At 58.4% G+C, this 56,548-nt stretch carries 54 protein-coding genes and 1 tRNA gene (2 of these 55 running past the window's edge); 22 read left to right on the forward strand and 33 right to left on the reverse strand.

What is annotated here, in order from left to right; genetic code table 11:
* Positions 1-3,255 carry the 5' portion of a DNA polymerase III subunit alpha gene (gene dnaE, locus ACR3E4_RS04005; protein WP_480535641.1) on the reverse strand. 246 nt of this gene lie to the left of the window's left edge, so 3,255 of the gene's 3,501 nt are visible here — the first part of the coding sequence; the start codon lies at positions 3,253-3,255; the stop codon falls past the left edge of the window.
* Between the two features lie 342 nt (positions 3,256-3,597).
* Here dnaE and xdhA point away from each other — a divergent pair, with 342 nt between their 5' ends.
* From xdhA to ACR3E4_RS04040, 7 genes are all read left to right on the forward strand, one after another.
* Positions 3,598-4,959: a xanthine dehydrogenase small subunit gene (xdhA, locus tag ACR3E4_RS04010; protein WP_480535639.1), complete on the forward strand. Its 1,362-nt coding sequence runs from the start codon at positions 3,598-3,600 to the stop codon at positions 4,957-4,959.
* Positions 4,956-7,358 carry a xanthine dehydrogenase molybdopterin binding subunit gene (gene xdhB / locus ACR3E4_RS04015; protein WP_480535638.1) on the forward strand — a complete coding sequence of 801 codons (2,403 nt, stop codon included), beginning with the start codon at positions 4,956-4,958 and terminating at the stop codon, positions 7,356-7,358. Before xdhA ends, xdhB begins: the two co-directional genes overlap by 4 nt.
* Positions 7,358-8,293 carry a xanthine dehydrogenase accessory protein XdhC gene (gene xdhC / locus ACR3E4_RS04020; RefSeq protein WP_480535636.1) on the forward strand — a complete coding sequence of 312 codons (936 nt, stop codon included), beginning with the start codon at positions 7,358-7,360 and terminating at the stop codon, positions 8,291-8,293. The genes xdhB and xdhC overlap by 1 nt, the downstream gene beginning before the upstream one ends.
* Complete coding sequence (locus ACR3E4_RS04025; protein WP_480535635.1) at positions 8,290-9,807, forward strand: ABC transporter ATP-binding protein; 1,518 nt, start codon at positions 8,290-8,292, stop codon at positions 9,805-9,807. The genes xdhC and ACR3E4_RS04025 overlap by 4 nt, the downstream gene beginning before the upstream one ends.
* A gap of 63 nt (positions 9,808-9,870) precedes the next feature.
* Positions 9,871-10,953 carry an ABC transporter permease gene (locus ACR3E4_RS04030; RefSeq protein WP_480535634.1) on the forward strand — a complete coding sequence of 361 codons (1,083 nt, stop codon included), beginning with the start codon at positions 9,871-9,873 and terminating at the stop codon, positions 10,951-10,953.
* Positions 10,954-10,955: 2 nt separating this feature from the next.
* Positions 10,956-11,876 (forward strand): ABC transporter permease, encoded by a 921-nt coding sequence (locus ACR3E4_RS04035; RefSeq protein ID WP_480535632.1) that lies wholly within the window; start codon positions 10,956-10,958, stop codon positions 11,874-11,876.
* Between the two features lie 32 nt (positions 11,877-11,908).
* Positions 11,909-12,982: a BMP family ABC transporter substrate-binding protein gene (locus tag ACR3E4_RS04040; RefSeq protein ID WP_480535631.1), complete on the forward strand. Its 1,074-nt coding sequence runs from the start codon at positions 11,909-11,911 to the stop codon at positions 12,980-12,982.
* A gap of 67 nt (positions 12,983-13,049) precedes the next feature.
* Here the strand turns inward: ACR3E4_RS04040 and ACR3E4_RS04045 are convergent, their stop codons facing one another.
* From ACR3E4_RS04045 to ACR3E4_RS04055, 3 genes are all read right to left on the reverse strand, one after another.
* Complete coding sequence (locus tag ACR3E4_RS04045; RefSeq protein WP_480535630.1) at positions 13,050-13,856, reverse strand: class I SAM-dependent methyltransferase; 807 nt, start codon at positions 13,854-13,856, stop codon at positions 13,050-13,052.
* A 158-nt stretch (positions 13,857-14,014) separates the two neighbouring features.
* Entirely contained in the window at positions 14,015-15,247 is a 1,233-nt protein-coding gene (locus ACR3E4_RS04050) for an HlyD family secretion protein (protein ID WP_480535629.1), read from the reverse strand.
* Between the two features lie 3 nt (positions 15,248-15,250).
* On the reverse strand, positions 15,251-15,661 hold the full coding sequence (locus ACR3E4_RS04055; protein ID WP_480535627.1) for a hypothetical protein: 411 nt from the start codon (positions 15,659-15,661) through the stop codon (positions 15,251-15,253).
* 163 nt (positions 15,662-15,824) lie between these two features.
* On the opposite strand from ACR3E4_RS04055, the gene ACR3E4_RS04060 reads away from it, so the two are divergent.
* From ACR3E4_RS04060 to ACR3E4_RS04070, 3 genes are read left to right on the forward strand one after another with little or no spacing between them, the layout of a single operon-like run.
* Positions 15,825-16,892, forward strand: a complete 1,068-nt coding sequence (locus ACR3E4_RS04060) for an NAD(P)/FAD-dependent oxidoreductase (RefSeq protein WP_480535626.1) — start codon at positions 15,825-15,827, stop codon at positions 16,890-16,892.
* A complete protein-coding gene (locus ACR3E4_RS04065; RefSeq protein WP_480535625.1) occupies positions 16,889-17,587 on the forward strand; it encodes a DUF938 domain-containing protein in 699 nt (232 codons plus the stop codon). Before ACR3E4_RS04060 ends, ACR3E4_RS04065 begins: the two co-directional genes overlap by 4 nt.
* Positions 17,566-17,802, forward strand: a complete 237-nt coding sequence (locus tag ACR3E4_RS04070) for a ferritin-like domain-containing protein (RefSeq protein WP_480567057.1) — start codon at positions 17,566-17,568, stop codon at positions 17,800-17,802. The genes ACR3E4_RS04065 and ACR3E4_RS04070 overlap by 22 nt, the downstream gene beginning before the upstream one ends.
* Here the strand turns inward: ACR3E4_RS04070 and ACR3E4_RS04075 are convergent, their stop codons facing one another.
* Complete coding sequence (locus tag ACR3E4_RS04075; RefSeq protein WP_480535622.1) at positions 17,803-18,324, reverse strand: SH3 domain-containing protein; 522 nt, start codon at positions 18,322-18,324, stop codon at positions 17,803-17,805.
* A gap of 138 nt (positions 18,325-18,462) precedes the next feature.
* Between ACR3E4_RS04075 and ACR3E4_RS04080 the strand changes: the two genes are divergently transcribed.
* The 4 genes from ACR3E4_RS04080 to ACR3E4_RS04095 all read left to right on the forward strand — a co-directional run bounded on the left by ACR3E4_RS04080 (position 18,463) and on the right by ACR3E4_RS04095 (position 23,912).
* Positions 18,463-19,449 (forward strand): 2-hydroxyacid dehydrogenase, encoded by a 987-nt coding sequence (locus tag ACR3E4_RS04080; protein ID WP_480535620.1) that lies wholly within the window; start codon positions 18,463-18,465, stop codon positions 19,447-19,449.
* Between the two features lie 18 nt (positions 19,450-19,467).
* Positions 19,468-20,865, forward strand: a complete 1,398-nt coding sequence (locus tag ACR3E4_RS04085) for an FAD-binding oxidoreductase (protein ID WP_480535619.1) — start codon at positions 19,468-19,470, stop codon at positions 20,863-20,865.
* Between the two features lie 153 nt (positions 20,866-21,018).
* The gene (locus tag ACR3E4_RS04090; protein WP_480535617.1) at positions 21,019-21,267 is read left to right on the forward strand and encodes a hypothetical protein; all 249 of its coding nucleotides are present in this window, start codon (positions 21,019-21,021) and stop codon (positions 21,265-21,267) included.
* A gap of 137 nt (positions 21,268-21,404) precedes the next feature.
* Positions 21,405-23,912, forward strand: coding sequence for a GcvT family protein (locus ACR3E4_RS04095; RefSeq protein WP_480535616.1), 2,508 nt, complete (start codon positions 21,405-21,407; stop codon positions 23,910-23,912).
* 80 nt (positions 23,913-23,992) lie between these two features.
* Here ACR3E4_RS04095 and ACR3E4_RS04100 read toward each other — a convergent pair whose 3' ends face one another.
* Positions 23,993-24,529 carry a hypothetical protein gene (locus ACR3E4_RS04100; protein WP_480535614.1) on the reverse strand — a complete coding sequence of 179 codons (537 nt, stop codon included), beginning with the start codon at positions 24,527-24,529 and terminating at the stop codon, positions 23,993-23,995.
* Between the two features lie 194 nt (positions 24,530-24,723).
* Positions 24,724-25,059 (reverse strand): carboxymuconolactone decarboxylase family protein, encoded by a 336-nt coding sequence (locus ACR3E4_RS04105; RefSeq protein WP_480535613.1) that lies wholly within the window; start codon positions 25,057-25,059, stop codon positions 24,724-24,726.
* Between the two features lie 39 nt (positions 25,060-25,098).
* On the opposite strand from ACR3E4_RS04105, the gene ACR3E4_RS04110 reads away from it, so the two are divergent.
* The 3 genes from ACR3E4_RS04110 (at position 25,099) to ACR3E4_RS04120 (ending at position 26,634) form a co-directional block, all read left to right on the forward strand.
* Positions 25,099-25,308, forward strand: a complete 210-nt coding sequence (locus ACR3E4_RS04110; RefSeq protein WP_480535611.1) for a hypothetical protein — start codon at positions 25,099-25,101, stop codon at positions 25,306-25,308.
* A gap of 423 nt (positions 25,309-25,731) precedes the next feature.
* Positions 25,732-25,806, forward strand: a tRNA-Gln gene (locus ACR3E4_RS04115).
* 366 nt (positions 25,807-26,172) lie between these two features.
* Positions 26,173-26,634, forward strand: coding sequence for a hypothetical protein (locus ACR3E4_RS04120; protein ID WP_480535609.1), 462 nt, complete (start codon positions 26,173-26,175; stop codon positions 26,632-26,634).
* A gap of 138 nt (positions 26,635-26,772) precedes the next feature.
* Here the strand turns inward: ACR3E4_RS04120 and ACR3E4_RS04125 are convergent, their stop codons facing one another.
* The 4 genes from ACR3E4_RS04125 to ACR3E4_RS04140 form a co-directional block, all read right to left on the reverse strand.
* A complete protein-coding gene (locus ACR3E4_RS04125; RefSeq protein WP_480535608.1) occupies positions 26,773-27,648 on the reverse strand; it encodes an Eco29kI family restriction endonuclease in 876 nt (291 codons plus the stop codon).
* Positions 27,648-28,862, reverse strand: a complete 1,215-nt coding sequence (locus tag ACR3E4_RS04130) for a DNA cytosine methyltransferase (RefSeq protein WP_480535606.1) — start codon at positions 28,860-28,862, stop codon at positions 27,648-27,650. The genes ACR3E4_RS04125 and ACR3E4_RS04130 overlap by 1 nt, the downstream gene beginning before the upstream one ends.
* Before the next feature lie 352 nt (positions 28,863-29,214).
* A complete protein-coding gene (locus ACR3E4_RS04135; RefSeq protein WP_480535605.1) occupies positions 29,215-29,682 on the reverse strand; it encodes a very short patch repair endonuclease in 468 nt (155 codons plus the stop codon).
* 200 nt (positions 29,683-29,882) lie between these two features.
* Positions 29,883-30,671, reverse strand: a complete 789-nt coding sequence (locus ACR3E4_RS04140) for an Eco29kI family restriction endonuclease (RefSeq protein WP_480535603.1) — start codon at positions 30,669-30,671, stop codon at positions 29,883-29,885.
* Positions 30,672-30,907: 236 nt separating this feature from the next.
* On the opposite strand from ACR3E4_RS04140, the gene ACR3E4_RS04145 reads away from it, so the two are divergent.
* Positions 30,908-31,102, forward strand: coding sequence for a hypothetical protein (locus ACR3E4_RS04145; protein WP_480535602.1), 195 nt, complete (start codon positions 30,908-30,910; stop codon positions 31,100-31,102).
* Entirely contained in the window at positions 31,102-31,323 is a 222-nt protein-coding gene (locus ACR3E4_RS04150; RefSeq protein ID WP_480535601.1) for a hypothetical protein, read from the forward strand. Before ACR3E4_RS04145 ends, ACR3E4_RS04150 begins: the two co-directional genes overlap by 1 nt.
* Positions 31,324-31,654: 331 nt before the next feature.
* On the opposite strand, the gene ACR3E4_RS04155 is transcribed toward ACR3E4_RS04150, so the two are convergent.
* The 8 genes from ACR3E4_RS04155 to ACR3E4_RS04190 all read right to left on the reverse strand — a co-directional run bounded on the left by ACR3E4_RS04155 (position 31,655) and on the right by ACR3E4_RS04190 (position 38,507).
* Positions 31,655-32,062, reverse strand: a complete 408-nt coding sequence (locus tag ACR3E4_RS04155; RefSeq protein WP_480535600.1) for a universal stress protein — start codon at positions 32,060-32,062, stop codon at positions 31,655-31,657.
* A gap of 75 nt (positions 32,063-32,137) precedes the next feature.
* Entirely contained in the window at positions 32,138-33,118 is a 981-nt protein-coding gene (locus ACR3E4_RS04160) for an alcohol dehydrogenase catalytic domain-containing protein (RefSeq protein WP_480535599.1), read from the reverse strand.
* On the reverse strand, positions 33,115-33,882 hold the full coding sequence (locus ACR3E4_RS04165; RefSeq protein ID WP_480535598.1) for an SDR family NAD(P)-dependent oxidoreductase: 768 nt from the start codon (positions 33,880-33,882) through the stop codon (positions 33,115-33,117). The genes ACR3E4_RS04160 and ACR3E4_RS04165 overlap by 4 nt, the downstream gene beginning before the upstream one ends.
* Positions 33,875-35,182: a histidinol dehydrogenase gene (gene hisD / locus ACR3E4_RS04170; protein WP_480535597.1), complete on the reverse strand. Its 1,308-nt coding sequence runs from the start codon at positions 35,180-35,182 to the stop codon at positions 33,875-33,877. The genes ACR3E4_RS04165 and hisD overlap by 8 nt, the downstream gene beginning before the upstream one ends.
* Positions 35,183-35,192: 10 nt before the next feature.
* A complete protein-coding gene (locus tag ACR3E4_RS04175) occupies positions 35,193-36,521 on the reverse strand; it encodes a TRAP transporter large permease (protein WP_480535596.1) in 1,329 nt (442 codons plus the stop codon).
* 11 nt (positions 36,522-36,532) lie between these two features.
* Positions 36,533-37,048, reverse strand: coding sequence for a TRAP transporter small permease (locus ACR3E4_RS04180; protein ID WP_480535594.1), 516 nt, complete (start codon positions 37,046-37,048; stop codon positions 36,533-36,535).
* 108 nt (positions 37,049-37,156) lie between these two features.
* The gene (locus ACR3E4_RS04185) at positions 37,157-38,302 is read right to left on the reverse strand and encodes a TRAP transporter substrate-binding protein (protein WP_480535593.1); all 1,146 of its coding nucleotides are present in this window, start codon (positions 38,300-38,302) and stop codon (positions 37,157-37,159) included.
* 10 nt (positions 38,303-38,312) lie between these two features.
* Positions 38,313-38,507: a hypothetical protein gene (locus ACR3E4_RS04190; RefSeq protein ID WP_480535592.1), complete on the reverse strand. Its 195-nt coding sequence runs from the start codon at positions 38,505-38,507 to the stop codon at positions 38,313-38,315.
* Between the two features lie 148 nt (positions 38,508-38,655).
* On the opposite strand from ACR3E4_RS04190, the gene ACR3E4_RS04195 reads away from it, so the two are divergent.
* A complete protein-coding gene (locus ACR3E4_RS04195) occupies positions 38,656-39,702 on the forward strand; it encodes a LacI family DNA-binding transcriptional regulator (RefSeq protein WP_480535590.1) in 1,047 nt (348 codons plus the stop codon).
* A 141-nt stretch (positions 39,703-39,843) separates the two neighbouring features.
* Here ACR3E4_RS04195 and ACR3E4_RS04200 read toward each other — a convergent pair whose 3' ends face one another.
* From ACR3E4_RS04200 to ACR3E4_RS04255, 12 genes are all read right to left on the reverse strand, one after another.
* The gene (locus ACR3E4_RS04200; RefSeq protein ID WP_480535588.1) at positions 39,844-41,625 is read right to left on the reverse strand and encodes a thiamine pyrophosphate-binding protein; all 1,782 of its coding nucleotides are present in this window, start codon (positions 41,623-41,625) and stop codon (positions 39,844-39,846) included.
* A complete protein-coding gene (locus ACR3E4_RS04205) occupies positions 41,625-43,034 on the reverse strand; it encodes an aldehyde dehydrogenase family protein (protein ID WP_480535586.1) in 1,410 nt (469 codons plus the stop codon). The genes ACR3E4_RS04200 and ACR3E4_RS04205 overlap by 1 nt, the downstream gene beginning before the upstream one ends.
* Entirely contained in the window at positions 43,015-43,929 is a 915-nt protein-coding gene (locus ACR3E4_RS04210) for a sugar phosphate isomerase/epimerase family protein (protein WP_480535584.1), read from the reverse strand. Before ACR3E4_RS04210 ends, ACR3E4_RS04205 begins: the two co-directional genes overlap by 20 nt.
* Positions 43,930-44,083: 154 nt before the next feature.
* Positions 44,084-45,274, reverse strand: coding sequence for a Gfo/Idh/MocA family protein (locus ACR3E4_RS04215; RefSeq protein WP_480535583.1), 1,191 nt, complete (start codon positions 45,272-45,274; stop codon positions 44,084-44,086).
* Positions 45,267-45,941: a hypothetical protein gene (locus tag ACR3E4_RS04220; RefSeq protein WP_480535582.1), complete on the reverse strand. Its 675-nt coding sequence runs from the start codon at positions 45,939-45,941 to the stop codon at positions 45,267-45,269. The genes ACR3E4_RS04215 and ACR3E4_RS04220 overlap by 8 nt, the downstream gene beginning before the upstream one ends.
* The gene (locus ACR3E4_RS04225; protein ID WP_480535581.1) at positions 45,931-47,118 is read right to left on the reverse strand and encodes a Gfo/Idh/MocA family protein; all 1,188 of its coding nucleotides are present in this window, start codon (positions 47,116-47,118) and stop codon (positions 45,931-45,933) included. Before ACR3E4_RS04225 ends, ACR3E4_RS04220 begins: the two co-directional genes overlap by 11 nt.
* Positions 47,108-47,923 (reverse strand): citryl-CoA lyase, encoded by an 816-nt coding sequence (locus ACR3E4_RS04230; RefSeq protein ID WP_480535579.1) that lies wholly within the window; start codon positions 47,921-47,923, stop codon positions 47,108-47,110. The genes ACR3E4_RS04225 and ACR3E4_RS04230 overlap by 11 nt, the downstream gene beginning before the upstream one ends.
* Positions 47,923-49,812 (reverse strand): bifunctional sugar phosphate isomerase/epimerase/4-hydroxyphenylpyruvate dioxygenase family protein, encoded by a 1,890-nt coding sequence (locus ACR3E4_RS04235; protein ID WP_480535578.1) that lies wholly within the window; start codon positions 49,810-49,812, stop codon positions 47,923-47,925. The genes ACR3E4_RS04230 and ACR3E4_RS04235 overlap by 1 nt, the downstream gene beginning before the upstream one ends.
* Positions 49,812-51,107 carry a TRAP transporter large permease gene (locus tag ACR3E4_RS04240; RefSeq protein WP_480535577.1) on the reverse strand — a complete coding sequence of 432 codons (1,296 nt, stop codon included), beginning with the start codon at positions 51,105-51,107 and terminating at the stop codon, positions 49,812-49,814. The genes ACR3E4_RS04235 and ACR3E4_RS04240 overlap by 1 nt, the downstream gene beginning before the upstream one ends.
* Positions 51,104-51,679 carry a TRAP transporter small permease gene (locus ACR3E4_RS04245; RefSeq protein ID WP_480535575.1) on the reverse strand — a complete coding sequence of 192 codons (576 nt, stop codon included), beginning with the start codon at positions 51,677-51,679 and terminating at the stop codon, positions 51,104-51,106. The genes ACR3E4_RS04240 and ACR3E4_RS04245 overlap by 4 nt, the downstream gene beginning before the upstream one ends.
* A 30-nt stretch (positions 51,680-51,709) precedes the next feature.
* Positions 51,710-52,720: a TRAP transporter substrate-binding protein DctP gene (gene dctP, locus ACR3E4_RS04250; RefSeq protein WP_480535574.1), complete on the reverse strand. Its 1,011-nt coding sequence runs from the start codon at positions 52,718-52,720 to the stop codon at positions 51,710-51,712.
* Between the two features lie 101 nt (positions 52,721-52,821).
* Positions 52,822-53,904, reverse strand: coding sequence for a Gfo/Idh/MocA family protein (locus tag ACR3E4_RS04255; RefSeq protein WP_480535572.1), 1,083 nt, complete (start codon positions 53,902-53,904; stop codon positions 52,822-52,824).
* A gap of 207 nt (positions 53,905-54,111) precedes the next feature.
* Between ACR3E4_RS04255 and ACR3E4_RS04260 the strand changes: the two genes are divergently transcribed.
* A complete protein-coding gene (locus tag ACR3E4_RS04260) occupies positions 54,112-54,765 on the forward strand; it encodes a GntR family transcriptional regulator (RefSeq protein WP_480535570.1) in 654 nt (217 codons plus the stop codon).
* 497 nt (positions 54,766-55,262) lie between these two features.
* Here the strand turns inward: ACR3E4_RS04260 and ACR3E4_RS04265 are convergent, their stop codons facing one another.
* Together ACR3E4_RS04265 and ACR3E4_RS04270 are read right to left on the reverse strand one after the other, a co-directional pair.
* Positions 55,263-55,670 (reverse strand): universal stress protein, encoded by a 408-nt coding sequence (locus tag ACR3E4_RS04265; RefSeq protein ID WP_480535569.1) that lies wholly within the window; start codon positions 55,668-55,670, stop codon positions 55,263-55,265.
* A 57-nt stretch (positions 55,671-55,727) separates the two neighbouring features.
* Positions 55,728-56,177 carry a phasin family protein gene (locus ACR3E4_RS04270; protein WP_480535568.1) on the reverse strand — a complete coding sequence of 150 codons (450 nt, stop codon included), beginning with the start codon at positions 56,175-56,177 and terminating at the stop codon, positions 55,728-55,730.
* Positions 56,178-56,377: 200 nt separating this feature from the next.
* Between ACR3E4_RS04270 and ACR3E4_RS04275 the strand changes: the two genes are divergently transcribed.
* Positions 56,378-56,548, forward strand: the 5' portion of a protein-coding gene (locus ACR3E4_RS04275) for a cation:proton antiporter (RefSeq protein WP_480535567.1). Its footprint extends 987 nt past the window's final position; the window shows 171 of its 1,158 coding nt (coding positions 1-171); the start codon lies at positions 56,378-56,380; its stop codon lies off the right edge, out of view.

Here is a 56,548-nt window from a genome sequence, read left to right on the forward strand (position 1 = left end):
GTCGGCCACCACGGAATCGACCGGACCTACCGACCGGCCCAGCAGCTTCAGCTGATCGGCCTCCATCGTCGCCTCGGCGGTCAGGACAACCTGTGCGCCGGTCTCAAGAAATTCACGCGATTTTTCCAGCGTTTCTGAAAACAGCGTAACCTCATACGCTCCGGTCGGGTCGGACAATTGCGCAAAGGCGAACCGGTTGCCGCGCGCCGACTTCCGCTCCTGCCGCCCGGCGACGACACCGGCCATCTTGGCGATCAATGGACCTGAACGCGCCTTTTCCATCACCTCGTCCAGCGTCAGCACCTGTTTGCGTTTCAACGCGGGCATGTAGTCGTCCAGCGGGTGGCCGGACAGGTAGAAGCCGATGGCCTTGAACTCTTCGCTCAGCCGTTCGGCGGGCAGCCAGTCGGGCGATGGGGACAAACGGGGTTCGGGCAGATCGTCGCCCGCCTCACCAAACAGCGACACCTGGTTCGAGTTCTTCTGTTCATGGATCGCCGCAGAATACTGGACAAGCCGGTCCAGACTTTCGAACACGCGGCGGCGGTTACCATCCAGCTGATCAAAAGCCCCGGCGCGCGCCAGCATCTCAAGCGGGCGTTTGCCGACCTTCTTCAGATCGACCCGGCGGGCGAAGTCGAACAGATTGACAAAGGGCTTGTCCTCGCGCCCGGCAACCACAAGGTTCATCGCCTCGACGCCCACATTCTTGAGCGCGCCCAGCGCATAGACCAGCTCTCCGTTCACCACGTCAAAAGTTGCCAGCGACCGGTTCACGCAGGGCGGCACATAGGGCAGCTCCAGCCCCTTGCGGACTTCCTCGAAATAGACGGCCAGCTTGTCGGTCAGGTGGATATCGCAGTTCATCACACCGGCCATGAACTCGACCGGGTGGTTCGCCTTCAGCCAGCCGGTTTGATAGCTGACCACCGCGTAAGCAGCGGCGTGGGATTTGTTGAAGCCGTAATTGGCGAATTTCTCCAGCAGGTCGAAAACCTCGGAGGCCTTCTTGGCATCCACGCCATTCTCGCCCGCGCCTTTTTCGAATTTGGGGCGTTCGGCATCCATCGCCTCTTTGATCTTCTTACCCATCGCGCGGCGTAGAAGGTCGGCGCCGCCCAGCGAATACCCAGCCATAACCTGCGCGATCTGCATCACCTGTTCCTGATAGACGATGATGCCCTGAGTTTCCTCAAGGATGTGATCGATCAGCGGATGCACGGATTCGATTTTGCGCAGTCCGTTCTTGACCTCACAATAGGTCGGGATGTTCTCCATCGGGCCGGGGCGGTACAGCGCCACAAGGGCCACGATATCTTCGATACAGGTGGGCTTCATGCGCTTGAGCGCGTCCATCATGCCCGAGGATTCCACCTGGAACACCGCCACCGTCTTGGCCGCCGAATAGAGTTTATACGTCGCCTCGTCATCCAGCGGGATGGCGTTGATCTGGTTCTCGGCCCCCTCGGCGGGTTCATAGAGTTCAGTGCCGTCCGCCGCGACATGCAGAGGACGCCCGGATTTGAAGATCAGATCCATGGCGTTCTGGATCACGGTCAGCGTCTTCAGACCCAAAAAGTCGAACTTCACCAGCCCGGCCTGTTCCACCCATTTCATGTTGAACTGGGTCGCGGGCATATCGGACCGCGGGTCCTGATAGAGGGGCACCAGCGCGTCCAAAGGCCGGTCCCCGATTACAACACCTGCCGCGTGGGTCGAGGCATTGCGCAGCAGTCCTTCGACCTGCTGGCCATAATTCAGCAGCCGGTCCACAACCTCTTCGTTTCGCGCCTCTTCGCGCAGGCGCGGTTCATCTTTCAGCGCCTTTTCGATGGAAACGGGTTTGACCCCCTCGACCGGGATCATCTTGGACAGGCGATCCACCTGCCCGTATGGCATCTGCAGAACCCGCCCGATATCGCGCACGGCTGCCTTGGACAGCAAGGCACCGAATGTGATGATCTGTCCCACCTTGTCGCGGCCATATTTCTGCTGCACGTAACGGATCACCTCTTCGCGGCGATCCATGCAGAAGTCGATGTCGAAGTCGGGCATCGAAACCCGCTCGGGGTTCAGGAACCGTTCGAACAGCAGCGAATAGCGCAGCGGGTCAAGGTCGGTGATCGTCAGCGCATAGGCCACCAGCGACCCCGCACCCGAGCCCCGCCCCGGGCCAACCGGGATGTCGTGGTCCTTGGCCCATTGGATAAAGTCCGCAACGATCAGAAAATAGCCGGGGAACCCCATGCCTTCGATGATGCCAAGTTCGAAATCCAGCCGTTCCTGATATTCCTCGGGCGTCACCGCATGTGGGATCACCGCCAGACGTTTCTGCAGGCCCTCATTGGCGATGCGGCGCAGTTCGGCGACCTCGTCATCAGCGAATTTCGGCAAGATCGGATCACGACGATAAGCCATAAAGGCGCAGCGCCGCGCGATCTCAACCGTGTTCTCGATGGCCTCGGGCAGGTCCGCGAACAGTGTCACCATCTCTTGCTGCGACTTGAAGTAATGCTGCGCGGTCAGGCGGCGGCGCCCATCCTGCTGGTCGACATACGCACCCTCGGCGATACAGATCAGCGCGTCATGCGCCTCATACATGTCCGAAGTTGGGAAATAGACGTCATTGGTGGCCACCAGCGGCAGGTTCTTGGCATAAGCCATCTCGACATGCCCACGCTCGGTCAGGCGTTCAGCCTCGGGCTGGCCATCCTCGCCGGGATGGCGCTGCAATTCGATATACAGACGATCCGGGAACATTGCGGCCAGACGATCGACCAGAGCCTCTGCCGCCGGGCGCTGCCCCTGTTGCAGCAGGCGGCCCACCGGGCCGTCCGGGCCACCGGTCAGGCAGATCAGGCCCTCGGACCGCGCTGCCAGTTCCTCGAGTGTGACCTGCGGCAACTGCCCGCCCTTGTCCACATACAGACAGGAACTGAGCTTCATCAGGTTCTCATACCCCGCCTCGGACTGCGCCAGCAGCACCAGCGGAGCGGGTGCTTTTGGCTTCTCGCCGGGCTGCGGCTGCACATATGTCAGATCGACCTGACAGCCCATGATCGGCTGCACGCCCGCCCCGCTGGCGGTCACGGAAAACTCCAGCGCCGAGAACATCGAATTGGTGTCCGTCACCGCAACGGCGGGCATCTCTGCTTTTTCGCACAAAGCGGGCAGCTTTTTCAGCCGCACAGCGCCTTCCAACAGGGAATATTCGGTGTGAACGCGGAGGTGAATGAATCGAGGGGTACTGCTCATGACGCCTACGCTATCCCAGCCAGCGGCGCTGCAAAAGCGGGAACCGCAGCATTGAAATGGGCAAACAATCACCGCCTATTATTCGGAAATTTCAGAAGGTGCTTCGGGTGACGGCACATTCAGCAATCAGAAAATACTTTAGTTTCAAGCAGCTGATCCCTAGAAATACACGACACACCGCCGTCGGCTGGGTTCAATGATGTATCATGCAGGTAGTTTTTCTTGCCAGATGAGGCGCGCTGTTTCTAACATCTTACGGCAAGCTACCGCCCGCCACTCTTTCTACGTCGCATCGAAGGAGGGCCGAACGGGCGCAACCGGGTAACGCGACGGGTTTCTCGTATGAATATCACGTTTCTTCTGAACGGAGAGACAGTGGAGTTGTCGGATGTCGATCCGACGGCCACCCTGCTGGATTGGCTGCGCGACGATCGCGGCCTGACCGGCACCAAGGAAGGCTGCAACGAAGGCGATTGCGGTGCCTGCACCGTCATGGTGACGGATGAAGACGGCCACAAGGCGCTGAACTCCTGTATCCTGTTTCTGCCGCAACTGCATGGCAAGGCTGTGCGCACCGTCGAAGGGGCAAGCGGCCCCAATGATGAGGCGCACCCGGTACAACAGGCGATGGTCGACCTGCACGGCTCGCAATGCGGCTTCTGCACGCCGGGCTTCGTGATGTCGATGGTCGCCAGCCATGCCAATGGTGCGACCGATCACGACACCCAACTTGCCGGAAACCTCTGCCGCTGCACCGGCTACGCCCCGATCATCCGCGCCGCCAAAGCTGCCGAGGAACAGCCTGTACCGGTCTGGGTCAAGGACAAACCGGTCGCTGCGCAAGTATCCTCACCGATGCTGCCGAGTTCGTCCGACGAATTGGCCAATGTGTATGCAGAACACCCGAACGCGACGCTCGTCGCCGGAGCCACGGATGTAGGTCTCTGGGTCACCAAACAACTGCGCCATCTGGACCCGGTGATTTTTCTGAACCGCTGCGACGACCTGAAACAGATCGCCATCACCAAGGATGAAATCCGATTTGGCGCCATGGTCGACATGAACCGCATGGGCGAGGCGCTGTTCGATCTGCACCCCTCTTACGCCGAGATGATCCGCCGCTATGCCAGCGTTCAGGTGCGCCATGCCGCGACCGTGGGTGGCAACATCGCCAATGGCTCGCCCATCGGGGACAACCCGCCCGCGCTGATCGCCTTGGGCGCAACCCTGCATCTGCGCAAAGGTGACGCGCGCCGGTCCTTGCCTCTTGAAGATTTCTTCATCGACTACGGCAAACAGGACCGCGCCCCGGGCGAATTCGTCGAGGCCGTCAGCTTCCCGCGTCAGCCGGACAGGTTGAAAGCCTATAAGCTCAGCAAACGGTTCGATCAGGATATCTCGGCTGTCTGCGGCTGCTTCAATATCACCGTCTCGGACGGCACTGTCACACAAGCGCGGATTGCCTTCGGTGGTATGGCGGGCATTCCCAAACGCGCCTCGAACGTCGAGGCCACGCTGATCGGCAAACCATGGACGCACGAGACCGTACAGGTCGCTCTGCCGGCATTTGCCGACGACTTTACACCGATGACGGATATGCGCGCCTCGGCCCACTACCGACTGGAGACCGCCAAAGCGATGCTTGAACGCTATTTCTTCGAGGATCAGGGCGAAGTGACCAACGTGCTGGAGGTATCGGCATGAGCGTGACCAGACCCCTTCCCCACGACGCGGCCCCTTTGCACGTTTCAGGAACCGCGCGGTACGTGGATGACATCCCGACACCCAAGGGCAGTTTGCATCTGGCCTTTGGCCTCAGCCCGATTGCCAAGGGCAAGATCACCGCAATGGACCTGTCTGCGGTGAAGGCTGCCGAAGGCGTCGTGATGGTGATGACAGCGGATGATCTGCCCTTTGCCAACGACGTCTCGCCTTCGATCCATGATGAGCCGCTGCTGTCGGACGGCACCGTCCACTATATCGGTCAGCCGGTGTTTCTGGTCATCGCCACCAGCCATCTGGCCGCCCGCAAAGCCGCCCGGTTGGGCAAGATCGACTATGCCAAAGAAACCCCGATCCTGACGGTCGAAGAGGCTCTGGCCGCCGACAGCCGGTTCGAAGACGGCCCGCGCATCTATGCCAAGGGCGATGCGGATGCGGCCATCGCCGGGTCTGCCCATGTGATCGAAGGGTCCTTCGAGCTTGGCGGGCAGGAACATTTCTATCTGGAAGGTCAGGCCGCTTTGGCCGTGCCGAATGAGGGCGCGGATATGCTGGTCCACAGCTCGACCCAGCACCCGACCGAGATCCAGCACAAGGTCGCTGACGCGTTGGGCGTTCCGATGCACGCTGTCCGGGTCGAGACCCGCCGGATGGGTGGCGGCTTTGGCGGCAAGGAAAGTCAGGGCAATGCGCTGGCCGTTGCCTGCGCCGTGGCCGCCCGTACGACCGGCAAGGCGTGCAAGATGCGCTATGACCGCGACGATGACATGACCATCACCGGCAAGCGCCATGCGTTCCGCATCGCCTATAAGGCCGGATTTGACGAGAACGGCCATATTCAGGGCGTCTCGTTCCATCAATATGCCATCTGCGGTTGGGCGCAGGATCTGTCCCTGCCCGTCGCCGACCGCGCGATGCTGCATTCGGACAATGCCTATCTGCTGCCCAATGCGCGGATCGAAAGCCACCGGCTGAAGACCAACACCCAATCCGCCACCGCCTATCGCGGCTTCGGCGGTCCGCAGGGCATGGTGGGCATCGAACGCGTGATGGACCACGCCGCGTATGAGCTTGGCCTGGACCCGGTGGAACTGCGCCGCCGGAACTACTATGAGCCGGCCCATGCGGTTGCCGAGGTCGCGCCGTCCGAGAAACCCCTAGGCCACCCCGACCCGCATGAGGACCTGACCAGCCGTGGCGCGGTTGAAACCGGGGACGCCCCCGTGCGCCCTCTGCCCGCTGGCGGCAATACCACGCCCTACGGGATGGAGGTCAGCGATTTCGAGCTGCACGGGATGACTCAGGCCCTGCTGAAATCCAGCGACTACGAAGCGCGCAAGGCCGCCATTGCGAAATGGAATGCCGAGAACCGCGTGATCAAGAAGGGCATCGCCTTCTCTCCGGTCAAGTTCGGGATTTCCTTCACGCTGACTCACCTGAATCAGGCGGGCGCGCTGGTGCATGTGTATCAGGACGGCTCGGTCCACCTGAACCATGGCGGCACCGAGATGGGTCAGGGCCTGTTCCAGAAGGTCGCACAGGTGGCGGCCTCGCGCTTTGGCATCCCGCTGGAGATGGTGAAGATCACCGCCACGGATACGGCCAAGGTACCGAACACCTCGGCCACGGCGGCCTCCTCGGGCAGTGACCTGAACGGCATGGCGGTGAAAGCGGCCTGCGACACGATCCGCGACCGCATGGCGGACTATCTGGCCGAACGGCATCAAGCCGACCCATCGGTGGTGGTCTTCGCAGATGGCCATGTGTCGGTCGGCGAAGAACGCTACACCTTCGCAGAAGCCGCAGCGCTGGTCTATCAGGGCCGGGTCAGCCTGTCGGCGACCGGTTTTTACAAGACACCCAAGATCGAATGGGACCGGATCGCCGGACGTGGCCGCCCGTTCTTCTATTTCGCATACGGCGCCTCGATCACCGAGGTTGCCGTTGACACTCTGACCGGCGAGAATCGCATCCTGCGCACCGATATCCTGCATGACGCGGGCGCATCGCTGAACCCGGCGCTGGATATCGGACAGGTCGAAGGCGGTTATGTGCAGGGCGCGGGCTGGCTGACGACCGAGGAACTGGTCTGGGACGGCAAAGGCAATCTGCGCACGCATGCGCCATCGACTTACAAGATACCGGCCTGTTCGGACCGGCCGGACATCTTCAACGTGTCACTTTGGGATGGCGAGAACCGCGAGGATACCATCTATCGCTCGAAAGCGGTGGGCGAGCCGCCCTTCATGCTGGGCATCTCTGCGTGGCTGGCGCTGTCCAATGCGGTGGCAGCCTGCGGAGACAGCTATCCGGCATTGGATGCACCGGCCACGGCCGAAGAGGTCTGGAAGGGCGTCCAAAGGATGAAGGGAGGCATCTGATGGGATTTGACCTGGAAGCTTTGAGGGAGGCGGTCAAAACCCACGGAACAGTGGTCCGGGTTGTCATCGCCGGGATCAAAGGCTCGTCTCCGCGCGAAGTGGGCGCTGCGATGCTGGTCTGGAATGGCGGGCAATCCGGCACCATCGGTGGTGGCACGCTGGAATATCAGGCCGCCGAGGCCGCGCGGTCGCAAACCGCCGCAGCCCGCCTGACACATCACGCGCTTGGGCCCGACATGGGGCAATGCTGCGGCGGGGCGGTTTCGCTGCTGAGCGAGATCTATGACAAGAAAACCGTTGAGGTGCTGGACGACACCGTCATCGCACGGTCAGCCTCGGGCGGAGATATGCCGCTGTCGGTCAAACGCGTCCTCGCGGCCGCACGCGGTCAGGGCATCGTTCCTGCACCACAGCTTGTCGACGGCTGGATGGTTGAACCCGTTCACAAACCGAACCGCCAGCTTTGGATCTGGGGTGCGGGCCATGTGGGGCGTGCTTTGGTCGATGTTCTGGCACCGCTGCCTGATCTGGCGATCACCTGGGTCGATACCGGCCCGGAACGGTTTCCGGATGCAATTCCAGCCGGTGTAACTGCGGTTCCGGCTGCAAAACCCGCCGAACTGGTACGCCATGCGCCGCACGATGCCGAACATCTGGTGCTGACATATTCGCACAATTTGGATCTGGAGTTGTGCAACCGCCTGCTTTCGCACGATTTCCGCTTTGCGGGACTGATCGGCTCGGCTACCAAATGGGCGCGATTCCGGTCGCGGCTGGCGGCCCTTGGACATCCGCCCGAACGGATCAGCCGGATCACCTGCCCGATAGGGGATCCCGGACTGGGCAAGCACCCGCAGATGATCGCCGTGGGCGTCGCAGCACAACTGCTGCGCCCCGCCCGGCAAAACGATTTGAAGAAGGACCTGAGCGCGTGACCACTCCACTTTTGAGCCTGCAAGGGCTGACCAAAGCCTATCCCGGCGTCGTGGCCAATGATCAGGTGTCTTTTGACATCGGAGAAGGCGAAGTTCATGCTCTGTTGGGCGAAAACGGCGCGGGAAAATCCACGCTGGTCAAGATGATCTATGGGCTGGTGAAACCCGACAGCGGCACGATGCTGCTGCGAGGTCAACCTTTTGCCCCGCCTGAACCGCGCGCCGCGCGGGCCGACGGGATCGCCATGGTGTTCCAGCATTTCTCGCTGTTTGACGCGTTGAACGTGGCTGAAAACATCGCGCTGGGGATGGAGAACCCACCCCCGATGGGCGACCTGGCGTCGCGCATCCGGGATGTGTCGGAAACCTATGGCCTGCCGTTGGACCCCTATCGCACGGTAGGTGACTTGTCCGCAGGTGAGCGCCAGCGGGTCGAAATCATCCGCTGCCTGCTGCAGGACCCCAAACTGCTGATCATGGACGAACCGACCTCGGTTCTGACGCCGCAGGAGGTAGATATCCTGTTCGAGACGCTGAACAAATTGCGGTCCGAGGGCACCTCGATCCTGTATATCTCGCACAAGCTCGAAGAAATCCGCACCTTGTGCGACCACGCCACGATTCTGCGGCTGGGCAAGAATGTGGGCGAATGTGTGCCCGCCGAGACCTCGGCGCGGGATATGGCCGAGATGATGGTGGGCTCGACCCTGCAAACCCCGGAACGGTCGGGGCGTGAATTCGGCGAAGTTGCGTTGGACGTCAGCGGACTTTCGGTACCCTCACCGTCCGAGTTCGGCACCGCGCTGAAGAACGTACACATGACCGTGCGCAAGGGCGAGGTTCTGGGAATCGGCGGCGTTGCCGGGAATGGGCAGGACGAGTTGCTGGGCGTGCTGTCGGGCGAAATCCCGACGGCGGCAGATGCGATCAAGTTCAACGGTCAGCGGATCGGCAAACTGGGTCCGACCGCGCGGCGCAAACTGGGCGTGTTGACCGCGCCCGAGGAACGGCTAGGCCATGCGGCAGCGCCGGACATGAGCCTGACCGAAAACGCGCTGCTGACCGGCTCGGTGCGCGAAGGGCTGGAAAACAACGGCTTTCTGAAATGGTCCGAGACCAAGAGTTTTGCCGAGAAGATCATTCAGGACTTCGACGTCCGCACGCCCGGGCCTGAAAACGCGGCGCGGTCGCTGTCGGGGGGCAACCTGCAGAAATTCGTCATAGGCCGCGAGGTGTTGCAGAACCCCGATGTGCTGGTGGTGAACCAGCCGACATGGGGGGTGGACGCGGCAGCGGCGGCGGCAATCCGGCAGGCCATTCTGGATCTGGCAGCCAAAGGGACGGCGGTGATCTGCATCAGCCAAGATCTGGATGAGCTGATGGAGATTTCGGACAGTTTTGCCGCGCTGAACGAAGGGCGGCTGAGCGCGCCGCGCCCGACCACGGGTCTAACCGTGGATGAGATCGGCCTGATGATGGGCGGTGCCCATGGCATGGAGGTGGCACATGTGTGATCCGTGGCGTCGCCTTCGGCGAGAGTATTTGAAAAAAGATGAAGAACGCAGGGGGATGCGCAGATGATAGTGTTGGAGAAACGGCCTCAGCCGTCCAAGGCGTGGTCTTATGCGACCCCCTTGGTTGCGGTGATCGCCACGATGGTGTTCGGCGGCATTCTGTTCGCCATTCTGGGCAAGAACCCGATCGAAGCAATCGGAACCATTTTCTGGGAGCCCCTGTTTGGCGAATTCGCCTTTTACTATCGCCCGCAATTGCTGGTGAAAGGGGCGCCATTGGTGCTGATCGCCATTGGCCTGTCACTGGGCTTTCGGGCCGGTATCTGGAATATCGGCGCCGAGGGACAGTATATCATGGGTGCCATTTTCGGTGCCGCTGCGGGATTGGCATTCTATCCACTGGATGCCTGGTACATCTTTCCAATCATGATCATGGCCGGCGCCGTGGGAGGCTGGATATGGGCGATGATTCCGGCCTTTCTGAAGGTCCGTTTCGGCACCAATGAAATCCTCGTCTCGCTGATGCTGGTCTATGTGGCCGAGCAGATGCTGGCCTCGGTTTCGCTGGGTTTGCTGAAGAACCCCGAGGGGTTCGGCTTTCCCGGCTCGCGCAACCTGCAATCCTATGACAGCGCGCATAATGCCGAACTGATCGCCGGGTCGGGGATGCACTGGGGCGTCGTGACCGCGCTGATCGCCGTGATCTTTGCCTATATCCTGCTGAACCGCCACATGCTGGGCTTCCACATCCGCCTGACGGGCGAGGCCCCTAGGGCGGCGAAGTTCGCCGGTGTGAATCCGGCGCGTCTGATCCTGTTCTGTCTGGGACTGTCGGGCGCTCTGGCAGGGCTTGCGGGGATGTTCGAAGTCTCGGGCCCCTCGGGCGTGGTCAGCATCGACTTCAACGTCGGCTATGGCTTTACCGCGATTATCGTGGCCTTTCTGGGACGTCTGCATCCGGTGGGCATTCTGTTGGCCGGTGGCCTGATGGCGTTGACTTACATCGGTGGTGAAATCGCGCAGTCCCAATTGGGCCTGCCTGCCGCCGCCATTCAGGTGTTCCAGGGGATGCTTCTGTTCTTCCTTCTGGCCTTCGATCTTCTGACAAACTACCGCATCCGTGCGGCCCGTAGCGAGGTAGCGTAACCATGGACCTTGGTGAAATTAACCCCATCCTTCTGATCGCCTCGCTGATGGTGGCCGCAACCCCCCTGCTTCTGGCCGCGATCGGAGAGCTGGTTGTCGAAAAGGCAGGCGTTCTGAACCTCGGCGTCGAGGGCATGATGATCGTGGGCGCAATCAGCGGCTTTGCGATTTCGGTCGAGACGGGCTCACCCTGGCTGGGCTTCGTCGCCGCGGCCATCGGCGGCGCCGTTCTGTCGCTGCTGTTCGTGCTGCTGACACAGGTGGCGCTGGCCAACCAAGTGGCCAGCGGTCTGGCGCTGACGTTGTTCGGTCTGGGGTTCAGCGCCCTGATGGGGCAGAGCTATGTCGGCGTCAAACCTCCCAGCATGGGCGACATCCATATCCCGGTGATCAGCGATATCCCGGTGATTGGCCCGATTCTGTTCCAGCATGACCCGATCCTTTATGTCGGTATCGCGCTGACCGCAGCTGTCTGGGCGGTGCTGAAATATACCCGTGTCGGCCTGATCCTGCGCGCGGTGGGTGAAAACCACGATGCGGCGCACGCGCTTGGCTACAAGGTCATCAAGATCCGCATCATGGCGATCCTGTTCGGCGGTGCCTGCGCGGGCCTGGGTGGGGCCTATATCAGCCTGATCCGCGTACCCCAATGGACCGAGGGCATGACCGCCGGTGTCGGCTGGATCGCCCTGGCACTGGTCGTGTTTGCCAGCTGGAAACCATGGCGGGCGTTGCTGGGTGCCTATTTGTTCGGCGGAATCACCGTGTTGCAGCTGAATCTACAGGCCGCAGGCGTTGCCATTCCGGTCGAGTATCTGGCAATGTCGCCCTACATCATCACGATCCTTGTGCTTGTGATCCTTTCGGCCGACAAGAGCAGCGCACCTGCCGCACTGGGCCGGACCTTCCATGCCTCGCACTAGGGGCCAACTGAACCAACCTGGGGAGTAACCACATGAAATTCAAATCACTTCTGACAACCGCTGCGATAGCGTTGGGTCTGGCGACCGGCGCTGTGGCGCAGGACAAGACCAAGGTCGGGTTCGTCTATGTCGGCCCGGTGGGCGACGGCGGCTGGACCTATGAGCACAACAAAGGCCGTCTGGCCGTGGAAGAGCATTTCGGCGACAAGGTTGAAACCGTGTTCGTTGAATCGGTGCCTGAAGGCCCGGATGCCGAGCGTGTGATGACTCAGATGGCGCTGGAAGGCGCGGACCTGATCTTTACCACCTCGTTCGGCTATATGGACCCGACCATCAACGTGGCGAAGAAATTCCCGAACGTGAAGTTCGAGCACGCCACCGGCTATAAGACCGCCGAAAACGTTTCGGTCTATTCGGCCCGCTTCTATGAAGGCCGCGCCGTGCAGGGTCACATTGCGGGCAACATGACCAAGTCGAACATCATCGGTTATATCGGCTCGTACCCGATCCCCGAAGTGATCCGTGGCATCAACTCGGCCTATATCCACGCCAAGAAGGTGAATCCGGACGTCGAATTCAAGATCGTCTGGGCCTACACCTGGTTCGATCCGGCGAAAGAGGCTGACGCCGCCACCGTTCTGATCGAACAGGGCGCAGATGTCATCCTGCAACATACCGATTCAACCGCACCGCAGGCCGCCGCGCAGGAGGCAGGCAACGTTGTCACATTCGGGCAAGCCTCGGACATGAGCGAATACGCCCCCTTCCCGCGCGTCTCGTCGATCATCGACGACTGGGCACCCTACTACATCGCGCGCACACAGGCGGTAATGGACGGTACCTGGGAAACCGTGAACACCTGGGACGGCATCCGGGAAGGCATGGTCGGGATTGGTGAGATTTCGGACGCTGTTCCGGCGGATGTCAAAGAAGAAGCGCTGGCATTGAAGGCCGCCATGGCGGCTGGCGAATACCATCCCTTCACCGGCCCGCTGAAAAAGCAAGACGGTAGCGACTGGCTGGCCGAAGGTGAAGTGGCCGATGACGGCACGCTGGCAGGCATGAACTTCTATGTCGAAGGGCTGGAAGGCGACATTCCACAGTAAGCGCATAAGCCAATCAATAACATCAAGGCCCGCGCGATTGCGCGGGCCTTTTTCCGTGCACCAAATATCAAGCGGAGGTCATCTGAAAGAAGTGCGCTTTCAGCGGCATGGTCGAAGGCTCCTGACCAAATCGCGCACGCATCAGGCCCGCAAGTTCACGCGCGATTTCATCATGATCGCCGCTGCGTTCGAGCACTTCAAAATAGGCTGGGCTGCCAAGCATCAGGCCCTGTGCGAAGCTGTAGTAACTATCCACAGACGGGGCGTGTTCAACGATCTCATGGTGTGGATCAACGAACCCCGCCTGGGCCACCTCATTCAGAATTTCCGGCGCATCGTTCAGCGAAAACGGAACCTTCATGAAACCCGGCGGGTCACCTTCGAACGCTGCTGACAATGTCTCGATCACCATCTCGGAATACGGGTTTTCAGCGTTTGTTCCCCATGTCGAGAACAAATACTGCCCTCCCGGCTTCAATACCCGCGCCGCTTCGGCATAGGCCTTGTCACGGTCGGGAAAGAACATGTGCCCGAATTGGCAGATAACCGCATCAAATGTCGCGTCTTCAAACGGCAGGTCCTGCGCGTCGGCGGTTTGAAAACGCACGTTATCCGCTTCAGAAAATTTCCCGCGTGCGATGTCCAACATCGGTTCGTTCAGGTCGGTGGCGACCACATGTGCGTCACCCAAAACTGTCGAAAGGTGCCGTGTTACGATCCCTGTGCCAGCCGCCAGTTCCAGTACGCGCTGCGGTGCAATGGCTGCAGTCTTATCAGCCATAACGCGGGCCATGTGATCGAATATGACCGGCCCCATCCCCCTGTCGTAATTTCCCGGGATATCACCCACAAATGCGGTATTCGTATCAACCATAGCAATCTCCAATCACCAAACCCATCCCCTGCCAGAAAAGCGGCCGAGGATAGGCTGGAGAAACTATAGCACAAACTGCACGCCCCCAGAGAAACCGTGACGTTCAAAAACAAACCGCTGGCGGTTTACTTTGGCTGAAAGGCGACTTCGGGACGTTATCAGTGCCCTCCCAGCACCAGAGTGTTCACCGGCATCAGGATCAAGCGCAGGCGCAGGCCCGCTGCGTGGACCACGCCGATCGTGTCGACCACATGCAGGAATGATTTCTCCCAGAATCCGAGGCCTTCTTCTTCAAGCTTGGCATGGTTATCCGTGTAGACATTCGCCAGACAGTTGCTGCCCGGCGGCACATCATCGGCCATGTTCTTGTAGAGCGGCTCAAGATAGACAAGGATCGAACCCGGATTGGTATTGGTCTGCACGTCGCGCAACTCGTCCGTGGGGCGAATCTGGCCCGAGGGGATGACATCCTGCACCTCAACCACCACGACAGGGATCACGGTGAAGGGTTTGGTCATGCAGCCCAGCTCTCCGATCATGCCGGGTTTGATGACCTGCGCGGAAAGCTGGTTGAACGCGGCCTGAAACCGGTTGTGGCCCGATGACGAAGGCACAAGGATACCGGCGGGGCGCAGCAGCGGACTGACATAGTCGCCGACCTGAAGACCAAACTGCTCGACCCGGCCCGTCACCCCGGCATTGATCACGGTCTTGTCCAGTTCGGTCAGGGCCGCATCCAGTTGGGCGTTGGCACTGTTGAGCTGCGCCGGGATCAGTTCCTCGATCTGTTGCACCACGGCGGCGCGCTGCGATTGCGCTGCGACCACTTTGGCCTCCCGCTCGGCCACGAGGTTTTCCAACCGGTCAATCTCGGCCATCCGCACCGCGCTGGACCCTTCGTCGCGCAGGGTGGTGTTACGCTCAAGATCTTCCAGCGCCTGATCCAGCGCCGCCTTGGCCCCGGCAATACCCGCCTCGGCCTCGGCCAGATCGGTCTCGGCCACTTTCAGCGAGGCCTGAACCTGCGCGATCTGCGCATGCGCCGCCTCGACCTGTGCGGTCTGGGTGAAATCCTCGATCCGGAAAATCGGCTGGCCTGCCGTGACGTGCTCGTTATTGCGCACATACACCTCGGACACGCGCCCGCCCAGTTGGGGCAGGATTGTCACGGTGCGGAAATAAGATGCCGCGGTTTTGCTGGAGGGGTGGAAGTAAAACAGCGTGGTAATGACCGTCAGCGCCAGAATGGCGCAGGTGGTCAGACCCCAGCGCAATTCATACCACATGGTGAACAGAGTAATCTCGTGCCCGATCCGCTTGCCTTGCACGAAGCGGCGGAACAGATAGTCGGGAAGCACCGTAATCAGGGCGCACAGCATAGTCTCGATCATGGTTCAGTGCCCCTGTGCCGTAGTTTCGTTGGTTTCAGGTTCTGGCTCAGGTACCGGTGCAGGGACCTGCCCCGGCGCCAGCGACCGGATTGCATCGGCAATCGAACGCAGGGGGGCGGCGAAATCGGGGAACTGGAAGCCTGCGACCAGAACCGCCGCAATCCAGAAGATGCCGTTATGAGTAAACAGCGCCAGCAGCGCCAGAATGCCAACCAGCTGGAATTGCGGGTGGTTGGTCTCGTGCGCCATTTTTTCCGGGATCGAATGCAGCGTGAAATACGCCACCCCGATCAGGACAACCACCGCAACGGTGAAAATCAGCATAAAGGTAAAAAGAAAATCACTGCCATCGGCTTGTGTAACATAAGACGGAATGTGGCCCGTCGCCATTGGATGAAGGTCTGCCGAGTCCACGTCTGTCTCCGAATCCGTTGTTTGGTGCACTTCAACCAGTCTGGCGGCATGCAATCAAGTTTCCAATACCCTGAACTTGTGTCTTTTCGGACGGCGATGCCCGTGCAATGGTCCGCGCAGTACAGTTTGTGCGGTTCCGAACACCGGAATCAGAAAGGTGCGAATGATCGATTTTCTGGTTATCGGCGGCGGCATCGCGGGCCTGAGCGCAGGGGCCCGTTTGTCGGCGCATGGTGCAGTCACCGTGCTCGAGGCCGAGGACGCCTTGGGCTATCACACATCAGGCCGCTCCGCCGCCTTGTTCGAACCGGAGTATGGACCAGAGACAGTTGTCGCGCTGAGCAAGGCGAGCGCCACCTATTTCGAAGAAAACGATTACCTGACCCCGCGCGGGCTGATGCTGGTTGGCGCGAAGGATCAGGGGGACCAATTCGAAAAAGACGTCGTTGATCTTGGTGTTGAGCCGATAGGGTTGGAAGAGGCGCAGCACTGTATCCCGATCCTGAATCCCGCGACGGTAGGGTATACCGCGCTCAGCCACAGCGCCCGGGATGTCGACACAGACCGCGTGCTGCAGGATTTCGCGCGCAAGATCCGGGCCAACGGAGGTCAGGTCCTCACGCGCCAGAAAGTGTCAGGTATTCGCAAGTCCGGGCACTGGATCATTGAGGCGCAGGACACGTTCGAAGCACGCCATATTGTGAACGCCGCCGGTGCCTGGGTGGATGAAATCGCGCTGATGGCCGGGATTGAGCCGATCGGGATCAGCCCGCGCCGCAGGTCGGTCGCGCGCATCCCCGCCCCGGGGGGTCATGATGTGCGCAACTGGCCGATGATGCTGGGTGTGGGTGAAAGCTGGTATGCCAAACCGGATGCGGGAAAGCTGCTGGTCTCGCCCGCGGAGGCCGACCCAACCACGCCGCATGACGCCTATGCCGATGATATGGTGCTGGCCGTGGGTCTCGCCCGTTATGAGGAAATGGTGACCGAGGCCGTTACGCGTGTTGAAAGCAACTGGGCCGGTTTGCGCAGTTTCTCACCCGATGGAACTCTGGTCCTGGGGCCGGACCCGGCGGACCGGTCATTCGTCTGGTCTGCAGCACAAGGCGGATACGGGTTCCAGACCGCGCCTGCCGCGTCCCAACTGGTCGCCGATCTGGTGTCGGACTCGACGCCTCAGATCGACCCGGCCGTGGTTGCTGCGCTGAAGCCCGAAAGGCTGCGTCGATGACCGAAAGAAAACTGCCTGCAAATGCCAGCGTGGCCCATGACGGCGACGGCGCGAAACTGATTGCGCCTGCGGCCAGCCGGAATGCCGCCGTTCTTTGCGATCTGTTGGACCGCATCGCACCTCACACGGGCAATGCACTGGAACTCGCAAGTGGCACCGGGCAGCACGTCCAGGCGTTTGCCCAGCGCCTGCCCGGCCTGACCTGGCAGCCCAGCGAGATTGCCGAGGAACGGCGCGCCAGTATCCGGGCCTATATTGATGGGCTGAGCAACGTCGCCGCGCCGGTCCATTTGGATGCAACCGCTGCGGGCTGGCACACCCGATTTACACCCCAGGACCTTATCGTTCTGATCAACCTGCTGCACCTGATCAGCTGGGCCGAGGCAACGACACTGGTTAGCGAGGCTGCGCTGGCCCTGAAACCCGGCGGCCATCTTGTCCTTTATGGCCCGTTCATGCGTGACGGCAAGCTGACCAGCGACGGAGACCAACGCTTCCACGATGCGCTGACACAGCAAGACCCCGAGATCGGCTACAAGGACGATGCCAAGATACTGGGGCTGTTGCATAGAAATCAGCTCGGGTTGATTGAAGTCGCTGAGATGCCCGCCAACAATCTGGCTTTCGTCGCTAAACCGAATATGAATCTGCGGTCGATGTGCTGGAACAGGCCTTGTCACAGGAACAGACGGTGACCGGGCAGATCAATGCTTTGTTTGAACTGGCACATTCCGAGAAGGAATACAGCACGCAGAACATGCTGAACTGGTTTCTGGCCGAGCGGATCGAGGAAGAGGATTTGTTCTCAACGATCCTCGACAAGGCAAAGGCAGCCGGTGAGGATCGCTGGAATCTTCTGCTGTTGAATCAGGAACTGGCGCAGCGGGGCGACAGCGGGGCGGGGGAATAGCTACTCCCGAACCTCGGCGGCATCGACGCCCCAGAGGTTGGCCTTGAGGGTCCAGCCGCGATAACCGCCTGCTGAGATTCGGCACCAGTCGGGGGTGCAGGTGCCCAGACGCGCCACCACTCCGGTCTCGAAATGGGCGTTGATCTGCGCGTTGGGGTCCGGCGTTGCGTAGACGGGCAACATATCCGATTCAATCAGCACCGTGCGGACGCCCGACAGCAGCGCGTAATGGACCCATCCACCGGCGCCGTCGCGGTCCTGCACCTTCCGCCAGTTGCCGTATTCGGCGGTGATCTGCAGCGGCATGCCGCGCCGCTTGAACACCCAGTCGATTCGATGGGTCAGGGACGGGCCGCGGCGAACATTGCCCTCGGCCGCTTTCATCGAGACATAGCGCGGCAGCGGCAGGTTGGTCACCGGGCCGCGCCTGTCCTGTGCGGATGCGGTGGTTGCGGCAAACGCGATCAGCAATGCGGTAAGCACCGCCACCACACTGTAATTCACTAAAATACGCGCACTCACTGCCTGCCTGCTCATTTGCCTGTCGATCGTGTTTCGAAAAAAGGTCGAGCCTATGCCCTAGGGGTTCTTGTGCCCCGTCTCATCCTGCGCCACGATGCCATGGCGCGCGACTGATTGCAAAGCGGTAGGAGAGCTGAGGTGCCAAGAGAACGTCTGAGTGTTGTCGTTACGCGACGGTTGCCCGAAGCAGTGGAAACCCGGTTGAGTGAGCTGTTCGACGTGCGCCTGCGCGACGATGATACGCCAATGACCCGCGAACAGCTGGTTGCGGCGGTGAAAGAGGCCGATGTGCTGGTGCCGACCATCACCGACACCATCGACGGCGGTATTCTGGGTCAGGCGGGCGACAAGCTGCGCCTGATTGCAAACTATGGCGCCGGGGTCGACAATATCGACGTGGCAACTGCCCGCCAGCGGGGCATTCTGGTGTCGAACACACCCGGTGTGCTGACGGACGACACTGCAGACATGACCATGGCGCTGATCCTGGCCGTGACACGCCGTATCCCCGAGGGGTTGGGCGTGATGCAAAAGGGCGACTGGGAAGGTTGGGCGCCGACGGCATTGCTGGGTGGCCGGGTCGGCGGGCGACGTCTGGGCATTCTGGGTATGGGCCGGATCGGGCAGGCCGTGGCCCGGCGCGCCAGCGCCTTCGGAATGCAGGTGCATTACCATAACCGTCGCCGCCTGCGCCCCGAGGTCGAGCAGGAACTGGAGGCGACCTATTGGGAAAGTCTGGACCAGATGGTGGCGCGGATGGACGTTATTTCGATCAACTGTCCCTCGACCCCCTCGACCTTCCATTTGATGAATGCGCGGCGATTGAAGCTGATGAAACCCTCAGCGGTGATCGTGAACACCTCACGCGGAGAGGTGGTGGACGAGAATGCGCTGACCCGGATGATCCGCTCGGGCGAAATCGCAGGGGCGGGGCTGGATGTTTATGAACACGGTACTGATGTGAACCCGCGCCTGCGGCAACTGCCCAACGTGGTGCTGCTGCCGCATATGGGCTCGGCGACGTTGGAGGGACGGGTCGAGATGGGCGAGAAGGTGATTATCAACATCAAGACGTTTGAAGATGGTCATCGCCCACCGGATCAGGTCGTGCCCGCGATGCTGTAGGTGCACAGGGGGAACATGATGGTGCAGGCATCCACTCTGCCACGAAATGAGGCCGGGATCGAAACGGTGATCGGAGTGTTGAAGCAACGCTTTGGAGATCGGCTGCAAACTGGTGCGGCGATCCGCGAACAGCACGGCCATACGACCACATGGATCGAGAATCAATACCCGGACGCGGTGGTGTTCCCGCAATCTACTGAAGAAGTAGCCGAGATTGTGCGCGCTTGTGCTGCGCATAAGGTGCCGGCGATCCCGTTTGGCACCGGAACCTCGCTTGAAGGGCATGTGAACGCGCCCGCAGGTGGGCTGTCGGTTGATCTGACCCGAATGGACAAGATTCTGGCGGTTAATGCGGGGGATCTGGATTGCACCGTGCAGCCCGGCGTGACCCGCGCCGATCTGAACACGCATCTGCGCGATCAGGGTCTGTTCTTTCCGATTGATCCGGGGGCCAATGCCTCGCTGGGTGGTATGGCGGCGACCCGCGCCTCGGGCACCAATGCGGTGCGGTACGGGACGATGAAGGACAATGTGCTGAGCCTTGAGGCGGTCATGCCCGACGGACAGATCATCCGCACTGGTCACAGAGCACGCAAATCTTCGGCCGGATACGACCTGACCCGCCTGTTGATCGGGGCCGAGGGGACGCTGGGGATCATCACCGAGATCACGCTGCGCCTGCAAGGCATTCCCGAGGCGATCAGCTCGGCCCGCTGTTCCTTTCCAACTGTGGATGCGGCCTGTCAGGCGGTGATGATGACCATCCAATACGGCATTCCAGTGGCCCGGATCGAGCTGCTGGATCAGATGTCGGTGCGCGCCGCCAATGCCTATTCGGGGCTTGATCTGCCAGAAACACCGCTGTTGCTGCTCGAGTTTCACGGATCAGAAAGCGGTGCCACGGAACAGGCCGAAACCTTCGGACAGATCGCCGAGGAATTCGGCGGCACGGATTTCGCCGCGACCTCGACCACGGAAGAGCGCACCAAGCTTTGGCAGGCGCGGCACGATATGTATTGGGCCTGCCTGCAAATGCGTCCCGGCGCCAGTGGCATTTCGACCGATGTCTGCGTGCCGATCTCGCGTCTGGCCGAATGCGTGACCGCTGCCCAAGACAAGGCGCAGGAACTGGGGTTGCTGGCCCCGATTGTCGGCCATGTCGGCGATGGAAACTTTCACACTCTGCTGCTGATCGATATGCAGAACGCGAAGGAAGTTTCAGCGGCAGAAGATTTCGTTGGGTGGTTGAACGATCTGGCGATCTCGATGGACGGCACCTGCACCGGAGAGCACGGGATCGGGCAGGGCAAACGGCCCTATCTGGTCAAAGAGCTTGGTATTGCGACAGACTACATGTCTGCGATCAAAGCAGCGCTGGACCCTGATAACATCATGAATCCGGGCAAGATTCTTTGATCGATCTTGCGTGCCGGCCATAACGGCGCTCGCAATTCTGAGCGAGTGATCCGGGCCAGAGCGGTATTTGAGTCTGAGGTCATTCTTGGCCGCTCTGCGTGTCATTAGGCATTGTTGGTTGCCTGTGTGGTTGCAAGACAGAACAATCTGCAAATGGCCCACGGCAAAGCGATTGAGGTGCTGCTGTGCTCGGACCAGAGCCATGCCGAGAACCAAGCCGAAGTCCGGACGCAAGGTAAAGGATTTCTGCGGGGGCCGATGGACAAGCTGCCCAAGTTCGGCTCAGGAAGCTGTACGGAGGTTGCCAAGATCACGGAAGTCCGCGTGCACGAAGGGGGTGGGTCCGCGTCGTCCTGCAACATGTTCGGCTTGCTCAATTGCTGCTCGGTCGGCAAGAACTGAGTCGTTGATCCGCGCCAAAAGGTGAGCTGCGGCATGTGCGGGTCGTTTTTCTTATATCACTGGTCGGATGAATGTCGCGCGGGGGGCGGCAAATGCGCCATATGGTGTCAACTGAATTCAAGGGGAGACACCCGGCTATGAAAACCCAAGTCAAAGCACTGGTCGTTGGCGGCGGCGCCATCGGCACCTCGATTGCCTATCACCTGGCCAAGGCGGGCTGGGACGACGTGATGCTGATCGAGCGGGACGAGCTGACCTCCGGTTCCACCTGGCATGCCGCCGGTCTGCTGCCGCTGTTCAACATGTCCTATGCGACGACCCACATTCACAAGTACTCGGTCGATTTCTACAAGACGCTTGAAGAAGAGACCGGCCTGAACGCGGGCTTTGCCGTGGTTGGCAACCTGCGCATGGCGCAGACGCAGGATCGCATGGACGAATACATGCTTTATGCGTCCACCGCCGAGACCTGCGACGTAAAATACGAATGGCTGACCCCGGATCAGATCAAGGAACGTTGGCCGCTGATTGAAACCGGCGACCTGAAAGGCGCGATCTATCACACCGAAGACGGCTATATTAACCCCGCCGATGTGACGCAGGCGATGGCCAAGGGCGCCCGTCAGCGTGGCGTCGATATCGTCCGCAAGCTGCAGGCCGATGCCTTCCACTGGAACGGCACCCATTGGGAAGTCACCTGCACCAAGATGGTGGAAAAAGGCGGCAACCTGGTCGAAAGCGATGAGCAGGTTGTGATCACCGCCGAGCATGTGGTGACCGCATCGGGCAACCATGCGCAGCGCACCGCCAAGATGCTGGGCATCAAGATGCCTGCCATTCCGGTCGAGCACACCTTCATCGTCATGGACAAGGACCCCGAACTGGTCAAATGGCGCGAAGCGGGCAACCCCGAACACCCCGTTGTGCGTGACGCCGACAACGAATCCTACGCGCGCGAAGAACGCGGCGGCTGGATTCTGGGCATCTACGAACACGGCGCCCCGGCCCGTTTCGAATACGGCGTACCTGACAGCTTCCGCGCCGACCTGTTCCCGCTGGATCTGGACCGTATCGCCGAGCAATACATGGCGATGGCAGAACGCGTGCCTTCTTGCGCCGAATCCGGTCTGAAAGACGATTTCAACGGCCCGATCTGCTACACCCCCGATGGCAACCCGCTGGTTGGTCCGGCTCCGGGCCTGCGCAACATGTGGCTGGCCGAAGGCTTCAGCTTCGGCATCACCGCCGCAGGCGGCACCGGCTATTATCTGGCTCAGATGATGGTCGATGGTGAAGCCGAGATCGACATGGCCTCGCTGGACCCCAAGCGGTACTCGTCCAACTGGATGACCACCGAGTTCGCGGCCCGCAAGAACGAAGAGTGCTATGAGCACGTCTATATCCTGCACCACCCGGATGAAGAGCGTGAAGCCTGCCGTCCGCTGCGCACTGTTCCGGCCTATGACCGTCAGAAAGCGCGCGGCGCGCAGTTCGGTTGGGTGAACGGCTGGGAACGTCCGAACTATTTCGGCCCCGTTGATGCGCCGGACAATTTCGACAAGGAAAGCCGGTCTTTCCGCCGGGGTGGCTGGTGGCAGTATGCCGTCGAAGAAGCCAAGGCGATCCGCGAAGGCGTTGGCCTGATCGACGCTTCGGCCTTCACCAAGCACGTCGTCAAAGGCCCCGGTGCGACCCAATTCCTCGACTGGTTCACCTGCAACAAGCTGCCCAAGGTCGGACGCATCAACCTGACCTACGCGCTGACCTCGCACGGCACCACCCGCACCGAATACACCATCGTCCGCAATGGCGAGAACAACTACTATATCGTCTCTGCCGGTGCTTGGACCGAGTACGACGCCGACTATCTGCGCAAGGCGGCCGAGGACAAGATGGAGGAGTTCGGCTACATCGAGATCCAGGACGTGACCACCCAATGGGGCGTCTTCGCCATCGCAGGGCCCAAGTCGCGTGATGTTCTGAAGGAGGTCATCAAGGACGCCGACCCGGAAACGGCACTGTCCAACAAGCGTTTCCCGTGGCTGTCGGCCCGCCAGATCGAACTGGGCATGTGCCCGGTCAACGCTATCCGTGTGGCCTATACCGGTGAGCTGGGTTGGGAACTGCATCACCCGATCGAGATGCAGAACTACCTTTTCGACCTGCTGGAGAAGGCGGGCGAAAAGCATGGCATGAAACTGGTCGGTGCGCGTGCCCAGAACTGGTTGCGTCAGGAGAAATCCTATCGCGCCTTCGGCACCGAACTGGGCCGCGACGCGACCCCGCTGGAAGCCGACCTGCCGCGCTTTGTCGATCTGTCGAAGGACTTTTACGGCAAGGCCAAGCTGGAAGAGACCGGTGTGCGCGTGAAATGCTGCACCCTGCTGATCGACGGACCGGACGACGCCGATCCGTGGGGTCGCGAAGTGCTGTATACTCCGGAAGGTGAGCGTGTTGGCCGTCTGACCTCGGGCGGTTACTCGGTTGCGTTCGAGAAATCCATCGGCATGGGCTATGTGAAGCCCGAACTGGCGGTTGAGGGCACCAAGCTGCAGGTCAAGATTCAGGACAGATTGTGGGATGCGGTCGTGACCTGCGACAGCCCCTACGACCCGAAGAACGAAACCATCCGCAAAGACGGTTAAATTGAAAAAGCCCCGGTGAAAACCGGGGCTTTATTCATGGGCGCGGCGGGAAATTCTGCCTGCCACACACGTCAAATGATCTAGTTGTACAGTTTCAATCGCGCCAACAAGGTCTCTGCTGCGTTAACCAAGGGGCGGCATTCAAGCGAAACGACCTGAATGAAACGTCCGCTGACATAGGTCTGGACGTAGTGGCCTGACCACCCGGCGCTGCAGGATCTTTTAATGTTAAGCTGGTCGTTGCCTTTGTAGTTTACTGAGAACTTTCCAAGAGAAACCTCGCTAAAGGTCGAGCGGTATTCAGCTTTGCGGGTAATCTTGGAAATACCTTTGAAACTGGTTTCGGGAAACGGTTCCTCGATCAGGACATTCGTACGGTTTGGCTCCCCAAGATAGATTGTCAGGCCGCTTCCCGGATCATGCGTATAGTCAACAATCAAAGTCGTATCGGCTGTGTAACCTCTGGGAAGTTCAACCTCCGAAATCGCCTGACTTTTATCAGCAGGTACAAATCGGCTGGCCAGAACATCGCAGAGAAAACGGCCCCTGATCGGATCGTCCTGGGCCAGCAACTGCGCGGGAAACAGCGTCAACAGTATAGCTAGTAAGACTTTCATCGCGGCTACACCTCTGTGTGTATCCTAGCAAGAAAGGCCGAAAAAGTCACGATCTGGCACCGGGTTCGGCTCCGGCTATGCGGGGGCAAGAATGCCTGTGCTGTGTAAGCAGTTGAGTTCATTACCCCAGCAGGGGTGCCGTAAGGGGCGGCATTTGTCTTTGCCGCCCGGATAAGCAGCGTTTCCCGGGTTTGTCACGTGTTCAGTTCGTCAAAACACTCCAACGCTTTTGCGGCATACATCATGGACGGGCCCCCGCCCATCTGGATGGCCATGCCGAGCACGTCCGAAACCTCTTCCCGGGACGCGCCGGCTTTGATCAGGGCCTCGGTGTGCAATGTGATGCAGGGTTCGCATCTTACGGCGATCGACATGCTCAGCGCGATGAATTCCTTGGTTTTGTAATCCAGAGTTCCGCCTTCCTTGACCGATTTCCCCAATGCCCCAAAGGCACGGGCGGTGTCAGGAATGGCGCCGTTCAGATTGCGCAGACTTTTGCGGGTTCCGTCTAATGTGTCCTGCCATGTCATGATGCTGTCCTTTCTACATATCTCAAAAACAGCATATGAATGAGAGGAAGCCTGCGCAGCTTTGATCTTGATCAGATCGCAAGCTTTTTGCGGCTTCGCAATCCCATCCAGATGAATCCGCGCACCGCGCTTGGCAACAAAATCGAAGATACGCATCGCATGGTTTCCTCTTCGACCGAATGGCCCCGGAACCACCTGGCAAAGCCCGGCAAATCCTGCGCCTCGAAATATGCCGACATCGCCAAATAGGTTTAAGAGGCGTGCAATTCGTTGTTGATCTGCTTGTTCAATGCCTCGGCAACTTTTGGCTTCAGCTTCATCACATACCTCCTGATAGCTGGACAGCGTATAAGACCATTATGTTACCCTGGAAGACTGCGCTCAATCTGATATTTATATTTTCCTTTAATAACAAAATTTTACACGCATTTCGGCGCACATGATTTTCACTCGCACTACAGATAGGACCTCGCCCCGAATACAACCCGAACAGTTCAGTTTCACTTACGAACCATCGCTGTGACGCTGAGCGTTCAAAGACAGATATTCCACTGTACAGCCCGTTCGCATCCGTTGCGGACGCCATTCAAAGCAAATTCGATCTTGATGTCATTTTTGTCCAAAAAAGCCCTTGAACCCGGAAACCAACAGTCGTAGATAGCCGCTCACTGTTGGGGTGTAGCCAAGTGGTAAGGCAGCGGTTTTTGGTACCGTGTATCGTAGGTTCGAATCCTACCACCCCAGCCATGAATTTCCCAAAAGCCAATGAAATCAAAGGGCGAAACCTGCCCCTGACACCCCGTGTGTCACAGTCCTCAGAAACTGTGACACGGAGTGTAACACATGCCGTTGCGAGCTATGCCCGCAAGCGCACCGACTCGTCCTGTCGAAAAACCGAGGAAAGCAAGCGCGTTGTTCCAGTGCCCCAGCTTCTTCTGGATCTTGGGTTCATGGATTGGTTCCACTCACTTCGCGAAGAACATGGAGTGCTCCTTTTCCCTGAAGCGGCGCGGCGGACGACCAGCGGCGATGTGACCTAGCGCCTTCGCCAAACATCTGCGCTGCATTCTCGATCGGCTGGGCCTTGGTAATTTCGACGAGGACTTCTATGCCATGCGTAAGACCCTGTCGAGCATGATGAATTCCGCGCTGGTTTCAGACGGCCAACGCCAAGCCATCGCCGGGCATAAGCACGGGAGCGTGCTCAATGTTCACTACACGGCTCATCACACGAAAGACCTCAAGCACGCGGTCGACAAGGCAAATTTCAAGCTCGAGATCGGCCGCCGTCGTCAATATGGCTTTCCAGTGATCAAAGGTTGCGACCTGTCGCAATCGGCCTCATTGGAGGTTGATGTTACCTTGGGAGGCAATGGCGAAGCCGCCACAGTGACTATCAGAGACAAGAATGTTTCTGAGCCCATTTTTCACTTTGTTCGGCGTGGGAATGAACCATTCAAAGATATTAAGTCGGCGGCTCGAAGACTTCGTGAGATTCTTTCTCAGCGTCCGTTGATACTGCCCAAGAACACTCTGAAGCGCGCAGCATTCGAGCACCTTCAGGCGATGGCGTAGTAAGGTCACGAACAATGTGGTGACCAGGGGCACCACAACTGTAACTGCTTTGACCTGACACGTCTGAAGCTGTTCATACAGGAGGTAGCTGAAATCATAGAGCGAGCTGAAACCGGCTCAACCTTCCGATCAGGGAAATCAACATGGCTTAAAGGCCGTGTTACCGTCAACCTCACCATCATCCGGATCAAGCCGGTCTGCCTGCCTTATGCCATCCGCAAACGCGCTGAACACGTCTCTGGTGGCTTGGAAGATGGTCGTCTTTGAGAAGTGTTCCCCGACTTCCGCTGTAATCTCAGAGACACTCTTGCCTTTAGGATTTTCAGCGGCCCACTTTCGGCCGGGATGCACCGTATCCCATGGCGATCTCTTATTTGTGCGCGTATCAGCCTTATCGCCATGCTTTCCAATCCCAAAGAGAATCTTGGTCTCATTATTCCAGATTGGCTGGAAGAGGCGAATTAGGTGGTTCTCCGCTGCCGCCTGATACCCACTTTGAACAGCCAACGCGCGGCATTCGAAATCATCTATGTCGATTCCCTGAACTTTCTCAATGCTTCGCCGGTGTTCGTTCAGACGACCGTATAGCTTCGTTTGCTGCTCCACAACGGACTTCGCACCTACAGGAGGATCGGCCTTGCCAACGTATATCGGGGTCTCGGTCCCAGCGAGTGGCGCGTAAATCTCGGCCGGACCATCATAGTATATAGCATAAACGCCTGCACCGTAGAACGGCTCAATGGCCCCAAGCGGGTAGCGCTCCTGCGAGATCAAAGCCAGCGCCACAAAATGGCCGATGAGTGTTGGCTCACTTGGATCGAAAAAGGCATCTGGCAATCTGATCGGATCAATGTCCCTCTCAAGCCGATCGAGATCCTCCTTCATCCCTTTGATTGCATCAAGAACCCTCCGGCGGGAAGGTTGCGTCATCTCTGCGCCGCGAACCACATTGGCAAACTGATCCAATGCGGCGGATGTATCATCCGCCTTCAATAGTTCGGGTCTACGGGCCATCAGTTTGCCTCGGCGGCATCCAGATTGGCAGCCACGCTCTCGCCGACAACGCGGGCAAGCTCCGCAGGCACTGCGTTCCCTAACTGGCGCATGCATTCGCTCCATGCGCCATGGAACTTGTAACCGTCAGGGAAAGTCTGGATTCGCGCTGACTCTCGAACGGTGAAATACCTAATGAAACCGTCTGCTCGTCGGAGCATGTTCTCGCCACCAGGCACGCCATGGACGCCCGCCTTGAGTGTCTTCGAGGGTTCGTCGAGGTAGCTGCCGGTGTGGCCCGGGTAGCTCTTCGCGCCCGGCTGGAAGCGATGGTCAGAGACCCTCGCCGACTTGCATGAATGCCGCGGGTCCGGGAGGTCGCCGATCGCATCGCGCGTTGTGCGCCACGGCAAAGCCTCTGGTCTCTCATCGCGCGACAAGCGCTTCGCCATTTGTGCGGCGCGGCGTTCGAGTTTCCGATGGGCCTTGGCAACCTTATGGCGTTCCCAGTAATCCCCAAATTCTTGGTCCCACACGAGAGCTTCCTGGGTGTAGCTGCCCTCATCCGGGCTCCAGCGGGCATCGACGTCGTTACGGAAACCAACGAAAAGAACGCGCTCCCTCCGCTGCGGAACACCAAAGTTCGCCGCATTCATGAGTTTGGTAACGACATTGTATTGAAGGCCAGCCTTCTTGGTCGTGGTATGATGCTGCTGAAGTCGGCGTAGATGGTCTTGCCAGCTTTCTCCGTCCTTCGCTGTGATCTCTGGATAGGATAGCTGCCGCTCGACATATGTGAAATAGTCGTGAAACGCCGCCCGGGTCAGGCCCTTCACGTTTTCAAACACGAAGGCGCGAGGCTGCGCCTCCCGAACAGCACGCACGGCCTGTGGGAACATGTCCCTCGCGTCGTCATACGCCCGGTGCTGACCGCCGAGGCTGAAGGGCTGACATGGTGGGCCACCGGAAACCAGGTCGAGCTTTCCTTCAAGTGAAGTGAAATCCATCGTCCGGACATCAGCCTCGACGACCTTCCAAGGCTGATCTTCATCGACGGAATCGTCTCCGAGGATACTGTGGTTTTCCCTGAGCGTGTCGCAGCACCAGCGGTCATACTCTACCACCATCTGCGGGATGAAACCCGCTTGGGCCAAGCCGATGCCAAGGCCACCCGCGCCAGCAAAGAGCTCAAGTGATTTTCTGTGATGTTTGCTCGCCTCGGACTGTCCGCTCATTCGGATTCTCTCCTTTTGTTTTTCCCAACTAAAAGCAGGCATCAGGGAACAAAGCAAGAATTCGTTGACAGGATATTGTAGCAAGCGCAGTCTTTCGCCCCCAAAAATGGCGAGCCCCTTGGAGGGCAATCCGAAGGTTTCAAACCCGTTCCTCCTCATCACGCAAATTCGAGGCATCAAGTGCGGCGGTTGGCGAGAGGGAGACAAGCGCCGAACGGGCGCGCCACATATACTGCCCGGCAGCCCCGGAGCGAAACACAGTCATCTTCATCGACCCGGCCTGCGGAGCCGGCGCGCTTCCGATATCCAATGGCGGATGACGAAACTCACTCCCCTGCCTCAAAGCCCAGAACTACCTCTGATCTGCTTCCAGCTTACCCTGCAACTCCGCGTAGGCCCGATCGGAGCACAGCCAATCCTCAGTCGCGTCCAGCAACTCTACGGGAGCCCAACGGGCCTTTCCGACCATAGTGCACTCCCAGATTATGAGCACCCGCCAACCAAGTTCGAGCAGCGCCTTCTCGTTCGCCAGGTCTCGTTCGCGGTTGCGCCCGATCTTTGGACCCCAGAATTCCAGGTTGGTCTTAGGCATCCGGCCGCAGCCAGGATGCCCATGCCAGAAGCACCCACGGACCTCTACGACAGCGCTGAAGCGAGGGAAAACAAGGTCTGGCGTCCCTGGCAGATCGCGGCGATGCAGGCGAAACCGATAGCCACGGGAATGGAGCCCGCGCCGGAGCACCATTTCAGGTTTTGTGTTTTTCGAGCGGACGCGAGACATCTGCTCGGATCGGGTTTGAACTTTCAGGCGCTTAGTCATGCGGATGCTTCGAGACGCGCAGAAAAAGCCCCGTGCGTTTCCGTCAGCAGATACTTGGAGGGAGCATGGTCACTCGTGCTGTTGGCGCGAGTTATCTCGCGGCCAAAGTGGATACAATATCTTCCCGGCACGATTTGCGCTTTCGTGGTATCGCTTAGATTCATCATAACGAGAAACCGGAAAATGTAAGTTCATTGGTCTTACCAACCCACTTGTTCACGTAGCATTCGCAATGCGCGCACCAAGTCTTTATCCTCCTTATAGGTTTTGAACCACTCGACTCCGGTCATTATCTCGTCTTGTGTCTGAACAACTTCGCTTTGCTCCAACCCTTCACCATCTGGTGCGTGCGCACAAACCCACCAGTTTGGTGGCCTGATCCCAAGCCGCCCTTTGCCCGGCGTGTTGCTCCCAAAGCCAGCACCATTCCAAATGGGCTTATAAAAAGTTATGAGGCCCGCCTCGGCCATCCCAATGTAGGCGTCAGGTATGGATAAAGCTTTGAAACAGAAGTCCTCGGCCCGCAAGGGGTAGTGCCGACTACCGACAGTTGATTCTATCTTCCTGCGGTGGGTCCCTAACCTTCTCCTGATGCCATTCTTGTCGGTCTTATTTCTGAAACCCTGAAGCCCATTCACGGTTGCAGAAGCTTCCGCCTTTCCCACGTAAATTGGAATTCTAAGTTGGGTCTCATTCGCGACCCTCAAAGGTTCATACAGATCACAGTGCCCCTGGTAAAACAGCGCATAAACCCCTCCACCGGGCGGCGCACGCCGTTCCCCCCTGTCCGCCAAAGAGTGGTCTGGTTCACGCAGCAATTCGCGAGCTACGGCAGCCGCGACGTTAACTGTCTTCAATGGATCAAATTGCACCTTACACGCACCCGCCGCTTGGAAAGATTCTCCCTGTGGTAGAAAAACAAGATGAGGAGTGCAAGCCCAACCACGCGGCATAGGCTTTTGGATCTCCTGACCCTGCAACACGTCCATGACCCGAAACGACCCGAGAGCGCCTATTTCGCTGAGGTAGATCCCAGCGCTCCTTATGTCGAGGATATCTGCCTACTGTCCGAAGCGTATTTCGACGCTCTTCTCCGCCTTGATGCGGTGGATGAAATCCCCCTCCCCCTCGCCGCCTGAGATGGCTGCCCTGCGCTGGCAGTCAGACATCTGCCAGTGCCTTGAGAGATTGCCCTTCGCAATCTCATACTTAGGAGGATGAAAACATGGATACATCGTTTGAGGTAAAGCTTCATGAAATCGTTCTATCTGCCATCCAGCACGGTAGGAGGCTGGCAGAAGAGTGGCGTGAAGTCGACATGGTGCCTCAGGGAACAAGCCGCAACGCGATTTTGGAAACCCTAAAGAACCTGGAAAACCGCGAAGTCTCGATGACTTCACAGAGGAATTCCATGACATAATGGGCGAACAGATCTGGCAAGCGTTGAATGATCTGCGCGATGGAGCTGGCGACAGATCGATCAAAGGCGACACTGACACGTCTTGGGAAACCGACCTGGAGGTTATCGACCTTTTCAACCTATCCTGGCGTTGGAACAAATTCTGGGAGGTAAAGTTAGCTTTGGATGATTATAGAGCGTCAATCCAAACCGCCGACATGATGCTGGCTCAGGTTTCGTGACTGTTACAGCAATTGGCCCTGGGGATCTAAATGGATCTCCCGGGCAGAAAATGAACACACGTAGAAACAAACCAATTTCTCCTTGAAAGCAATCGATGCCATATTCTAAGGTTTTATTATCTTTCAATAGCTTACGAAGAATCCTACCACTCCAGCCATTTTCCATGAATAGCCGAATAAATAATAACAACCGCACGCTCATGTTGGACAACGCGTTCAACCGACCGAAGCCGTGGCTCAATCCGTTATACATGAATGCAAGAGCGGGAAGGGTTAAACCGTACGCTCCTTTCATTGACGATCACCGCTGCCCCAACATCGATCCGGCATTCTAGCGCTGAACAAGGACCGAGCAGGTGGCTCGGCGGGCGACGCGTGATGCGGTTGATCCGAGTGCATAGCCCTGAGCCCCCGGGCTGTGCGACCCCACGATGATCATGTCGACATCGTTTTTTCTGGCGAACTCGGCAACCTGTACGCCCGGCTTTCCAGACCCGACTTCGGTCCAGATATCGGGTGCGCCAGCAGCGGCCTTGTCCAGCGCCGCTTTGACGCGGTCCGTCAGGTGGTTGGCCTCTTTGATGGTCACGAATTCGTTGATGAACCCAGGAATACTTTCGAGCACGGTGATCAGGGTGATCCTGCCACCCTCACCCAAAAGACGGCGGGCGGTTGCAATCTTTCGATCAACCAATCCCTCATGGTCCAGCGCCACAGGTATCAAAATATGCTTGTACACATTGCTCTCCTTTTCTGAGCTGTGCCTCGTCGGATGATCTGCCTGGAATTTCTATCCATTTGGACCTCTTCGAAATCAGCCGTTCGGGTGCAGGATGGTTTTCGGGGCGGCAATCTGGCCGGAGCGAATGGCCTGAAACACCTCGCACCCCTCAGAAAGCGGGCGCTTTTCGACCCAGTTCAGATCTCCGAGGCGGCCATCAAAGATTGCCTGCGCGGTGTCGTGAAAATCCTGCACGGTATAGGTATAGGTCCCAATAAAGGTGATCTCTTGCAGCGTAATGCGGCGGGCATCCAGTCCCCCCGTATCTTCGCCTAATCCGATGTGGGCAATCACACCGCCGGGTTTCACCTGCTGAGACGCAGCCGCTCGTGTCGCCGCAAAGCCAACCGCGTCAACCACCAGAGGCACCGCTTCGCTGAATTGGTCGAGCGTTGTCACGCCGCAGTATTCATTCAGATAAGCACGGCGTGAAGCGTTGGGTTCCACGATCGTAACATCGTCACACCCCATGGCCCTGAGCGCCAGCGCAGCCGCCAACCCGATGGCCCCGCCGCCCAGTATCAGGGCGCGGCGCTCATCTGATGGGTGCAAGGCCGCAAGACCAAGGCGCGCCGCGTGCCAACTGACGGCCAAAGGTTCAGCGAGCGCCGCCTTGTCCATGGATACGCCATCCGGGATCGTGATGAGGTTCTCACCTGGAATCGAGACGAATTGCGCAAACGCGCCCTCACGCGGTGGCATTGAAATGATCTGGCGTTGTGGGCAGAGGTTCTCACGCCCGGATGTGCAAGCCGCACATTTTCCGCAATTCACCAGCGGGTTGATGGTCACCCGTTCCCCGTCGCGGGCACCGCCTACAACGACGCCCGCTGCTTCATGTCCAAGGATCAACGGGGCAGGACGCCGGTTGTCGTGCCCCAGATAGGCATGCATGTCAGAGCCGCAAATCCCCACGGATTGCACCTGAATCAGATGCTCGTTCAGATCGGGAACCGGGTCTGGGACGTCCCGGTAGGAAATGACCTCGGGTCCATCGTAGACAAGCGCTTTCATTTCGCAGTGAACCCCCCATCCAGCATTAGAACCTGCCCGGTGACATATCTTGAAGCCTCCGAGCACAGAAACAGCAACGGACCGTTAAGGTCTTGTGGCTCGCCATTGCGGCCGATGCAGGTCTGCGCAGCATTCCGCGCGGCGCGGTCGCCGTCCGCAAAGACCGCCTCGGTCAGTTCCGTATGAAAGAAGCCAGGAGCAATTGCGTTGGTGTTGATGCCCGATGCGGACCAGGCCTGCGCCATGGCGCGAGTCAGCTGTGCCACGCCGCCTTTGCTGGCACCGTAAGCGATACCGCCCGGGAACGCCCGGAAGGATTGCAGCGAGGCGAAGTTGACGATACGCCCCCACCCCTTGTTCTGCATATGCGGAACCATTGTCTGACTGAGGAAAAACGGGGCCGAAAGGTTCACGGCCAGCGTGGCGTCCCAGCCTTCCGCCGTCACTTCATCCGCTGCTTCCCGTGTATTGAGCCCCGCCGCGTGCACGATGATATCCGGGGGCCCAAAGGGTTCCCGGATACGGTCGGCAAGATCGCTCAGACCTTCGCGGTCGGCAACATCGCCCGGCACGCCAGCCCGCTGCCCATCCGCCCCCGCGCACCACGCTTGCAGCGCATCGGCACGGCGCGCGACGGCCACAACCGAGGCACCGGCCTGCGCCAGCACCTCAGCCGCATGCCGACCCAGACCAGAGCTGGCACCCGTGACGCAGGCGACACGCCCCTTCACGCTGAAGGGATCGGGTTGATGCGGTTCAGCCATCTGCGGACAAGTCAAAGCTTTCGTCGGGGAAGTACTTCTTCAATCGGATATCAGCGGTTCGGGCATGGCCTTCCATCCCCTCTAGCCGCGCAATACGCGCGGTCGCTTCAGCGACCGGTTTCGCCCCTTCGCGGGTTGCCCGTTGCCAGGTGACGATTTTCATATACTTGTGGACGCTCAGACCGCCCGTATAGCTGGCCGCCCCCGACGTCGGCAGAACGTGATTGGTGCCAGAGGCTTTGTCGCCAAAGGCCACTGTGGTCTCTTCACCCAGAAAGAGAGAGCCATAGCAGGACAAGCGGCTCAGCCACCAATCCAGATCCTCGGCCTGCACTGTCAGATGTTCTGGCGCGTAATCGTCCGAACACGCGGCCATCTCCTCGCGATCTGCACACACGATCACCTCGGCATAATCGCGCCATGCCGCGGTGGCATTTTCGCGGTTCACCTGAGGCAATTCGTCGATCAGCAGCGGCACCAGACGCATGACCTCTTCGGCCAGAGACTGACTGTCCGTGACTAGCCAAACCGGCGAGTTATACCCGTGCTCGGCCTGTCCGACGAGATCGGTTGCGACGATCATCGGGTCGGCGGCGCCATCAGCCAGGATCAGACTGTCGGTCGGTCCGGCGATCATGTCGATGCCGACGCGGCCAAACAGCATGCGCTTGGCCTCGGCCACGAATTGGTTGCCCGGTCCCACAAGGATGTTTGCCTTGGGCAGGCCGAACAGACCAAACGTCATCGCAGCAACGCCCTGCACGCCGCCCATGGCAAGGATTTTGTCCGCACCACAGACATGCGCTGCATAGATGATCGCGGGTGCGATCCCGACATCCGGGCGCGGCGGTGAACAGGCGATGATGTTCTTGCAGCCCGCGACCTTGGCGGTGGTCACGGTCATGATCGCGCTGGCAATGTGGCTGTACCGGCCACCCGGCACGTAACACCCCGCAGCGGCCACAGGTATCGCCTTTTGTCCTGCGATCAGTCCCGGCACGACCTCGGTCTCGAAATCCGCCACTGTGCTCAGCTGCGCTTTGGCGAATTTCTTCACATTTGCATGTGCGAACTCGATGTCCCTGCGCAACTTCGCCGGTACCTGATCAGCTGCAGCGGCGATCGTCTCGGGCGATAACAGGATTTCCCCCTCGTACTTGTCGAATTTGCGGGCATATTCCAGAGCTTTGGCATCACCTCCCGCCTCGATGTCATCCAAAATTTCGCGGACGATTTTTTTGGTCTCAGAGGCATCGCTTTTGGACGTAAGCGTTGCTTTCTTAAGATAGAGTCTCGGCATTTGGTCTTACCTATTTATAGATGTCTGGCAGAAGAATTGTTGAGATTGTCGGGACGTAGGCGATGAACAGGGTCACGATCAGCATGAACAGTACAAATGGAATGGCCCGGTAAGCAATCCGCAAGATCGACTCGCCCGTTATCCCCGCGACAACGAAAAGGTTGAGCCCGAGCGGTGGCGTGATGAACCCCACACCAAGCGCGGTGATCATCATGATGCAGAACTGAATCTCGTTCATCCCGATATCATCCGCCAAAGGCTTCAGGATGGGGGCAAGGATCACGATGTTCGGGGTCGTCTCCATCACACAGCCCGCTGCGATCAGGATGCAAACCATCATCAGGATCAGAACCAACGGATCATCGCTGACCGAGGTAGCCGCCGCGACAAAGCCTTGCGGCACGCCAATGATGGCAAGCGCCTCGGCCAGCGGGGCCGAGAAGGCGATAATCGGCAGGATCACCCCGTTCACTTTGGCAGAGCTGACCAGCATCGCTGGAAAATCGCTGAGCTTGAGCGTGCGCAGGAAGAACCCCATGATGATCGTTACGACCACTGCGGTGGCGCCCGCCTCGGTGGGTGTCAGGCGGCCCGAGAAGATGCCATAAAAGATGATCCCGGGGACAAGAAACGCATACCAGCCGGATTTCAGCGCCGTACCAAGCCGCGAGAAATACTCGGGCATCGAGATATTGCCGCCCCCTTCCCAGCCGTAAAGCCGGTTCATGATCACATTGGTTGCCAGGATCGACAGCAGGATGGCGATACCGGGAATCAGCGCGGCCAGAAACAGCGTCGATGCTGAAATGCCCAACACAAGGCCGATGATGATATAGGCGATCGAGGGGGGGATCAGGATGCCGGTACAGGCCCCAGCCGCGACCAGTGCACAGGCATAGGGACGCGGATAACCGGATTCGACCAGGCGGTCGATTGTCATGCGGCCAACAGCGGCAGCCCCTGCCGCGTCAGACCCCGAGATCGCCGCGAACATACCGCAGACCAGCACTGTCGCCGAGCCGAAGCCGCCCTTGGCAAACTGGGTCAAGGCCTCGGCCACATCCAGGAATTTTCGACTGAGCCCGGTTCTGACCAGCACATCCCCGGTCAAAATGAACAGAGGCACAGCCGTCAGCGCGAAAAAGTCGATACCCGAGAACAGTTTCTCGCCCACAAGGCTGAGCGGCAGCGCGCCGGACCACAGCAACATCAGGATCGCGGATGCGCCGATAGAGGCCCAGACCGGAACGGCCAGCGCGACGAGGACAACAAAGAGAATGACCGGTCCGTAAAAATCCCAACCAAGGATGACCGATTGATCCAGCTGATTCCAAAGCATAGCGTCGCCCCTCAGTCGAACAACTTGTCGCCTTCGTAGACGGGGCGGCCCGCTCGAAGGTCCGCGATGTCGCGGATGATGGATTGAATGAGGCGCAGCAGCACCAGAGCGAAACCAATGGGAACGGCCATCAGAAACCAGACCCGGCTGATGCGCAGGCCGTCTGTCACGGACCCGAACTTTGCCGACACATGAACCGTTTCATACGCATAGATCAACGCGACGACCGACACTGCGACCATGACGAAATCACCGAAGAGATAGAGCAGAGCTTTGATCCGGGGGCCGACGTAATGCATGATCACATCAATACGGATATGCCCGCGTTCCCGAACCGCGGCTGCGCACCCGATCCAGGCCAGATAGATGAAAGAATAACGAACGATCTCTTCGCCCCAGATGGACGAGTAGGACAGCACTTCGCGACGCAGCACCTCAACGAACATCGTGACGACGAGCATGGTGTAGAAGACCAATAGCGCCCATCGCTCGGCATTCTGGTTCAGTTTTTGAAGAACGTGCTGCATAGGCAACTCCTTCGCATCGCAGGGCGACGCATCCGATTGCGCGGTCGGCTGAAAGTGTTTTGGGTCGGAAAGAGACGACGCCTTCGCGGCGCCTCTTTCTGGCTGATATTACGCGTCATGCACGTAGTAGCGCCCTCTGGTGCCTGCGGCTTCTTCAAGCTTGGCAAAATTGTCCATCGAACCGGCCAGCTCCACCTTGAACTCATCCCATTCGGAGCGCTGGAAACCGCCAGCTTCCTGCCATTCACCAAGCTGATCATCGTTCAGCGAGTGGAACTCCACACCAGCCTTGACCAGTTCGGCCATCGCATAGGCGCGCGCCGACGGCACTTTGGCCAGGTTCTGATGCGATGTGAGTTCACCGGCGAATTCAATGCCGTCCTGAACATCGCTCGGTAACGCGTTAAACCACTCCAGGTTCATCGAATACACCTGGCTGTCCGGAACGGCCTGCGTGAAGGTGACATGGCTGAGGATATCCTTGAAGCCAAAGACAAACAGCGCCCCGACCGACGGATCCAGTGCATCTGCGACACCCTGCTTGATCGCCGACGGCGTCTCACCCCAGGCGACCGGAGTCGGGTTGGCCCCCACCATCCGATAATACTGCTGCAGCATTTTCGAGCCAGGCACCCGGAACTTGATACCCGCCATATCTGCGGGCGTGATCACGGCGTTCCCACCTTTGCGAACCGCGACAACACGGGGGTCAATGTTGACGTAGAACAAGGCTTTGAAGCCGGCGGCTTCAATCTTTGGGTGCACCTCGGACTTCCAGGCGTCCGACGTCACCAGATTGGTGAAGCGCTGGTTCGAACCGCAGAAGTAAGGCATGTTGATCAGGTCAGCCGCGCTGGCAAAGGGCGCGAAGTTCGACAGCGAATGCTGCGCGCACTGAATCGTTCCCGCCTGAACCGCCTGAACCAAAGCACCACCCGCACCCAACTGGCCACCCGGCGCGAGCTTTACATAGACCTTGCCGTTCGTCGCGTTCTGGATGTTTTCCTTCAGGTCAAGCTGCATGATCGGATAGCTGCGCGACGCCCCAAGAACATAAGCGGTCGCCAGGGTCATGGTGTGCTCTGCCGCAGCTTCTCGCTCGCGCTCTTCCTTGGCGGTCTGGGCCGAGGCCTCGGATGACCACAGCATCCCTCCGGCACCCGCAACCATTGCTGCGGTGAACGCGCCGGTGCTGGTAAGCTTCAAGAAATTGCGCCGCTCCTCCGAGGCGAGCTCACGTTTATCACGGTTCATGATTTCCTCCCTAAGAATCATTCTTGTTTTCTTGGTTTTTGGCGGCCGCTTCGCGTTGAAGCGTCACAACGACAAACGCCAGCGAAGCGCACAGCAGGACAAGCATTTCACCGACATCCCCCATGAACTGAGAGCGCCCGAAGGCGCCAAGAGCGACATTTGCAGTGAAAACGCCAAACAAGGCTATTGATGCGACCAAGAACAAAGTTGCCTCCCCAACCCTGATTCTCGACAAATGTAAGCGCTTACATTTCTTATTGCAAGCGCTTACATTCACATGAAGACCTCTGTTGTTTTGCCGCCTGACACGTATTATTGGGTCACGAATTGGAAATTTTCGGGCATATTGCCGTATGGCTGACGCTAACAGACAGCAGAGTTTCGCAGACAAGCCGGTGTCTTCACCGACATTGAAAGACGTAGCTCAACTGGCAAATGTGTCCACGGCGACGGTGTCCCGCTGCCTCAACAATCCGACACAGGTTTCGCAGACAACCCGTGAAAAGGTGTTGAGCGCGGTTAAAACTCTGGGCTATGCACCCAATTTCGGGGCGCAGGCGCTGGCGGCCAAACGCACGAATACTTTCGGTGCGATTATTCCGACCATGGAAAATGCCATCTTCGCCCGGGGCTTGCAGGCCTTTCAGGAAGAGCTTGGCCGCCACGGAGTAACACTGCTTGTCGCCAGTTCCTCCTACAGCCCCGAACTGGAAGACGAGCAGATACGCGCGCTGGTCGCACGCGGCGCGGATGCGTTGCTGTTGATCGGTCATGATCGAACGCCGCAAACCTATGCCTTTCTCGAACAGCGCCAGATCCCCTATGTCGTCGCGTGGACCTATAACGAGGCTGAGAACCGCCCGTCGATTGGGTTCGACAACCGCAAAGCCATGACAAAACTGGCTGAGCACGTCCTGAACCTGGGCCACAGCTCGATCGCGCTGGTTACGGCACCGCGTTCCGGCAATGACCGGGCTCGTGAAAGGTTCGAGGGCGTGCGCGACGCGATGATCCGTCACGGATTGGACCCGGATGATCTGGCCGTGGTGGAAACGCATTACTCCATCGGCAACGGCGCGGATGCTTTCGCCGAGCTTATGTCCCGCAAATCGCGCCCCACAGCCGTTCTTTGTGGCAACGATGTCCTTGCGGCAGGAGCTATATCAATGGCCCGGACACTAGGCATCGACGTACCCGGAGAAGTCTCGATCACAGGCTTCGACGACATCGAAGTCGCCGAAATCGTTTCCCCGAGTTTGACAACCGTTCATGTGCCTCACAGGACTATGGGGCGCGGTGCAGCTTCCTTACTGGTCGATCTGCGCAACGGAGATGACCGGGTCGCTAGGATTGAACTGGACGCCCATATCAAACTGCGGGACTCGCTGGGCCCTGTCTGACTTTGGGCGTTGCTTCGGACAACGCCAGCATCAGACAACCTTTGGCGATCAAGCATCGGTGCACGACGCCCGTTATCCCATCGGTTGCGCAGCAGTCATCGATATCCAACTCCGGGCGCCGTTCACCCTTCCTCAAGCACGTTAAGTCGCGACATGGGAAACATCCTTTTCCGGCGAGTAGATGTCCAGAATATTCCAATGGCCGGTCGTCGGCGTCGGGTTGTTGATCATTGGCACGTCCAGAACGGTTGGTTTGCCGCTGGCAATGGCTGCCTCCAATGCGGGCAACAGTTCGTCAGCCGCGCTGAGTCTGTGTCCTTCCGCCCCATAGGCGCGTGCAATATCGGCATATCCCGGTCCGTTCGCGGGCGCTTCGGCTGATCCCGGAAAGGTTGTTCCATAAGTCAGACCGTAATGTGCCTTTTGAAGGCCGGCGATGGTGCCAAAGGCGTTGTTGTTCATCACCAGCCAGATGATGCCCAGATCAAGCTCGACCGCCGTTGCCAGCATTGACGGGTTCTGACCGAAACCACCATCTCCAACCAGACTGAGGACGACGCGATCAGGTGCCGCCAGTTTTGCGCCCAGCGCGCCCGGAGGGCCGAAGCCCATCGTCGCAAACCCGCCCGGTGTCAGGATCGAACCGGGGGTCAGAATGTCGAACTGCTGTCCGACGCCATTCTTGTTCCAGCCAACATCCGTTGTGATGATGGCATCCTCCGGCAACGCTTTGCGGGTGTCTGCCAGAATACGTTCGGGCATCATCGGAAAGGCGGACGAAGTCGCCATGTCTTCGTTGCGCGCTTTGAAGCCGGTCCGGAAGTCAGCAATCTTCTGTTCCAACGCGGGGCGTTTGAAGCCGTCCGGATACATCTCGCGGGCTACCCGGTTGAGAACACGCAGCGCCGCTTTGGCGTCTGCAACCACCCCGATCTTGGTGGGATAGTTCCGGCCGATCTCCTGCGGTTCGATGTCGATGTGAATGACCTTGGAACCGGGAATGTTGAACGTGTATCCGGGATACCAACTGGAACAATCGGCCTCTTTGAACCGGGTGCCGACGGCAAAAATGTAGTCTGCGTTCAGGCAGGACTGATTCACCAGTTCAGTGCCCCAAAACCCGGTCATGCCCAGCACAAGCGGATGATCGTCCCGCAGGGCGCCTTTGCCCATCAGGGAATGCGCGACTGGCAGGCCCATATGTTCAACGAACGCGCGCAATTCCTCGCTGGCTTGCGCCAGAAGTATGCCCCCGCCGACATAAGCAACCGGGTTTTTGGCCTTGGCCAGCGCCTCAATAATTTCGCGCGCGGTTTCATCGTCAATCGACGGCTTCTTGAGCGCGCGGGTATTGTCAAGAATACGGTCGAAGCTGTCCGAGGGGATCACTTCGGAAAAGATATCCATCGGCACGTTGACCAACACCGGCCCAGGCTGCCCGCTTTCGGCCAAATGAAACGCCTTTTCCAAAATTTCGGCCGTCAGGTCTGCCCGGTCCACCCGCCAGGCGCGTTTCACGAAGGGGCGATAAATCTCCCACTGGGCCGCGTCCGCGTGCAGGTTCACTTCCTGATGCGGATGCTTGCCATAGTAATGCGTGGGAATGTCGCCTGCGATCACCACCATGGGGATACAGTCCAACGCGGCATTGGCGACCCCGGTGGCGCAGTTAGTCAAACCTGGGGAGAGGTGGGACAACACCACCGAGGCCTTGCCTGTCACGCGGGCATACGCGTCTGCCGCGTGGCTGGCGATTTGCTCGTGACGAACGGTTACGAAATCAATCGGGCTTTCAGCCAATGCGGCCAGCACCGCGATATTGGTATGCCCACAAAGGCCGAACACATGCTTGACCTCACGACGTTCGAGGAAGTCGACGATGTGTTCTGCAACGGTTTTGCCTTCAAGTTTTGCCCCGTCCATCACGCGACCTCCTGTCCGTAGAACTCACCGAACAGGTCCGGCTCCGAGGGGCGATCCTCGGGGATCGGACGGCTGACCCAGGTGTAGTTCATCATGTGTTTCATGGTGACGTTTTCATTGGTGATGTTGCCGCCCCAAATGCCGCAGCCGAGGCTGCTGGTCATGGGCATACCATTGGTCCAGGCACCTGCGTTGGCCTTGGACTGAGGCTGCCGCACCATCATGCGGCTGACCGGAGCCAAGCGCGCCAACCGATCGATGTGATCGTCATTGTGGCTGTAGATGCCGCAGGAATGACCTTTGCCACCAGTGTTGTAGATCTGCCTGACCGTTTCCAACGCATCATCGAACGTGTCGAAGTGATACAGCGCCATCAGTGTGGTCAGTTTTTCCTTGGAGAACTTGTGCTGCGGCCCGATTTGCCCCTGATTTTCAACCATCAGAAACTTGCGATCATCCGGGATCGAGAACCCGGCGACCTTGGCCGTCTGCTGCGGAGGACAGGCGATGGTCGGAAACGTGCGGTTGCCCTTTTCGTCCCACATGGCCGCTTCGAGCATCGACTTCTCTTCGTCCGAACACAGGTATCCGCCTTCGGCCTCAAGCGCTTTGACCATATCGTCGTAGACCGAGCGCTGGATGATGATGTTGCCGTCAGCCGAACAGCCAGACCCAAAGTCGGAGGTCTTGGAAATACGCGTGTTCTGGGCGGCGATATCCAGATCGGCGGTCTCATCGATGACGATGGATGAGTTGCCCGCACCGACGCCATAGGCCGGACGCCCCGAGCTGTACGCCGCCTTGACCATGGGCTTGCCACCTGTCGCCAGCGTCAGGTCACAGATCTCCATGAGGTGCTGCGTCAATGGGATCGATGGTTTGCGGATCGACTGGAACAGGTCTTCGGGGGCTCCGGCGGCGCGACAAGCTGCACGCATGACCTCGACCATTTCAAAAGTAGTATGGGCGGTTCGCGGGTGCGGACTGAAGATGACCGCATTACGGGCGTTCGCAGCCGAAACACCGGTCACTGGTGGTGTCATCGCTGGGTTAGTCATTGGGATCAGTGATGCGATCACACCGGCGGGCTTGGCATATTTCACCAGACCTTTCTCTTCGTCGACCTCGACGATACCGGTCGATGGCGTGCGTAGGACATCACGCAGCACCATGTGGATTTTGAACCGTTTCGCAGGACGCCCTTCGCGGTCTCCGATACCGCTTTCGTCCACGCCTTGCTGGGCCAGCCGGGTGAAGGTTTTCTCGTTCCCCGTATACCATGCAATGGCCTGAGACAGGCGGTCCAGCCTGCCCTGATCCCAATCCTCGATCTCGGCCATGGCAGCGCGGGCGCGTGCCAGCATATCGGCCGCCATGTTGCGGTCGTTTTCAGTGAGCTCTTTGCCCATGATGATCCTCTTGGTGTTTTGGAATTGCTGTATCGGGCATACGACGCTGTGACCGCGCCGCGCCGAATGTTCGCTTGGCGTGGCTGAGACAGCGACGCGCATGTTCTTCGTATCCCAACTCGGCAACGCGGCTTTGGTTGGGCAGTTCAATGGAATAGTCGACGGGCGGCATCCGTTCGATGATACCGGTGAAATCAATCCAGCCCTCGCCGGGATACAGTCGTGCATCACGCGCCAATTGGATCATGCCCTCACGCGTATCGGCGATGCCGGGCAGGCAGTCAGAGATATGCAGGAAGTGAAACAGGTCCGAGGGGACGTGCAACAGTTCGCCCAGATCAACACGGCTGAGATGCAGGTAGAGCGTGTCGACCAGAATGCCGCCGTTGGGCTGATCGGAGGCGCGGACGATATCAAGTGCCTCGTCCAGAGTGCGCAAGCGGGAAAAGCTTGGGAACTCCAAGTCCACAGTTAGTCCATAGGGCGCGGCCAGTTCGCAGGTCTCAGAATAGACGTCGATCAGAAAGTCACGATCATCGCGGGTGTTTGTCCACGCGCTCATGATCATACGCTTTGCGCCCAGTTCTCCGCCGATCTCCAACGATCGCTCAAAACTGCGCGGATCGACATCTTCGGTGATGCGCGCAATCTCAACATCGAGGACTTTCAAGCCAGTCGTAGAAAGAGCCGTTTTGGTGGCTTGCACCTGTGCCTTGTCGATCGGGGATTGGGTGAATTCGCCGGGCACATGCATCGGAATGAACCGGGGGCTGACGGCATCGTAACCGGCCCGCGCGGCGATATAGACCAACTCGGGCGGTGTACAGCCAATCAGCGTCAGATGCGCCAAGGAATAGAGAGAGGGGCTTGTGCCAGCCTCTTCAGGTTTCACCATAAACGACAGCTCCACGTGTCTGCGAATCTAAAATTCATCACACGTAGTAAAAAATATCTGATATTTTTTAAAATATCAACTTTTAATACTAGGTAGGAATTGGAAACGCCCGAGCGATGGCCCGGGCGCGTTTAACTTTTGTGTTGGCAGAGCTTTAGATCGCGACCCAGTCACCTCCGGACTGATGCGAGCGCACAGAGGCATCTATGAATCGAACGCCGTCTGCGCCTTGATCGACGCTGGGATAAGTAAGCCAATCGGCCGGAACCGTAACGCCATCCCGACGCGCGGCGACGGCCATCGCAAATTCCGTATAGAGATTGGCCCAGGCTTCGATAATCCCTTCGGGGAAGCCGCGCGCAGTACGGATCAGACGTTCCGCGCCGGGGCCGATGCCATGCCCGTGACCTCGGCTGATGATACGATCCGGCTCACCGAACCGATTGAACTTCAGCTGTTCCGAATTCTCCAGGTCCCACTCCAGCCCTCCTTCGCTGCCGAAGATCCGCAACCGCAACCCACCCCGATTCCCGGGGGCAAGGCGCGTTGCCATCAGGGTTCCCGGAACCTCGTTTTGATATCGAGTGAACATGAACACTGTGTCTTCCAAAGGCTTTGGCGCGCCGCAGACATGGAACTCGGCCCGCAGATCGGTCATCGGCAGGCCCGAGACAAAACTGGCCAAATGCGCGGCATGGGTGCCGATATCGCCGACACAACTGGTCGGACCTGAAATCTTGGGGTCCAGCCGCCATTTGACATGGGGCGCATCCGCCACATCTTCCGGCGTCATCCAGTCTTGCATGAACTCAACATGGATCTGGTTGATCTTGCCGATGCCTCCCTCGGCGACGATTTGTTTGGCCTGACGGATCACTGGAAAACACGACATCGCATAGCCGACAGCAAAGACCTGCCCCGTGCGCGCGGTGATCTCCTCAAGCCCCTCGGCCTCAGTGACCTCATTGGTCAGGGGCTTGTCGCACAGCACGTCAATGCCCGCCTCAAGAAACGCATTGGCCGCGTCGAAATGAACGTGGTTCGGGGTAGTGATCATCACAGCATCGACGCCATCCGGGCGCGCCGCCTCAGCCTGTGCCATCTCTTCGAACGACGCATAGCACCGGTCGGCCGGCAGGAACCACTCGGCCCCGCGCGCCTTGCTGCGCTCGGCATCTGAACTGAGCGCGCCTGCAGCGACTTCCCAACGATCGGTCATCCGCGCAGCCGTTGCTTGCGTGACCGAGATACGCCCACCGCCAACAACGCCCAGCCGTAAACGGCGAGACAGCCGGGGGAAAGGACCGTCGAAATTCAGGTCGTCGGGTAGAAGCTTCTCAGCCATTCTGAACCTCCATTCCGGGAACCCACGCGCCTTCAGGCAGTATTTCAACCGCCATGAAAATGCCGGGGGTAATCGTCTCGTATTGATGCCAGGGATAGTTGCCTTCGGCGTCGTACATCGGCTTGTGCGTCGTCCCCGGGGTCATGAATTCTTCGAGATACAGGGTCTCAACATCCCGTTCGCGGCATTGCTGCATTTTGCCAAAGCCAACGATCTGCGTATGCACTTCGCGGAACCCCGGCACCGGGCAGAACGGATGATCCTTGTGCAATCCGACATTCAGCGGCACCGAACCGGAATGGTACATGGTCAGTCCGACGTTACCAACGAAGACCTTCGGCGACATGTAATGGCTGACACCGCGCAAGCGTTCCTCTTGTCGGACATCAAAGGCAGAAGGCCACGTAGCTTTCGCCTGTGCGAAAAGCGCGTCGTCATCACCGTGGGCGTCAAAGTCGCGAATTATCACCGCGCGCTCCACGTTGTTCAAAACACTGGCTTGTACAATCACAGATGAAAGCGGCGCGACGGATTGATCCTCGACGGTGAAATCCTGTTCACCAAGATTCAGAACGATGGCGCGTCCTTCGACCGACAGGTTATCTTCGCCCGTGACATGCTGCACACAAAAGAACGGTTGAGCGAAATCCAATGTTTCAACCGGCATGGGCCAGCTCCTTCATCTGGTCTTTCAAGAAATTGATCGGCAGGGGATCTGGTGCCTCGCAGCTGCTTTCTATTGTCTGATACGCCCCGAATTTTGGTGCCCGTTCAATCGCGTCCATGACCTCGAACACGTGGTAGGCCAGCGCACCACTTGCACGGGGTTGGCGTCCTTCTTGCGCCGCCAAGGCGAGATCCAACAGACCGAGACCGCGGCTGTCTTCATTGAACCCATGTTTGTTTTCAACCACCTGCCAGTCTTCGCGACCGGTCGGACGGGGCTGATGAGACCAACGCGAGGTATCCCGCGTTTTTAGCCAGACATCGCCTTGAAAGATGTTGGCACCATGAACCGGGTCAGGGTCAGGAATGCTGATGGTTCCGTCTTCGCCATAGATCTCGAACCGGGGTGTTTCGCTGTCCCAGACATCAAAACTCATTGTCATTGACCCAATGGCACCGGACGAAAACTGCAACAGGCTCAGGGAATGTGTGTCGACCTCGACATCCATCCATTCACCATTGCGTGGACCGTTTTCGATCATCCGCTTGTCAAAGGTGCGACGGGCCATTCCGGCGACCCGGTCAACGGGCCCTAGACAACAAATCATCGCCGTCAGGTAGTAAGGTCCAAGGTCCAGCAAAGGGCCACCACCGGCCTTGTAATAAAAATCCGGATTGGGGTGATGACGTTCCGTGCCATGCGTTCCGACATGGGCAAATACTCCTGTTGGTTTGCCGATGGCGCCTTCATCGATCAAACGCCGAACGGTCTGCCAACGACCGCCCAGAAACGTGTCGGGCGCGCAACCGACCAATAGCCCCTTTTCAGTGGCCATGTGCAGGATCGCCTTTCCATCCGTTCGATTCATGACCAGCGGCTTTTCGGAATAGACATGTTTGCCCGCCTCCAACGCGCGCAGACTGATTTCGGCATGCGCCGCCGGAATTGTCAGGTTCAGAACGCAGTCAATCGTCGGATCGTCAAACACCTCATCCGGCGTGCAGGCCTTGGCTATGCCGTATTGATCCGCCTTGGCGCGGCTTTCCGAAGGATCGAGGCTTGCGCAAGCCGCAACCTCGACGTTCGAAAATTTTGATAGTGTTTTTAGATAGATATCGCTGATACGACCACAGCCGATAAGGCCGACCCGGAAGGATTTCGATGTCTCACGTGTCATCATTCCTGTCTTCGTAAAGGGGTAGGTATTTCGGGGGCATGGGCCCTTTGTTGCGACCACCCTGCCCCATCTGCTCCCACGCGTGGGCGAGTATTCCGACCGAGCGGGAGAGGCAGAACAACCCTCGCGACAAGGGCGCAGGGAAGCCGAGTTCACAGAAAATCACGGCTGTCGCGCCGTCGATATTCATGGCAATCGGCCGACCGCCGCGTTGGCGGCCAAGCTCGGCCTGAACCTCTTCGCCGATTTCCGCAAAGCGACCGGAAACGGTGCCCTCTTTTGCGGCCTCGCGCACAAGCTGCATCAATCGGGGCGCGCGGGGGTCCACGGGCTTGTGGAACCTGTGACCAAAGCCCGAGACGATCTTGCCATAGATCTCGCGCCAGGCGTCCAGTCCACTTTGAACGGCGTCATTCAGCGATGCCCCAGCATCCATGCGGGCCGCAATATCATAGTAAAGCTCGGCACATTGCTCCCCTGCCCCACCGTGCACATCGCCCAGCATGTTCACCGCCGTCGCCATTGCGTTATTGAGACCAACCCCGCATGTAGCCGCCATACGCGCAGCCGCAATCGAAGGGGCCTGTGGGCCGTGATCTACACCTGCGACCAGAGCAGCCTCGAACAGACACGCCTGTGCATCGCTGGGCAGATCACCCCGCACCATCAGCCAGATCATCTGGGGAAAGGATACGTTCCCGATCAGGTCCTCGATGGGATGGCCGCGAAACGCGATATGGCCGGGTTTCATATCGATGATAGAAGTGCGCCACCATTGGCGCACGGCATTTTCATCGCTTGTCATTATGTTTGCACCTCTGTCACCGTCTGGGTTTTGCTTTGCGCGGCAAGGCGAATGGGTGCGTTACGCGCGCCATAACCGGCATAGCCCATACGACGTTCAACAATTTCGAAGAAGAAGCCGTTGAAGATGGGTTGGCTGTAGATCTGAAAATACTCCGCATCCACTGCTTGGTCGTAAAGAATGTTGCCTCTGCGCAGTCGCGCGATCATCTCGTCATCCAATCCGAACGTCGCTTGCAAATCAGCGTAGTAGTTTTCCGGAATAGACAGGCTGGGAAAACCTGATTTGAGCAACTGAGCTGAGGTTTCAAAAATATCGTCCGTCTGGAAGGCGATGTGTTGAACCCCCGCCCCGAAGCCATCTTCAAGGAATGACGCCGCCAGTGTTCGGCGCCCAACGGCCCCGTTCAGGTTCAGGCGCACTTCGCCTTCTGGGCTTTCAATGGCCTGACTTTGCACGACGCCCGACGGGTCTGCGACGTTGACGATGGGCGACTTCGCCATCTCAAATGTCGAGATGTAATAGAGCAGCCAGCTTTGCATCTCTTCGTGGCGCATCGTCTGGGCCAGATGGTCGATACGGCGCAGACCGGCGGGCTGGGTTGCTTTGGTTTTGGCAACCGGCTCGAACTCGATATCCCAGACCCGATGCAGGTCGGATTTTTCATCGATGAAATGAACGACATTGCCGCCGACGCCGCGGATGGCTGGAATATCCAGTTCCCCGCTCCCCACCGGCTGCGAGAAATCCGGCGCGCCCAACGCGGTCGCGCGTTGAACCGTCTGATCCGCGTCTTTCACACGCAACCCCATGTCGCACACAGAGGGACCGTGACCCAGAAACGCCGAGTGGGCAAAACCTTCCTTTTCGGTGTTCACAACAATGTTTATCGCGCCCTGCCGCCACAACTCGACGGACTTGCTCACATGCTTTCGCTCCATTCGAAAACACATCGCCGACAGCATGTCCGCCAGTTGCGCGCCGCTTGTTTCGTCGGCAGTGAATTCGACGAATTCAAAGCCTGACGCGTAGACGCGTTCCGGCAGGTTCGGGATGCCGAAATCCGTGGCAGGCTCGGTCCGTGACACCTCATCCAGAAGGTTGACCAGCGACCTGTAGCTGTCTCGGGCCAGTGTTCGACCACCGGGTTGCGGCGCCGCTTCATTGACACGTGCAATTGACCAAGGCCCTTTATACCCCGCGCGGGCCAACACGCGCACGAAGCCCGCAAGGTTCAGCGATCCGAGCCCGGGCAACAACCCGAAGTGCCGTTTGAGCCTGCGAATATCCATCTCAAGTCGGGGCGCATCGGACAGTTGCACATGGAACAGCCGCTCTCCGGGAATGTCCCGCAGACCGGCGGGTTTCGAGCCGTCCGCAAGTGAGAAGAACGAGTTCAAAGCCAACCCGAAATGAGGGCTGTCAATCGCCTCAACGATGCGCAGCGCCTGCGCGTCCGAGTGGACGAGATTGGACCACGGCAGGCCCATATAGGCCAGGCGCAACCCCATCTGTTTGGCGATCCCGGTCGCCTCGCTGAGGTCGGCGATCACTTGATCTTCGGTGGCCGCAGGATCAACCTCAAACGCGGAGCCGACCAGCAGCATATCCGTGCCCAGCGCGCTCATCAGATCGAGTTTGCGTTTCAACCGATCAAAGACACGCTGCCGGTCACTGCCGGACTGGCCCTCGAGATTATGGAAAGGTTGAAGCAGGCAGATCTTTAGACCGAGGTCCGATGCAATATCGCGGATTTGCGATGGCGGCCCGTCAAAGGCCGTCAAATCCGGTTCATGCAGCTCGACGCCATCAAATCCGGCCCCGGCGATGGCATCCAGTTTTTCAGCCAGATCGCCGGGTATGGAAGTTGTCGAAACCGACAGGCACATTAGCCCTGATACCCGAACAGACGTGGCAGCCACAGGACCAGGTCGGGCATCAGCATCATGATGACCAAGGCAAAGATGAGCACCGCCAGGAAGGCCCAGATTTCCGAGATAATCTCACGCAGCGGAATGTCCGTCACGGCGTTGATCACAAAGAGCAGAATGCCATAGGGCGGTGTGATCAGGCCGATCATCGAGTTCACAACGACCAGCACTCCGAAATGCACCAGGTCAATGCCAAGCGCTTCGCAGGTTGGAATGAACAGGGGCACGATCACCAGGATGATCGTCGTTGCGTCCAATACGCATCCCAGCGCAAGGATCAGCAGGTTCACGAGGATCAGGAAGACGATGGGACTTACATCCGAACCCTCCAGCAATGCCGAGATCGACTGAGGGATTTGCTCCTGAATGACGATGAAGTTCAGAATGAACGCACCACCAATGACCACCCCGACAGCGGCAGACGAGCGGGCGCTGTCGACGAAGACCTGATAGAGGCCACGGAAGGTCAGCGCGCGGTAGAACAACGCTGCCAGCAGCAGAGCGTAGAATGCAGCAACCGCGGCGGCCTCGGTCGGCGTGGTGACGCCACCGTAAATGCCGTAGAGCAGGATTGCGGGCATCAGCAGTGCCGGAAACGCGTTGGCGGTTTTAGACGGCAATTCACGCAGCGGAACAGGTTCTTCCAATGCAAAGTTCCGCTTTCCGGCCAGATAATAGTTCATCGCCATGAGGACGACGCCCATGATCAGGCCAGGCAGAATGCCAGCAAGGAACAGCGACCCGATAGACGCCTTCGAGACCAGCGCATACAGAACCATCGGGATCGAGGGCGGAATGATCGGGCCGATCGTCGCCGACGCCGCGGTGATCGCAGCAGCATAACCTCGGCTGTAACGGCCATCCTTGGTCATCATCTCGATGATGATCTTGCCGATCCCTGCCGCATCCGCGACGGCAGAGCCGGACATTCCGGAAAATATCAGCGACGCGACCACGTTGACGTGCCCAAGGCCGCCCTTGAATCGCCCGACAGCAGCAACGCAGAAGTTCAGCAGGCGGTCGGTGATCGATCCCGCGTTCATGATGTTGGCGGCGACGATGAACAAAGGCACGGCAAGCAGGATCGTACTTTTGTAGAAGCCCTGCAGGATTTTCTCGCCCGCCAGCGCGACATCCAGACCCGCCGTGCCGAGATACATCAACGAGGCCAGCAGGATGGAATAGCCGATAGGTGTCCCGATGCCTGCCAGAACAAAGAGTGTGAGCAGGCAGGAAAGAAGTTCAAAACTCATTTGTCAGCTTCCTCGTCGTCTTCCACGTCGACACGGGGATGATCGTCGACCACGTTGTACCCCACGACCAGTTCAAGCTCGGTCTTTGGCGGGCCATTGCGCAGGATGTCAAAGAACAGCCACCCATAGCGCGCGGCGACAACCAGCATGAAGACCGCATAGATTGAGAACACAGTGCGCAGCGGAACCTTCTCGCCCGAGAACGGGTTGCGCACGGTCGCGGTTTTGCGAATTTTCATCCAGTCGATGTAGTCCCACGTCGGCAGGAAACTGTAGAGCATCCCGACCACAATCGCTGCGGCGGCCAGCATCGCAAAGACCTGACGCACACGCATGGGGACCGAAAGATAGATAATGTCGAACTTCACATGATCCCGCTCGCGCACAATGAAGGCGCAGCTGAAGAAGATCACCCAGACCCAGAGGATGCCGATCAGCTCAAGCGTCCAGCCGGCGGGGGTGAAGAAGTAGCGCAAGAGAATTTGCAGAAGAAAGATCAGGAAGATTGCCGCCAGCATCCCGCCGGCAATCGCTTCGGTCAGTCGGGAGAACCCCTTTAGAAAGCCTTTCATCGTGGTTCTCCCTCCCTTGTCTTGGCGGACTTAGTTGCCCAGCGCGTTGATCTGATCCAGAACGCCCTCGGGCCATGCCCCGGCAAACTCGCTTTCAAGATACATCGACTGTACCTGATCGCGGAATGCTGCGAGATCTGGTTCGTAGATCTCCATGCCCTGCTCTTTCAGGAAGCTGACCAGATCTTCTTCTTTCTGAAGCTGTTTCTGGCGGCCCGACTCAGCCGCTGCATCCGCTGCGGCCTGAACTTTTTCCTGCTGCTCCGGTGTCAGCCCGTCCCAAACCTCTTTGCCGATGGCGATATAGTTCAGGTCAACCAGATGCGACGTCAGAACGATCTGATTGGTCACTTCATAGAACTTGGCATCCACAACGGTCGGCAGAGGATTGTCCTGCCCATCAACAGCGCCGGTCGACAGCGCGGTGTAAACTTCCGAGAACGCCATTGGCGTTGGGGCGGCACCCAGCGCCTTGCCGAGGAACTGCCATGCGTCGGTGCCCGGCATCCGCAGGTTCACACCTTCCAGATCGGCAGGTGTAGACACAGTCAGCTCATCCTTGGGCTGGCGCAGGTTCACCTGTCGACGGCCCAGATACATGACCGACAGCAGTTTGACGCCCAATTCGTCCTCGGCCTTTTGCTTGAAGGCATCCATCAGGGGATCGTTGAAGACCGCTACCTGATGCGCCGCGTCCTGATGAACGTATCCGGCGGTAAAGATCGAAAACTCGGGGAAGAACTGTGCCAGTTCCTGCGCCGAGGTGATCGACATTTCCAGATTGCCCCGGCTGATGGCGTCAAGTTCGGTGCCCTGCGCAAAGATCGTGCCGTTATAGCTGGGTTCATAGCTTGCGAAATCGGCAACCATCGGCGCGAAAACCTCGGCCATGGCGACCGAACGCTGATCGGTTTCCGATCCAGACGTTGCCATACGAAGTTGTACTTTGTCCTGCGCCAGCGCGCCAGTTGTTGCGCTGAACAGAACACCGGTTGCGACCAGGGCTGATACAGCAGCCCGGCGGGTAAGTTTGTTAATCACTTCGCTCCTCCCTGAGACATCATGACGTTTCTTTTTTGACGATTCCGAGTTTTGACCTATTTTGGGATTTTTGCAAGATTTTTTGCAAAATATCTGATATTTTATCCTACAGGTACTCTCTCGCCTTGCATTTGCTGAAGACTTTCGATCCGTACGGTTTTTCCAGTCCGGCAAGAATTTTGTATAGCTTCAATGACTTGAAGCGTTCTCAGGCCTTCCCACCCGGACATAATCGGTTCTGCTTCGTGCCGTGCCACTTCGACAAAGTGCCTGAGTTGATTGACCAGTGGGTCAGAGGCCCCCTTCTTCAGCGCCGTGGACGAGATCGGGGTCCACCAGTCGCGCTGCTCCTCTTTATAGCTCCACAAACGAAGATCAGGGACAGATAGCGATCCATGAGAACCGCCAATCATATAGCTGCTTTCGCTGGTGGACGGATAAATCGGATATTCCTGCGACGTCATCTCCCAACTCCACGGAGCGACAATACTGTCGGACACGGTAATGGTCCCGATCGCCCCGCCTTCGAAGGTCAGCAAGGCCCCTGCAACATCCTCATTGTCGTAACCGCGCCGGGAAACTGCCGATTGCGCTTGGACTGTCACCACCTCACCGGCAAGATACCGCAAGAGGTCAACGTCATGGACGAGATTGACCGATATTGGGCCCGCACCGGATTTCTTACGCCATGGCGCGGCGTCGAAATACGCGTCCGGTTTGTAAAACCAGCAATTCGCGTGGACAGCGCGGACGTCGCCGATCCACCCGTTTGCTATCGCCTCTTTGGCGGACTTGATCAGAGGATTGTACCGGCGATGATGTCCAACCATGAGCGGCACATTTGATTTCTCGGCAGCCTGAACAAGTTCCAATGCTGCGATGGCTTCCACGGCAATAGGTTTTTCGACCAAAACCGGGCACCCGTGCCGAACACAGGTGAGGCCTTGTTCAACATGCAGCGTCGTAGGAGTGGCAAGCACGGCCCCATCCGGTGACTGGTTTGCAAACATCTCCTCAAGGGTTTCATAGCATGTCACCCCATGCTCAGAGGCATATGCACGGCCTTCAGCGCTGGGATCGACGACCGCAACGAGATCGACATTACGCAACGCCCGGATTGCATCCGCGTGGCGGCGCCCAACAAGACCGATGCCAATGATGGCAATGCGAAAGTTCTGAGACACTTTGCTTCCTTCCGGCTACTTGGAATTACCCAGAGGTCAATGTTTGCGACTGAGCTGGTTTGCTCAACTTGGCATGACCGTATTGGGGTTTTTACGATTCCGCAATAATGTATGATATTTTTATTTTTACCATACATCAGTTTGGATTGCTGATGACTTCGGGAAATGGTAGTTGAAAGAGGAAACAAGGAATGTCAGGTGAAACGCATGGCGAAACAGCCGTCTACAATTGGCGCAAGCACCTATCAGCGCATCAAGCGGGATATCATCTTCGGAGAGCTGCAACCCGGATCCAAACTGAAGCTGGACGCCTTGAAGGATCGCTACTCGGCAAGCCTTTCGACACTTCGTGAGACCCTGAACAGGCTTGCCAGCGATGGATTTGTCGAAGCCCCCGAGCAACGGGGTTTCCTTGTTACGCCGGTCTCTCGCGAAGACCTGACTGAGATAGCAGAGCTGCGCGTCCTATTGGAGTGTCACGCATTGGAGTTGTCGATCGCGAACGGCGACACGGATTGGGAAGGCAACCTTGTCGCGGCACACCACAAACTGCACCTGATGGAACAGCAGCTTCTCAAGGGCGACGAATCCGAGAAAGAAACCTGGAAACGGTATGATTGGGAGTTTCATCAGGCAATGATTGCTGCCTGTAACTCCAGGAACCTTCTGTCTCTGCACTCGATCATTTACGACAAATACCTTCGCTATCAGATGCTCGTGCTTACCTATCGCGGCGAAGAGGCTGTCAAGGAACACAAGGGCATGTTCGATGCCGCATTGGCCAGAGACGCGGATACGGCGAAGAGACTGCTGGAAGCCCACATCCGAAACGGCCTCGCGCATACCATAGAGGCGATGTAGCTCGCCGAAATTCCAGCACACATCAATCGTAAGCGTTGCATCCGACCCCTAAATAGCCTCTGATCAACTAGCTTATGATGCTTTCAAAAGAATAACTTTGCTCTTTGGCGTAGCGCTGGTGTAGCACTGGGCGCGGAAGCTCAGAACGCAAAAAGCCCCGCGTGATGCGAGGCTAAGTGTTTGTTTTCCGACCTAGAAGATTGGTTGCGGGAGCAGGATTTGGCCTTCATCGAACAACCGTCCTTCGAAGAAAAGGAAAGTAGACTACATCTCGAAACACAATCTGATGCTCCGAAGCAACCCAAGTGTCGAAAGCGTCCAAGCGACCGACCAGCAACTGCTCTTCACAATAAAGAAATCCAGCGTTCTAATTAATTCGAAACCGCAGGCAAGCTGCAGTCCAAGGGTTCTTTGGCTCAGCGGTCAATTCTCTTGATCTGATTTGGCTCACTAAGTATCGAGCCACTCAAAAAGGAAGCCACACCGCTAACATTGGCTCAACGAATTACATGAACCGAGCACCTGGCGTGATGCACGACTCTGTTAGCAGTGGAACCTAAAAATATGTCCTCAAAACCAGGCTTGTGCGAAGCCAAGACGATGCAATCCGCATCGCTCTCATTTGCGAAGTCGACAATAGCCCTACCCGCGTGCCCAGAGATGAGCCGAGCCTTCGCGCCTGGAATTTCTGAAGCAGTTTGATGCAGGTTTTCCAGGATTTCATGCCGCGTATTGGCAAGTACTTCGCTGGGAATCTGAGACCCTACATACGCCGGAATTGGTTCTTGGACGTGTATCACGGTGAATACAGCGTCCGCATTAGCCAATTGGCGCGCGGCTTCAAACGACGCTTGTGTGTCGTGTTCTTGGTCCAGAGCAACCGGGATCAGGATATTCTTGTACATTTGACCTCCTATCTACTGCTCCGATGATTCCAGTTTGGTTCCTCGGCAGCAGGAAACCTATACAGGCTCGGACTTTGAAGATTTCCCCGCGCTCTTTGTAGCGGCTACAACCTCATCAACTGTTTTCTCAACAGCTTCAGCTTCGGTTTCAGCGAAATAAGATGCACAACGGGACACGGTTTCGAACCATTCCTGAGCGTCAGCAACCAACCGCTCCGCCGAATGGCGCTGCCACTCCGACATGCTCTGAACGGCTTTAGAGGGATCGGACGGGTGCGCGGAAGACACTTTGCGTGCAGCTTTTAGAGCCGTTCGAACCGCCTCATGACGCCGTTCGAACCAATGCTGTGCAAAGGCCTCTGTTTCTTCGAGCAATTTTTCTTGTGCGTCCCAAAACTGTTCGATCTGGGCACCGAAGGCCGGATTACCAGACATGGGCGGCTGCATTTGCTTGAAAACATCCACAAGTGAGGTCGGGCTATTTGTGCTAGATTTCTTTCTCGGCATCGAAAATTCCTCCTCATTTCCTGAATAAGCTATTGTGCCACCTGCGGCATGCTTTCGCCTTAATACAGATCAATTACCCTTATCTTTAGCACTCTCGGCTTAGACCGCGACAGGGCGCTCGCATTCTCTCCGACACCGGTTCCTAGCAGGCAGGGTTGGAGTTAGAGTAATCTAGACAAGAACTTAACGCTTGGTTTTCTATGCACGTTGCCGGCTTTCTGATTACCCTTGGTGTCCTCTTCCTTGCCGGATTGGCAGCCGATCAATTTGGTCGGGCCACGCATCTTCCTCGTGTTACAACCTTGCTTTTCCTCGGTCTGATCGCCGGGAACGCCGGAATGGGGTTGATCCCACCCGACGTTGCAATGTGG

The organism is Ruegeria sp. AP11 (assembly GCF_056535865.1).

What these genes read in the sequence shown, in the direction of transcription:
- ACR3E4_RS04205 (WP_480535586.1), bottom strand. Translation starts at nt 43,034, where the DNA reads ATGGGCAAAGAGCTCACTGAAAACGACCGCAACATGGCGGCCGATATG.
- ACR3E4_RS04140 (WP_480535603.1), bottom strand. Translation starts at nt 30,671, where the DNA reads ATGGACGTGTTGCAGGGTCAGGAGATCCAAAAGCCTATGCCGCGTGGT.
- ACR3E4_RS04125 (WP_480535608.1), bottom strand. Translation starts at nt 27,648, where the DNA reads ATGGCCCGTAGACCCGAACTATTGAAGGCGGATGATACATCCGCCGCA.
- ACR3E4_RS04095 (WP_480535616.1), top strand. Translation starts at nt 21,405, where the DNA reads ATGAAAACCCAAGTCAAAGCACTGGTCGTTGGCGGCGGCGCCATCGGC.
- ACR3E4_RS04145 (WP_480535602.1), top strand. Translation starts at nt 30,908, where the DNA reads ATGGATACATCGTTTGAGGTAAAGCTTCATGAAATCGTTCTATCTGCC.
- ACR3E4_RS04235 (WP_480535578.1), bottom strand. Translation starts at nt 49,812, where the DNA reads ATGTGCCTGTCGGTTTCGACAACTTCCATACCCGGCGATCTGGCTGAA.
- ACR3E4_RS04260 (WP_480535570.1), top strand. Translation starts at nt 54,112, where the DNA reads ATGGCGAAACAGCCGTCTACAATTGGCGCAAGCACCTATCAGCGCATC.
- ACR3E4_RS04240 (WP_480535577.1), bottom strand. Translation starts at nt 51,107, where the DNA reads ATGAGTTTTGAACTTCTTTCCTGCCTGCTCACACTCTTTGTTCTGGCA.
- ACR3E4_RS04195 (WP_480535590.1), top strand. Translation starts at nt 38,656, where the DNA reads ATGGCTGACGCTAACAGACAGCAGAGTTTCGCAGACAAGCCGGTGTCT.
- ACR3E4_RS04045 (WP_480535630.1), bottom strand. Translation starts at nt 13,856, where the DNA reads ATGGTTGATACGAATACCGCATTTGTGGGTGATATCCCGGGAAATTAC.
- ACR3E4_RS04065 (WP_480535625.1), top strand. Translation starts at nt 16,889, where the DNA reads ATGACCGAAAGAAAACTGCCTGCAAATGCCAGCGTGGCCCATGACGGC.
- ACR3E4_RS04215 (WP_480535583.1), bottom strand. Translation starts at nt 45,274, where the DNA reads ATGGCTGAGAAGCTTCTACCCGACGACCTGAATTTCGACGGTCCTTTC.
- ACR3E4_RS04100 (WP_480535614.1), bottom strand. Translation starts at nt 24,529, where the DNA reads ATGAAAGTCTTACTAGCTATACTGTTGACGCTGTTTCCCGCGCAGTTG.
- ACR3E4_RS04165 (WP_480535598.1), bottom strand. Translation starts at nt 33,882, where the DNA reads ATGGCTGAACCGCATCAACCCGATCCCTTCAGCGTGAAGGGGCGTGTC.
- ACR3E4_RS04150 (WP_480535601.1), top strand. Translation starts at nt 31,102, where the DNA reads ATGGGCGAACAGATCTGGCAAGCGTTGAATGATCTGCGCGATGGAGCT.
- xdhB (WP_480535638.1), top strand. Translation starts at nt 4,956, where the DNA reads ATGAGCGTGACCAGACCCCTTCCCCACGACGCGGCCCCTTTGCACGTT.
- ACR3E4_RS04220 (WP_480535582.1), bottom strand. Translation starts at nt 45,941, where the DNA reads ATGCCGGTTGAAACATTGGATTTCGCTCAACCGTTCTTTTGTGTGCAG.
- ACR3E4_RS04090 (WP_480535617.1), top strand. Translation starts at nt 21,019, where the DNA reads ATGGCCCACGGCAAAGCGATTGAGGTGCTGCTGTGCTCGGACCAGAGC.
- ACR3E4_RS04230 (WP_480535579.1), bottom strand. Translation starts at nt 47,923, where the DNA reads ATGACAAGCGATGAAAATGCCGTGCGCCAATGGTGGCGCACTTCTATC.
- xdhC (WP_480535636.1), top strand. Translation starts at nt 7,358, where the DNA reads ATGGGATTTGACCTGGAAGCTTTGAGGGAGGCGGTCAAAACCCACGGA.
- ACR3E4_RS04160 (WP_480535599.1), bottom strand. Translation starts at nt 33,118, where the DNA reads ATGAAAGCGCTTGTCTACGATGGACCCGAGGTCATTTCCTACCGGGAC.
- ACR3E4_RS04130 (WP_480535606.1), bottom strand. Translation starts at nt 28,862, where the DNA reads ATGAGCGGACAGTCCGAGGCGAGCAAACATCACAGAAAATCACTTGAG.
- hisD (WP_480535597.1), bottom strand. Translation starts at nt 35,182, where the DNA reads ATGCCGAGACTCTATCTTAAGAAAGCAACGCTTACGTCCAAAAGCGAT.
- ACR3E4_RS04200 (WP_480535588.1), bottom strand. Translation starts at nt 41,625, where the DNA reads ATGGACGGGGCAAAACTTGAAGGCAAAACCGTTGCAGAACACATCGTC.
- ACR3E4_RS04060 (WP_480535626.1), top strand. Translation starts at nt 15,825, where the DNA reads ATGATCGATTTTCTGGTTATCGGCGGCGGCATCGCGGGCCTGAGCGCA.
- ACR3E4_RS04185 (WP_480535593.1), bottom strand. Translation starts at nt 38,302, where the DNA reads ATGAACCGTGATAAACGTGAGCTCGCCTCGGAGGAGCGGCGCAATTTC.
- ACR3E4_RS04040 (WP_480535631.1), top strand. Translation starts at nt 11,909, where the DNA reads ATGAAATTCAAATCACTTCTGACAACCGCTGCGATAGCGTTGGGTCTG.
- ACR3E4_RS04120 (WP_480535609.1), top strand. Translation starts at nt 26,173, where the DNA reads ATGCGTAAGACCCTGTCGAGCATGATGAATTCCGCGCTGGTTTCAGAC.
- ACR3E4_RS04050 (WP_480535629.1), bottom strand. Translation starts at nt 15,247, where the DNA reads ATGATCGAGACTATGCTGTGCGCCCTGATTACGGTGCTTCCCGACTAT.
- ACR3E4_RS04030 (WP_480535634.1), top strand. Translation starts at nt 9,871, where the DNA reads ATGATAGTGTTGGAGAAACGGCCTCAGCCGTCCAAGGCGTGGTCTTAT.
- ACR3E4_RS04270 (WP_480535568.1), bottom strand. Translation starts at nt 56,177, where the DNA reads ATGCCGAGAAAGAAATCTAGCACAAATAGCCCGACCTCACTTGTGGAT.
- ACR3E4_RS04245 (WP_480535575.1), bottom strand. Translation starts at nt 51,679, where the DNA reads ATGAAAGGCTTTCTAAAGGGGTTCTCCCGACTGACCGAAGCGATTGCC.
- ACR3E4_RS04265 (WP_480535569.1), bottom strand. Translation starts at nt 55,670, where the DNA reads ATGTACAAGAATATCCTGATCCCGGTTGCTCTGGACCAAGAACACGAC.
- ACR3E4_RS04085 (WP_480535619.1), top strand. Translation starts at nt 19,468, where the DNA reads ATGGTGCAGGCATCCACTCTGCCACGAAATGAGGCCGGGATCGAAACG.
- ACR3E4_RS04225 (WP_480535581.1), bottom strand. Translation starts at nt 47,118, where the DNA reads ATGACACGTGAGACATCGAAATCCTTCCGGGTCGGCCTTATCGGCTGT.
- ACR3E4_RS04175 (WP_480535596.1), bottom strand. Translation starts at nt 36,521, where the DNA reads ATGCTTTGGAATCAGCTGGATCAATCGGTCATCCTTGGTTGGGATTTT.
- ACR3E4_RS04210 (WP_480535584.1), bottom strand. Translation starts at nt 43,929, where the DNA reads ATGGTGAAACCTGAAGAGGCTGGCACAAGCCCCTCTCTCTATTCCTTG.
- ACR3E4_RS04035 (WP_480535632.1), top strand. Translation starts at nt 10,956, where the DNA reads ATGGACCTTGGTGAAATTAACCCCATCCTTCTGATCGCCTCGCTGATG.
- ACR3E4_RS04180 (WP_480535594.1), bottom strand. Translation starts at nt 37,048, where the DNA reads ATGCAGCACGTTCTTCAAAAACTGAACCAGAATGCCGAGCGATGGGCG.
- ACR3E4_RS04105 (WP_480535613.1), bottom strand. Translation starts at nt 25,059, where the DNA reads ATGACATGGCAGGACACATTAGACGGAACCCGCAAAAGTCTGCGCAAT.
- ACR3E4_RS04110 (WP_480535611.1), top strand. Translation starts at nt 25,099, where the DNA reads ATGAGAGGAAGCCTGCGCAGCTTTGATCTTGATCAGATCGCAAGCTTT.
- xdhA (WP_480535639.1), top strand. Translation starts at nt 3,598, where the DNA reads ATGAATATCACGTTTCTTCTGAACGGAGAGACAGTGGAGTTGTCGGAT.
- ACR3E4_RS04135 (WP_480535605.1), bottom strand. Translation starts at nt 29,682, where the DNA reads ATGACTAAGCGCCTGAAAGTTCAAACCCGATCCGAGCAGATGTCTCGC.